General features: G+C 67.7%; 31 protein-coding genes and 3 pseudogenes (2 of these 34 running past the window's edge). 14 read left to right on the top strand and 20 right to left on the bottom strand.

Annotation, left to right across the window (positions count from 1 at the left end; translation table 11 throughout):
• Both FHX32_RS20085 and FHX32_RS20080 read right to left on the bottom strand, forming a co-directional pair.
• Nucleotides 1-2,705 carry the 5' portion of a class I SAM-dependent DNA methyltransferase gene (locus tag FHX32_RS20085; protein ID WP_167185187.1) on the bottom strand. The gene continues 2,032 nt to the left of window position 1, outside the view, so the window shows 2,705 of its 4,737 coding nt (coding positions 1-2,705); the start codon lies at nucleotides 2,703-2,705; its stop codon lies off the left edge, out of view.
• Nucleotides 2,702-5,599 (bottom strand): SNF2-related protein, encoded by a 2,898-nt coding sequence (locus tag FHX32_RS20080; RefSeq protein ID WP_486481201.1) that lies wholly within the window; start codon nucleotides 5,597-5,599, stop codon nucleotides 2,702-2,704. The genes FHX32_RS20085 and FHX32_RS20080 overlap by 4 nt, the downstream gene beginning before the upstream one ends.
• 103 nt (nucleotides 5,600-5,702) lie before the next feature.
• On the opposite strand from FHX32_RS20080, the gene FHX32_RS20075 reads away from it, so the two are divergent.
• Complete coding sequence (locus FHX32_RS20075; RefSeq protein ID WP_109900082.1) at nucleotides 5,703-6,134, top strand: very short patch repair endonuclease; 432 nt, start codon at nucleotides 5,703-5,705, stop codon at nucleotides 6,132-6,134.
• Here the strand turns inward: FHX32_RS20075 and FHX32_RS20070 are convergent.
• Genes FHX32_RS20070 through FHX32_RS20060 form a run of 3 tightly spaced genes read right to left on the bottom strand, consistent with a single transcriptional unit; the run spans nucleotide 6,127 to nucleotide 12,497 of the window.
• Entirely contained in the window at nucleotides 6,127-7,866 is a 1,740-nt protein-coding gene (locus FHX32_RS20070; RefSeq protein ID WP_167185183.1) for a hypothetical protein, read from the bottom strand. The two genes, FHX32_RS20075 and FHX32_RS20070, sit on opposite strands and share 8 nt — an antisense overlap.
• Nucleotides 7,867-7,878: 12 nt before the next feature.
• Nucleotides 7,879-10,941, bottom strand: a complete 3,063-nt coding sequence (locus FHX32_RS20065) for a helicase C-terminal domain-containing protein (RefSeq protein WP_167185180.1) — start codon at nucleotides 10,939-10,941, stop codon at nucleotides 7,879-7,881.
• On the bottom strand, nucleotides 10,938-12,497 hold the full coding sequence (locus FHX32_RS20060; RefSeq protein WP_167185177.1) for a sigma-70 family RNA polymerase sigma factor: 1,560 nt from the start codon (nucleotides 12,495-12,497) through the stop codon (nucleotides 10,938-10,940). Before FHX32_RS20060 ends, FHX32_RS20065 begins: the two co-directional genes overlap by 4 nt.
• A gap of 373 nt (nucleotides 12,498-12,870) precedes the next feature.
• Here FHX32_RS20060 and FHX32_RS20055 point away from each other — a divergent pair, with 373 nt between their 5' ends.
• Nucleotides 12,871-13,971: a DNA cytosine methyltransferase gene (locus FHX32_RS20055; protein WP_167185174.1), complete on the top strand. Its 1,101-nt coding sequence runs from the start codon at nucleotides 12,871-12,873 to the stop codon at nucleotides 13,969-13,971.
• A gap of 47 nt (nucleotides 13,972-14,018) precedes the next feature.
• Here the strand turns inward: FHX32_RS20055 and FHX32_RS20050 are convergent, their stop codons facing one another.
• Nucleotides 14,019-14,999 (bottom strand): HNH endonuclease, encoded by a 981-nt coding sequence (locus FHX32_RS20050; RefSeq protein ID WP_167185171.1) that lies wholly within the window; start codon nucleotides 14,997-14,999, stop codon nucleotides 14,019-14,021.
• 387 nt (nucleotides 15,000-15,386) lie between these two features.
• On the opposite strand from FHX32_RS20050, the gene FHX32_RS20045 reads away from it, so the two are divergent.
• A complete protein-coding gene (locus FHX32_RS20045; RefSeq protein WP_208418901.1) occupies nucleotides 15,387-16,100 on the top strand; it encodes a hypothetical protein in 714 nt (237 codons plus the stop codon).
• A 195-nt stretch (nucleotides 16,101-16,295) separates the two neighbouring features.
• Here FHX32_RS20045 and FHX32_RS20040 read toward each other — a convergent pair whose 3' ends face one another.
• Together FHX32_RS20040 and FHX32_RS20035 are read right to left on the bottom strand one after the other, a co-directional pair.
• Complete coding sequence (locus tag FHX32_RS20040) at nucleotides 16,296-17,081, bottom strand: CBS domain-containing protein (RefSeq protein ID WP_167185169.1); 786 nt, start codon at nucleotides 17,079-17,081, stop codon at nucleotides 16,296-16,298.
• 170 nt (nucleotides 17,082-17,251) lie between these two features.
• Nucleotides 17,252-18,256: a hypothetical protein gene (locus tag FHX32_RS20035; protein WP_167185166.1), complete on the bottom strand. Its 1,005-nt coding sequence runs from the start codon at nucleotides 18,254-18,256 to the stop codon at nucleotides 17,252-17,254.
• 562 nt (nucleotides 18,257-18,818) lie between these two features.
• Between FHX32_RS20035 and FHX32_RS20030 the strand changes: the two genes are divergently transcribed.
• The 3 genes from FHX32_RS20030 to FHX32_RS20020 all read left to right on the top strand — a co-directional run bounded on the left by FHX32_RS20030 (nucleotide 18,819) and on the right by FHX32_RS20020 (nucleotide 28,028).
• Entirely contained in the window at nucleotides 18,819-20,276 is a 1,458-nt protein-coding gene (locus FHX32_RS20030) for an ADP-ribosylglycohydrolase family protein (RefSeq protein ID WP_486481245.1), read from the top strand.
• Nucleotides 20,277-20,460: 184 nt separating this feature from the next.
• Nucleotides 20,461-23,493, top strand: a complete 3,033-nt coding sequence (locus tag FHX32_RS20025; RefSeq protein ID WP_167185160.1) for a DEAD/DEAH box helicase — start codon at nucleotides 20,461-20,463, stop codon at nucleotides 23,491-23,493.
• Nucleotides 23,490-28,028 carry a sacsin N-terminal ATP-binding-like domain-containing protein gene (locus FHX32_RS20020; protein ID WP_167185157.1) on the top strand — a complete coding sequence of 1,513 codons (4,539 nt, stop codon included), beginning with the start codon at nucleotides 23,490-23,492 and terminating at the stop codon, nucleotides 28,026-28,028. The genes FHX32_RS20025 and FHX32_RS20020 overlap by 4 nt, the downstream gene beginning before the upstream one ends.
• A 244-nt stretch (nucleotides 28,029-28,272) precedes the next feature.
• Here the strand turns inward: FHX32_RS20020 and FHX32_RS20015 are convergent, their stop codons facing one another.
• The 4 genes from FHX32_RS20015 to FHX32_RS20000 form a co-directional block, all read right to left on the bottom strand.
• A complete protein-coding gene (locus FHX32_RS20015; protein WP_109903628.1) occupies nucleotides 28,273-29,982 on the bottom strand; it encodes an IS1634 family transposase in 1,710 nt (569 codons plus the stop codon).
• A 181-nt stretch (nucleotides 29,983-30,163) separates the two neighbouring features.
• Nucleotides 30,164-30,472 carry a DF family (seleno)protein gene (locus tag FHX32_RS20010; RefSeq protein ID WP_167185153.1) on the bottom strand — a complete coding sequence of 103 codons (309 nt, stop codon included), beginning with the start codon at nucleotides 30,470-30,472 and terminating at the stop codon, nucleotides 30,164-30,166.
• Nucleotides 30,473-30,491: 19 nt separating this feature from the next.
• The gene (locus tag FHX32_RS20005) at nucleotides 30,492-30,782 is read right to left on the bottom strand and encodes a hypothetical protein (RefSeq protein ID WP_167185150.1); all 291 of its coding nucleotides are present in this window, start codon (nucleotides 30,780-30,782) and stop codon (nucleotides 30,492-30,494) included.
• 880 nt (nucleotides 30,783-31,662) lie between these two features.
• Complete coding sequence (locus FHX32_RS20000; RefSeq protein WP_167185147.1) at nucleotides 31,663-32,508, bottom strand: NYN domain-containing protein; 846 nt, start codon at nucleotides 32,506-32,508, stop codon at nucleotides 31,663-31,665.
• A 122-nt stretch (nucleotides 32,509-32,630) separates the two neighbouring features.
• On the opposite strand from FHX32_RS20000, the gene FHX32_RS19995 reads away from it, so the two are divergent.
• Both FHX32_RS19995 and FHX32_RS35255 read left to right on the top strand, forming a co-directional pair.
• Nucleotides 32,631-37,199, top strand: a complete 4,569-nt coding sequence (locus FHX32_RS19995) for an ATP-binding protein (protein ID WP_167185144.1) — start codon at nucleotides 32,631-32,633, stop codon at nucleotides 37,197-37,199.
• A 78-nt stretch (nucleotides 37,200-37,277) separates the two neighbouring features.
• A pseudogene (locus FHX32_RS35255) lies at nucleotides 37,278-37,772 on the top strand (hypothetical protein); the annotation flags it as partial.
• On the opposite strand, the gene FHX32_RS19990 reads toward FHX32_RS35255, so the two are convergent.
• The 6 genes from FHX32_RS19990 to FHX32_RS19965 all read right to left on the bottom strand — a co-directional run bounded on the left by FHX32_RS19990 (nucleotide 37,687) and on the right by FHX32_RS19965 (nucleotide 48,176).
• The gene (locus FHX32_RS19990) at nucleotides 37,687-40,362 is read right to left on the bottom strand and encodes a phospholipase D-like domain-containing protein (RefSeq protein WP_167185141.1); all 2,676 of its coding nucleotides are present in this window, start codon (nucleotides 40,360-40,362) and stop codon (nucleotides 37,687-37,689) included. The pseudogene FHX32_RS35255 and the gene FHX32_RS19990 overlap by 86 nt on opposite strands.
• A complete protein-coding gene (locus tag FHX32_RS19985) occupies nucleotides 40,355-41,965 on the bottom strand; it encodes a hypothetical protein (protein ID WP_208418899.1) in 1,611 nt (536 codons plus the stop codon). Before FHX32_RS19985 ends, FHX32_RS19990 begins: the two co-directional genes overlap by 8 nt.
• Nucleotides 41,966-44,119: 2,154 nt before the next feature.
• Complete coding sequence (locus tag FHX32_RS19980) at nucleotides 44,120-45,646, bottom strand: recombinase family protein (RefSeq protein WP_486481200.1); 1,527 nt, start codon at nucleotides 45,644-45,646, stop codon at nucleotides 44,120-44,122.
• 189 nt (nucleotides 45,647-45,835) lie between these two features.
• A complete protein-coding gene (locus tag FHX32_RS19975; protein WP_167185138.1) occupies nucleotides 45,836-47,086 on the bottom strand; it encodes a DUF6880 family protein in 1,251 nt (416 codons plus the stop codon).
• A gap of 119 nt (nucleotides 47,087-47,205) precedes the next feature.
• Nucleotides 47,206-47,859, bottom strand: a complete 654-nt coding sequence (locus FHX32_RS19970) for a nucleotidyl transferase AbiEii/AbiGii toxin family protein (RefSeq protein ID WP_167186275.1) — start codon at nucleotides 47,857-47,859, stop codon at nucleotides 47,206-47,208.
• A 2-nt stretch (nucleotides 47,860-47,861) separates the two neighbouring features.
• Complete coding sequence (locus FHX32_RS19965; RefSeq protein WP_486481199.1) at nucleotides 47,862-48,176, bottom strand: hypothetical protein; 315 nt, start codon at nucleotides 48,174-48,176, stop codon at nucleotides 47,862-47,864.
• Nucleotides 48,177-48,550: 374 nt separating this feature from the next.
• Between FHX32_RS19965 and FHX32_RS19960 the strand changes: the two genes are divergently transcribed.
• A complete protein-coding gene (locus FHX32_RS19960) occupies nucleotides 48,551-51,856 on the top strand; it encodes a DEAD/DEAH box helicase (protein WP_208418898.1) in 3,306 nt (1,101 codons plus the stop codon).
• Nucleotides 51,857-52,145: 289 nt separating this feature from the next.
• Nucleotides 52,146-53,846 (top strand): IS1634 family transposase, encoded by a 1,701-nt coding sequence (locus FHX32_RS19955; RefSeq protein ID WP_167185129.1) that lies wholly within the window; start codon nucleotides 52,146-52,148, stop codon nucleotides 53,844-53,846.
• Between the two features lie 148 nt (nucleotides 53,847-53,994).
• Here FHX32_RS19955 and FHX32_RS19950 read toward each other — a convergent pair whose 3' ends face one another.
• Nucleotides 53,995-54,924 carry an ISL3 family transposase gene (locus FHX32_RS19950; protein WP_208418896.1) on the bottom strand — a complete coding sequence of 310 codons (930 nt, stop codon included), beginning with the start codon at nucleotides 54,922-54,924 and terminating at the stop codon, nucleotides 53,995-53,997.
• 148 nt (nucleotides 54,925-55,072) lie between these two features.
• Nucleotides 55,073-55,687 (bottom strand): annotated as a pseudogene (locus tag FHX32_RS19945) (transposase); the annotation flags it as partial.
• 294 nt (nucleotides 55,688-55,981) lie between these two features.
• Between FHX32_RS19945 and FHX32_RS19940 the strand changes: the two are divergent.
• From FHX32_RS19940 to FHX32_RS35250, 4 genes and pseudogenes are all read left to right on the top strand, one after another.
• Complete coding sequence (locus FHX32_RS19940) at nucleotides 55,982-56,563, top strand: helix-turn-helix domain-containing protein (protein ID WP_167185126.1); 582 nt, start codon at nucleotides 55,982-55,984, stop codon at nucleotides 56,561-56,563.
• A gap of 358 nt (nucleotides 56,564-56,921) precedes the next feature.
• On the top strand, nucleotides 56,922-57,254 hold the full coding sequence (locus FHX32_RS19935; protein WP_167185123.1) for an ATP-binding cassette domain-containing protein: 333 nt from the start codon (nucleotides 56,922-56,924) through the stop codon (nucleotides 57,252-57,254).
• A gap of 75 nt (nucleotides 57,255-57,329) precedes the next feature.
• A complete protein-coding gene (locus tag FHX32_RS34585) occupies nucleotides 57,330-57,563 on the top strand; it encodes a hypothetical protein (RefSeq protein WP_208418895.1) in 234 nt (77 codons plus the stop codon).
• Nucleotides 57,564-57,671 (top strand): annotated as a pseudogene (locus FHX32_RS35250) (alpha/beta fold hydrolase) (its annotated part continues 279 nt past the right edge of the window); the annotation flags it as partial.

The raw sequence follows: 57,671 nt of genomic DNA, 5'->3' as shown, positions 1-57,671 counted from the left end.
AGCTCGTCCCAGCCTGCGCCGCCGGCCAGCGTCTCCCGGGGCAGGGACTTCTTGCGCACCTCCGGGCTGCGGCCCAGCAGCGCCTGCAACGCGGCGATCCATTGCGCCAGCGTGGGCGGTTCCGCCCGTACGCCATACACTGTCGTGGTCTCGGCGGTAAGCGGCCAGAACCACAGCGCGGTCCAGGCGTCCATCACCCGCCGCAACCGCTGGTAGGCGCCATTAGGATCGGCGAGCGCCTGCTCGATCTGCTCCCGCTGCACTGTCCCACCGGAGGGCAGGTCGTCGGCGCCCCACACCGGGATGGCGCGACGGATCTCCTGCTGGGCGATCTGGAGCCGACGATACGCGATCTGCCACAGCACCTCGACCCGGTGGGCCAGCTCGACCACGGCGTCGACCTGTTGCTTGGTCGGCTTGGCCTTCACCGCGCGTCGCCAGTCCTTGAGGCGCTTCGCTGCCTCACGCGCCAGCGCGGTGGCCTCTTTGGCATCGGCGGCCGCTCCCCAGCCCTCGGCTGGCAACAGGAAGTGATGGATGCCGTCCGAGGCGACGCGGCCGGCCTCGATGTCCTCGACCAGGGCCGTCAGGGGCACGTCCCTGGGTATCGTACCCAGCCAGGACTTGTCGCTGACCTGGCTGCGTCGGTAGACGGCCCGGCCGGCGCCGATCAGGGAGTTTCCGCGGCGCAGGTGCAGGCCGAACCACGGGGCGGCCAGACCCTCGACCATGGTGTCGAGCCAGAGAGAGATTTCGGCCAGCTCGACGGCGGTCGCGTTCAGGTCCACGCCATACACGTTGTGCAGCGCCAGGTAGGCCTTGACCTCCTGAAGGCGGCGCGGGTACTCGTCCGGGTCGATGCGCTCGCCCAGCTCGGCCTGGCGGCGCTTCAGGTACTGCTCGGCGAGCTGTCGCACTGCCTCGATGGCGAACGCGCCCGATCCGAGCGCCGGCTCGCAGACGGTCAGCTCCAGGATCTCGGCCGCCGTCGTGGTCCGCCCGTCCTGGTCTAGCAGCTCCTCCAGGGCTTGCCCGACGGTGAAGCGGGTGAGCACTTCGGGCGTGTAGTACGACGCTGACTGCTGCCGCTCTCGCCCTGCCAGACGGAACACGAAACTGCCCTTGTGGTGTACCACCGGCTGCGGCTCGCCGGTCACTGGATGCGGGGTCTTGACGAAGTCGGCTGCCGAAATCCCCTCCGCCCGCTCGACCGGCACCACCCACGAGCCCTTGGACGCGTCACCGTTCTTGGCGACCTCGTAGAGGTCGGTCTCTGCGAAGAAGCCGGTGTAGGACATCAGGCCCTCGTAGACCGCGCCGAGCTGGTTGATGCCCAGCTCTGCGTACGAGATGAAACCCCGGTCCTTGCCCCGTGCCTCCTTGCTGAGCAGCAGGTGGGTGAGGACCTTCTGCATCGCCTGGTTGCCGAGCCCCACCGCGTCGATGTGCGCGGTCGCTTCCGGCCGGAACAGGTCGGCGCGCAGCGCGTTGAACGTCAAGCCTTGCGCGGTCGTAGGTCCCTCGCTGTCTTCGTCCTCTACGACGGTCGTGGCCGGGGAGTGGCCGGAGTCGACCAGCCGGAACAGCACGCCGAGCGAGTCGTAGAGGTGGGTGCCGTTCTGGGCGCGCGGCGTAGCGAGCTCCACCTGCACCAGCTCCCGCAGCCGGTCCAGGCTGTAGCCCTGGTCGTACTCCGGCGCGCCCACCGGCAGCACCCCCAACTCGGGTGATGCCTCGGCGTACAGGAGGAACAGGATGCGGTAGAGGAACCGCAGTGACTGCTTCGCCAGCGGTTGGGCCTCACTCGCCGGCAGCGGATCGAGGCCTTGGTCGCGACGGCGGTTGACGACCTCGTTGGCGATGATCTCGATGGAGAGGCGAACCCCATCGCGCAGATCCTTGGAGACGCCGACGGTGTGCTTGACGGAGGCGTCGAGGATCCCGTGCCACCACAGCTTGCCGTCCGCGTCCGGAGCGATCGACTGGGCGCAGAGGCAGGTCAGCGCACGGTCGATCTCACCGCCTTTCTTCGCGTCGTTGCGCTCACACACGAGCTGAACGTCGACGGCGAGGTAGCGCCCCTCGGCCCAGCGCTCCCGCTCCGCGAGCAGCGCCCATCGACCGGCCAAAACGAGGACCAGGTCCGGGGCCTCGTCAGCGACGAAGAGCGCCGACACCAGCCGGGCGGCCGACTTCAGCTCGTCGCCGTCCTCGGTGAGCTGCACCGGTTCGCGCAGCGTCACCGCATCGCGGGCCATCAGCTCCTCGACGGTGGTGACCGGTCGTGCGGAGACGACGACCAGCGGCGCCCGATCCGTGATGCCAGGCGACGACACCCGCCACAGCGGTCCCTGCTGGTCGAGGACGAGACCATGCCCCCTCAGCTCGAGCACATCGAGAAGCTGGTCGTGCACCCCGGCGGCAAGGTCGTCGGGGTTGCGGCCGTCAATGCTGCGTTCCTCGCGGACCTCGGAGCGCTCGGCCGGGTCGAGCAGTTCGGCCAGCGTCGCCAGCTCGGCCTCGAGCTTCTGCCGGGCGTCGATGAACCGCGACCGCGGCGTCTCCCGGCCCGCCTTCGCCTCGGCGTCCCACTCGTCCCGGCGCTTCTTGACCTCCGCGCCGAACGACTCGCCCTTCGCCTCGGTGGTGAAGTAGTGCTCCGAGATCCAGCCCTCACCGACGGCGATCGCGTCAGACCCGCTCACCACTTGCCACCTTCCGTGTCCGGCACGACCATCAGCAGCGGCCGTACGAGCTGCCGGTCGGGTGCCATCGCCTGCACCAGCGCCCGCTCCTGCTCCACACTCGTCCTGCGCTGCTTGAGATCGCTGCGCTGGATGAGCACATCGGCGTCGGCGTCCCAGAGGTCCAGCCGCCGCGTCCAGTCCTCAACCCGCTGCGCCGCGTCCCGCTCCGCCGCCTTGAAGACATTGAGCAGGTGGCGCTCCGCCTCGTGCACGGCAGGAGCCACCAGCTGGCTCAGTGCCTCCACGTCGGCGACCGGCGTCGGGTTGTTTCGTGCGGTGTCCCAGCCGAGCGCGCGCAGGGCAGCCCGAGCCGACTCGTGTGGGGAGATCAGCGTGAAGGACGGATTCTCGGGTGTCGGAAACTCCGCGGTCAGCCAGGCGGTGGAGACGACCTGGCCGCGCCGGTTGGTCAGCGTGCCCAGCAGCAGCACTGTCGGAGCGTCGACGGTGCCGCGTACGGCGAAGACCTCGTTGCGGCCCAGCGCCGCCAGTGCCCGGTCTGCCGCCCAGTCCAGCACGGGGTGCAGCGGGCTCAGGTAGTGGGCGTCCGGCCAGGAGATCTTGTCTTCGCGCCGCGCGGCGGCCAGCCGGTCCTTCCCGCGTGCCTGGGTCGTGGCGAGCACCAGCCGTTCGGTGACCTTGCGCTCGGCGAGGTAGGTCTGCGGCAGCACCTCTAGCCGCTGCACCAGGTCCGGGGGCGGACTCAGCTCGACCGTGCCGAAGGCCTTGTCGCGCCGCCAGCCCACACCACCACGGCTCACCGGGGCAGTCGGGTCGATGAACGCCTCCTGCAACGCGTCTTCCAGGTACGAGACGTCGTCGTCGTAGAGGCCCGAGTCGAGGTCGAGGCCACCTTCCGGCCGATCCTTGGCCGGCTCGGCGGCGGGCTGCTCGCTCAGCGCGTCGAAGAGCTGGGCGAACATGGCCGCCACGTCGTTGCCGGCTGCGACCGCCGCGACTGGGCGTACCACGTCATCGAGTTGCTTCTTGCCGGCGAGGACGTCGCGGATCTCGTCCTCCTCGCCCTTGACGTCGTAGCGCCCCATCAGCGAGGCGACATCGCCGAGCGCGCTGTGCGCCTCGTCCTCCTTCTCCACCAGCTTCGCCAGGATCCGTACGTCCCCGGCGAAGCGCTGGCTCGTCGGGTCCAGCAGCAGTGCCGTCACCCGCGGCGGGTGCTTCTGCCCGTACCGGTCGATACGGCCGTTGCGCTGCTCGATGCGGATGAGGCTCCACGGAATGTCGTAGTGCACCAGCTCGTGGCACTGCGCGTGCAGGTTGACGCCCTCGGAGGCCACGTCACCGGTGACGAGCACGCGCACCGGGGCCTGCTCCTGCTTGAAGGCCTCCACGATGCGCTGCTGCTCGTCGTCGGCCAGCCCGCCGTGCATAATCTGCACCGCCTCGGCAGGCAGGCCGACGTCCTTCGGCAGGTTGCGGTGCAGCCAGCGCAGAGTCTCCAGGCGCTCGGCGAACACGACCACTCGGGCGGGAGAGCCGCGGCCGACGCCGCAGTCCTTCAGATGCGCCACGAGCCGGGTGTACTTGGCCGAGGGCTGCTGCAGCGTCTTCTCGTTGAGCGCGGCGAGTCGTTCCAGCGCATGGCGTTCGCGTGCCTGCCGCTCCGGATCGCCCTTTTCGTCCTTGCCGAGCCGGTTCAGTCGTGCGTCGATCGTCTCCCTCAGGGCGGCGGGGGAGGAGAGGAACGCCTTGGCGAGGGTCCAGGGGAAGAGTGAGGCGTTCTGCCCGGAGTAGGGGCTGCCGCCCCTGCCGGGCCAGAGCCACGTCTGCTCCAGTTCCTCGGCGACGGCGTTCTCGGCATGCGTCGCCGGCACGAGTACGTTGTTCGGTTCCTGCCGTTCCGCCCAGTCGGCACCGACGACCTGCGCGACCTCCGGACTGTGTCGATGCCGGCGCACCACCAGCCGCCGCACCTCGTCCGGCACGAGCGCGCCGTCCGGCTTGACGGCCGACGGGTCCAGCAACCGGATCAGCTCGGCGAACGACTCCGCCCGGCCGTTGTGCGGAGTCGCCGAGGCGAGGACCAGCGCCTCGGTGTTACGTGCCAGCAGCCGCGCCAACCGGTTGTTCATCGTCGTGGCGTTCGCCAGGTTGTGCGACTCGTCGATGACGACAGCGTCCCAGCGCTGCTTGCGAAGGCTCGCGACGTACCGGTCGGACTTGAGCGTGTCGATCGAGATGATCGCGCGCTTGTAGTAGGTGAACGGGTTGCGGGTGGCCGGCAGCTTCTGCCGCACCCGCTGGATGCCGGCCGAGTCGAGCCGGACGAACGGCAGCGCGAACCGCGTCCAGAGCTCGTGCTGCATCTGCTCCAGCACATGCCGCGGCGTCACGATCAGGATCCGGTCGCCGCGGCCACGGCGAACCAGCTCCGCGAGGATCATGCCGATCTCGAGCGTCTTGCCGAGACCGACCGCGTCGGCGAGCAGGATCCGGGGCCGCAAGTTCTCGGGGTCGAGCGCCTTGCGTACCGCCGACTGCTGGTAGCTCAGCGCGTCAGCCAGGCCCCGCGTCGCCACGGACAGCGAGCGTTCGCCAACGGGAACAGCGGTCTTGCGGATCGTCGATTCCAGCCATAGCCGTGCCGTGCGGTATCGCGGGCTGCTGTCGGCCACGACCTCGGCCTTCGCCGGGTCCAGCGGCTTCACCTGGTCGAGACGGGTGTAGAACGATGCGCTCGTGTCGCGGACCAGTTCGCCGAGGCCTTGGACGTGCACAACGGTGCCGTCCGCGGTTTCCTCGGTCGCGAGGACGAGCCACTCCTCGTCGCGGATCACGACCACCGACCCTGGCGCGAGCGCCTCACGGGCGTCGGGCTTGGTTGCCGTCACAGGCGCATTCTCCGTCTTCGAAACGTTACTGCAAGTTATGGTGCCGCCGGTCGTAGCCTAGCTTCGGATGATCTTTCGTGACTTCCCCGGATTGGTTGTAGCCATGGACCGAAAGTCCACCCTGCCAGCACCGCTGGACGCCGCAACGTCGGCCCGGTTCGGGCGGATGCCAAGGGCCTCCACCAAGCCGGAGCTGGCGCTGCGTCGTGAACTGCACCGCCGCGGGCTGCGGTTCCGGGTCAACCCCCCGGGGCTGCCTGGCCGCCCCGACGTGGCGTTCACCCGGGCGAGGGTCGCCGTCTTCGTCGACGGTTGCTTCTGGCACCGCTGCCCCGAGCACAGCACCCTGCCCCGCAACAACCGGGAGTGGTGGCTCGCGAAGCTCGAGCGCAACGTCGTCCGTGACCGCGCCAAGGACGCCGCCCTCGCCGAACTGGGCTGGACCGTGTTGCATGTCTGGGAGCACGAGGCCCCTGACGCCGCCGCCGATCGCGTCGAGGCCGAGTGGGCGCGGCGGGTCCGATCCATCACCTGACTTGCATGCGGAGGTAACCGCCAGCGCCGAACAGCACCTTGCGGTCCAGGAACCGGTTGAAGAACCGGCACGACGGCTCGCCCAGGTGCACGCACGCGCTGCACGCCCCACTGCCGCGGCTGCATCCCGGGTCCAACGGACAGCGGTGCTCCGCGTCCACGAACGCGTTCAGCAGGTCGTCGAGGTTCGACTCGAAGACCGCCTGCATGCCGCCGAGGACGAAGTCGCCGCGGGCGGCGGCGTAGACGAAGAATCCCAGATGCCCAGGCACGAGGTATTCGCTCAACGCGTCCCGTTCGATGCCCGAGAACACCGCCGCTTGCCGGATGAACCGGTGCGCGTAGGTATGCACCAGCTTGAGCACGTCGGTGCCTGCCGTGTCCGTCGATGGGCTGTCGCGTTTGGTAGGCACCAGCGCCGACTGTAGGACCGCGACCCGCGCCGCCACCGGGTCCTTGTCTCCGGCAGTCCAGCCCGGCAGTTGGTGACCCCGCCCCGCCAGCCAGGTCGCGACGCGCACCGGATCCAGGCGCACCAGGAACGCCTCGGTCTCGGCCAGGTTGCCGTACAGCCGGTAGCCGCCCTTTTTGCGTCGGAACGGCACCAGCCGGCACTTCGTCGGGTCGTCCTCACCGCGGGTGTAGCCGTACATCGCGTTGAGCACCGGGAACCGGTCGACGAGGTCCAGGCCGTCGATCCCCGCTCGGGCGAGCGCGGCCGGGTAGCTGTTCCGGTATCGCACGTCGAGCGCGTCGCCCGGCGTGGCGCTGCGGAGCGCTGTCGTCGGCGTCCGGCTTTCCGCGAGCGCCATCGCGATGTCGACAGCCTCTCGCTCCGCCTCCTCGCGCCGCTGTGCCGACAGGCGGTCGATGGGGTGGTCGCCGGGCTTGGCGAGTTGTCCGCCCTTTTCGGCCATGTCCGCCATCGTCTCGGCGAACGTCGGGTCGATGCCGCCGGCGATCAACTTCTTGAGGAACTCCTCCCTCGTCTGCTTCGCGGTCACGTCCCCGGGCCCCGTTGCGGTCAGGCCTTCGACAACCCAGATAAGCGCCTTGCGGGCGCCACCAGCGAGCTTGAGGGCCTCACGGTGCTCCGGCCGCGGCGGGTTGATCAGCACCATGCCCCGCGGCGTGTAGACCGCGCGGGCCTTGTGCACGTTCCAGCGGATGGAGCCGTTGCCGCAGGCACAGGGTCGGTTGAAGCCGAGACCCTGCATCGTGAGGGTGTTGCAGACAGGGCAGACGAAGGTGATGTCGGCGGCCTTGGCGCTTTTCGGGATGACGACCTTGACGTCGTCGTGCGTGGCGCACCGCCGGATCCACGGTGTGATGATCGCGCCGCAGTCGTGGATGCCGACGAAGTGCAGTTGGCCCCACTTGCGCTGCCCGCACGTGCACCGTCGCTCGATGGACTTTCCGATGCGCTTGCAGGCCCCGCACAGCCAGACCTGGGGGTACCGCTCGACTGTGACTCCGCGCCGCTCGTCAAGTTCGACGACCTCGACGGGTGCGTTGCGCAGCAGGTCGTCGCCCATGCCGCCGTCGGTGTCGTGCGCGATCCACGCTCCGACCTCCCGCAGCAGGTGCCTGCGCACGAGGTCGGTATCGACCTCGATGGGGCTCGGTGCCGACCATTCGGCGACCCGGTAGACGGCGCCCCGCAGGTCGACCGTCTGGTCGGGCAGGAACGTACGCAGGATCTGACTGCCGCTACGGGATCCCAGGATCGTCATGTCGTCCGCCTGTCAGTCGTGGATGGGAGCGCTGGCCTCGACGTCGCGCAGGCTCGTCATCGGGGAACGGGGGCCGAGTTCGCTGACGAACGTGGCCTTGATGGCGGGATCTTCGAGGTCGGCGAACCAGGCCTGCACCCACTCGGCGATCTGCTCGCGGTGTACCGAGTCCTCGGGTCCGTCGAGCCCCAGGACCGTCGCGACGGCCGCGGCCTCCTCAGCAGGAGTCATGCCGGCGCTGCGCGCATAGTCACGTAGCTTCGCCGGCGTGCTCAGCCGCTGCTTGCTCGCCGGTTCGCGGATCATCAACGTCCGCGCGCCGACGACCCCGGCGATCGTGAGATCCAGGACCCGCCGGCTGCGGCGTGTGATCGGGATCGGGTCGACGAATCGGTCGCCCTGGCGCACGTACTGCTCGAACTGTCGGAACGTCTGCGCGTCCCGCTCCCGGCCGATCTTGTGCAGGACGTACACCAGGCCGGGGTACTTGCGGCCCACCCGGGCGGTGGTCTGGATGAACTCCGCGGTCGTCAGCGGCAGGCCGAGCATCACCATGGTGTTGAGCCGGTTGACGTCGACGCCGTGCGAGAGCATCGAGCTGGCGGCGACGACGTGGATACGCTCGGCGAAGTCTTGCTCCGGCTTCTCCAGCCGATCGAGGATCTCCCGGACATCGTCGAACTCGGTCTGGCCCGTGAGCTGCTCGATGTTGATGCCCTCGACGGTGTTGTTGCTGCCAAGGCTACGTCCCGCGGCCTCCACGTCATACAGCGTCGTTCCGTAGACGACGTCCGTTCCGTAGAGGCTGATGAGCAGGGCCGCGTGCTTCGGGTCGACGCCGGCTTCTGCGCACACCGTCGCCGGGTCGTTCACGAGTTCCCGCACGCAGCGCTGCAAGGCGTCGAGGGTGCGGTCGCTGACGTGCTCCAACGTCACGCCCCGCGGCGCGACGGCCACGAACCGGCGCAGCGGTTCCGTGGTCGGCGACGTCCAGAACGACTCGCCCGCCCGGGGACCCGGCTGCGGGAACACTCGCCCCTCGCGCTGGTAGAGGACGTCGACCTGCCGGTCGTACCCGGTCAGCGTCGCGCTGCTCGCTACGATCTTCGCCCTCGTGCCGCACAGCTCGCGCTGCAGGTGGTCCAGGAGGCTCTCGTAATGCGAGTCCACCGCGCCGAGGCTGTCGCGCAACAGGTGCAGCTCGTCCTGCAGCCGCAGCGACGGCCCGAACCGCTTCGGATCCATCGGCAGCGGCTTGAGAGCCTTCCCACCCTGACAGTTCGGCACCAGGCAGCCGTTCGGCGTCGTCGACCGCTCGGCATAGGTGAAGCCGTGCCAGGGCACGGGGCACACCTTCTGCGGCGGGCCGACGAGACCGCGCATCGCCTGCTGCAGACCGATCGAGGCCGCCTTGTCCAGCGTGCCGACCACCACCGTCGGCAGGAACCGGAAGACTTCCTGGTCGACGACGTACATCGGCAGCGCCTGCCCCTTCCAGGGACAGGCCGCATTCGTGCAGCGGTGTTCGAGCTTCCACCGCTCGCGATCGAACCGCATCTGGAGTTTCTCGTCCCGGCAGAACGGGCAGTGAAGCAGCACCTGATACTTGTCCGGCATTCCCGGACTGTCCGGGGTGACGTCGTCGCCGTCCGTCTTGGGCACGATCTTGTTGGGCGTGCCGGCCCTGCCTACGAGAAAGCCCAGGCTGAACGGGCTGCCTTTGATGCCCTCCTCGTTGCGCACCAACTCGGCACCGGCGAGGGCGTCGGCGAAGCGCTGGGTCTGCTGCAGGCTCAGCAGCCGTAGCGGGAACCGGGACCACGCCGTGACGCCCATGGTCTTGCCCGTGAGTCGGTCGAAGAACGCCGCGGTCAGCAGCAGCCCGAGGTATGTCTCCGTCTTGCCGCCACCGGTGGCGAACCACACCGTGTCGACGTAGCGCGCCTCGTCGTCGGGCTCGGCGAGGAACCGGACGCTCGACAGCAGGAAGCCGACCTGGAACGGCCGCCACGCGGTGTATCCGCGTCCCTCGGCGCTGCGAGCGATCGCCTTGTTCATGAGCTGGAACGCCCGCAGAATCTCCGGGCGGGTCTGCAGCAGCTTCAGACCGTTCCGCAGGCGGTCCAGCTCGGCGAACACCTTCGTCGCTTCCCGGTCCGCCTCGGCGCGCATCATCGGCGTCCATCCCTCGGCCGCCTGCCTCGCGTCGAGGGCCGACGGCGACCAGTGCGTGCCGTCGTACGCGGCGAGCGCGTCAACCAGCTTGGCGAGCTCGGGCAGCGGGTCGTTCGCCAGGGTCCGGAACGACAGATCCGGCTCCTGGTACGCGCCGTTCCAGTACTGGGGCCGGTAGGTCTGAACCGACACCGTGTCCGACGTGCGGAACGCTCCAGATGGCAGCACCTCCACACCGACGTTCACCCCGTACGCCAGCACCTCACGGTCGTAGCGGAAGCTGTCCGGCAGGGCCTCCAACTGGAACGGCACGGTCGGAAGGCCCGAGACCTCGAGTTGGGTCTCGTACAGGTGCGGGTCGGTCAGCCCCGGCGCCTTCTCCGGACTGGTGTTGACCAACTGCACCACCAGCTCGGTCTCCCGGTGCCAGTCCTCGACGTCGACCCGGACCTCGGCCGACAGGCCCGGCGCACCCGCCGCCGCGAACGCCTCCTCGAGCTGCTTGGCGCCGAACGCTCCGCCCTTGGCGTCGATCAGCACCGACACGACCTCCTCGACAAGGCCGCTGCGCCACCAGCGCCGGTCCGGGTCCGGCCCGTCCTTCGAATCCTTCACCCATGCCCGGGACCGTACGGTCACCGTCATCGACCACGGCGGTGCCGACGCCGGCCGCAGCCGGATGCCGATCGCGCAGGGATCCAACCGCTCCGACCGCTCGTCGGCCGCACCCTTGAGAACCTCGTCCTCGCAGGCGAGCCGGCCCAGCCAGAACGTCCCCGACGGCGCCACCTCCAAGCGCTCCAGCCCGTCGCCGCGGCCCGCCGCCACCACCCGACGGTCGAGCCAGGCGACGAACGCCTCGCACGCCTGCTCCTGCGACTGGACCCCGTTACCGCTCATGACGCCGTCCTCCCCACGGAACCACCGGACCAGCCGGCCTTCCGATTGTCGCCCAGGTACGACCACAGCCCAGCTGCCTCTCCGCTCTCCCGGAGCTTCGCCAGTGACTTGCTCTGGATTTGCCGGATGCGCTCGCGGGTGACGCCGTAGTCGACAGCGATGTCCTCCAACGTCTCCTCCTCGCCCGTGCCGAGGCCGAACCTGCGTTCGACGATGCGGACCGCGCGCTCCGGCAGGAGGGTCCTGAGCGTCCGCGCCATGTCCGCGTGGAACCGCGCGTGAAGGACGATCTCCGCCGGGTCGGTACGCCCGTCGCGCTCCTCTTCGCGTGCCAGGACGTCCGACAGGCGAAGATCTCCGTCGTCTCCAAGAAGCGCGTCGAGGCTGCGAACCGGCTGCATGAGATCGAGCGCCCACTGCACCTTTCCCGGCTCCATTCCGGTCATATCGGAGATCTCGGCCAAGGAGGGCTCCCTGTCGAGCTGCGCGGTGAGCTTCGAGACCGCCCTTCTCACCTTCTGCAGCTGGTCGTGGACGTGAACGGGAACCCGGATCAGCCTGCCCCGGTCGCCGATGCCCCTCTCGATCGACTGCTTGATCCACCACGTCGCGTAGGTGGAAAACTTGAAGCCCTTCGACCCGTCGAACTTGTCCGCCGCGCGCATCAGGCCCAGGTTGCCGTCCTGGATCCGGTCAGCGAACTCGACACCGCTGAACTCGTAGTGCCGGGCCTTGGCAATCGAGACCACGAGCCGCAGGTTCGCGCAGACCAGCTCGGCGTGCGCGCGTCGCCCAGCAACGGCCCGGGTCTGCAGGCTCCGCCGGACGGTCCGTGCCAGCCGGCCGTCGCCGGCCGCGTCCAGTTCCTCCTGGGCGGCGACGCCATCCGAGATCAACGACCACAGCTCGACCTCCCGCGAGGCATCGATCAGCGGATACCGGCAGATCGCGCGCAGGTACTGACCGACCGAGTCTCCGTGGAACTCGTAGCCCTTGGGTGCGGCTCGCCTCGGTCGTACGTCAGCGGGGTCGGGCAGGTCGACCCCAGCCTGTTCCAAGAGGTCCAGGAGTTCGCCGTGCTGGGCGGGGGAGAGCCTGCGCTTCGTGGCCAACACTGCCACCTCGGCCCGGGTGAGCTGCCCTCCCGTACGGGCCCAGTCGCCAAGAAGGTCGTCGAGCGCGCGGCCCACGAGGTCGTCGGCGGCCCGCGGTGCCGGAATCTCCGGCTCCTCCTCCCCGAACATCCACGCGAGGTCGTCGTCCGGCGCGTTCGTCTCGGCCGACTCCGCCGTGCTGTACGACTCGCCAGTCCCCGGTGCCCCGATGGGGCCGAGCACGGCGGCGACGGGCTCGTCCGCGAAATCGTCGTCAGTCCCGTCGGCCTTTGCGGCCGCCACGAAAGTCTCAGGGGCGGCGGTGACATCGTGCTGCGTCAGGGCGACCAGCAGCGCGTTGACGTCGCGGTGGGACAGGCGGTGGCGGGCGACGAAGTCGGCGACGAGGGACTGGGTCTGACGGTCGCCGCGACGGTCGAGGATCGTACGCAGCTCATTCACCAGGGCGCCGGTGACGCGCGTCGAACCTGCCGAACGCGGCGCCAACGATCGTGCCGACGACGCCATGACCGCCTCCTCGTTGCTGGGAGGCCCCATCCTAGGGACCAAGTCCGACAGAACTCGCCATTGGAACAAATGTTCGACCATGCCGTCTGCGTATCACCGGCCACGTCCCCGGCCCGTTTCCACCCTGGCAACGGCAATCTGCAGGTGGGGACACCCGCGAAGTTCTCCTCGTCACTACAGGCGCGTCCGCGCCATCGAGGGCGCCATGATCCGGGAAAGGGCAGCTGGCCGATCGTTGATGCGACGCGGCCCACGCAGGCCGAGCCTCGGGCAGCGTCGACGACCGTTGATTCACTACAGTCCCAGCATGGCCGCCCGACCCGTCACGATCTCCGCCGTCGACCTCTTCTGCGGCGTCGGCGGGCTCTCCCACGGGTTGCAGGACGCCGGCATCCACGTCGCCGCGGGCGTCGATCTCGACCGCACTTGCGACTACCCGTACCGCACCAACATCCGGGCACCGTTCCATCGGCGCGACGTCCGCGACATCACCGTTGACGAGCTGGCCGCCATGTGGCCCACCAAAGCCGTCCGCGTCCTCGCCGGATGCGCACCATGCCAGCCGTTCTCGTCGTACCGCCGCGGTGTCGACACTTCGCAGGAGGCCCAGTGGCCCCTCGTCGACGAGGTCCGCCGGCTGGTCGAAGGCACGCTGCCCGAGATCGTCACGATGGAGAACGTTCCTCGCATCGGCAGCACATCGATCTTTGCAGACTTCGTCGCGCGCCTGCGGAAACTCGGGTACTGGGTCGACTTCGACTCGTGCTACTGCCCGGCCTACGGAGTGCCACAACACCGCCGACGAATGGTCCTCGTCGCCTCCCTGCTCGGCGACATCGCTGTGCCCAAAGGTGCGATCGCGCCCGCCGACTACGCCACCGTCCGCCAAGCCATCGGCACCCTTCCCCCCGTGGGCAATGGAGAGACCAACCCCGACGATCGTCTCCACAAGAGCCGGACACTGAACGAGCTCAACCTCGAACGCATCAAGCGGTCCAAACCGGGCGGCACCTGGGAGGAGTGGCCCGAGGAACTGCGGGCCCCCTGCCACCGCAAGGCGTCGGGGGCCACCTTCCGCAACGTCTACGCCCGCATGGTCTGGGACGAGCCGTCCCCGACGATCACCACCTTGGCGTACAACTTCGGGGCGGGACGGTTCGGGCACCCCGAGCAGGACCGGGCCATCACCCTCCGCGAAGCCGCGAATCTGCAGAGCTTCCCGCCGGACTACGAGTTCGTCGCGCCGGGGGAGCCAGTACAGTTCGCGCCACTCGGCCGGCTCATCGGCAACGCAGTACCACCCCGACTCGCCTCGGCAGTGGGAGATGCCATTGTCGAGCACGTGAGAGCGGTCAAGGGCGCTGTACGGAAGGCTCCGCCGAGTACGACCGTGCCTGCGTCGCTCTGAGACCGATTGCGCCGATGCTCGCGCGGTGGTTTACACAACAACGGCGCTCAAGTCGCCCGCGTCTCGCGGTACACGTGGGTTCGGTGCCAGTCGAGGTAGGCGCGCTGGGGTGGCAGAGCGTCGGCGGGCAGGAGGAGCCGTTCGGCCAGGGGTGGCCGGCCGAACGCGGCGTGTAGGGCTGGGTCGGCGTGGACCCTGCGATGCAGGTCGGTGTGGATGTGGATGCGCAGCCCGCCGTTGACGGTGAGCAGACCGGTGTCGAAGGCGACGTCGTGAGTTGGGCAGGCAGTGAGGCCGTTGGCGACGTCGAGGCGTTCATGGGGGTTGCTCTCGCGCCAGGGCTTGATATGAGAAGCGACGAGCATCCGCGGGGCCCGTCGGTCATCGACGGTCACGGCAAGGCCGCAGAACACGCAGCGGTGGCCGTGATTGCGCAGTACGTCGCGGGCGAAGCGGTGCTGACCGACACGCGCTGCGGCGATCAGGAGCAGCTCGGTCAACTGGTCGGTGACGTCAGGGTGCTCCGTCTGGACGGCGTCGACAATGTCGTTGGTACTCAGCTCGTCCTGGCCCAGCAGGATCAGCGGCGCGTCGTCGTGTTCCAGGTACAGGAAGTCGGGCAGGTCGTCCGCCGTGACGCCGGCGTCGCGGGCCGCCCGCACGATGATCCGATACACGGTCGCCAGCTCGTCCTGACCGCCCAGCAGACGGGCGGCGACCTCCACCTCGTGTCGGGCGCCGTTGCGGCGGCTACCGTCGAGATTGGCCATCTTCGCCAGGATGCTGCTGTTTGGGCGTCTGAACAGCCGGGCCAAGCTGGGGACCGGCTCCTCGGCACGGTGCGCCGTTGACCCGCCGTAGCGGCGATGGTTGACCAGTAGGCTCGCGGCCAAGCACAGCAGCGTCTCCACCGGGGTGAAGGCGACCTGCCGGCCTCCTTCGACCGCCCACGGACGCACGAGGATCGAGCGCCATTGCGCACGGGCCGCCGACGGGCTGATCGCGAGATAGTCCGCCGCCGTAGGCATCCACCCTCCCACGCGAGCGAGTCAACAGCCCTCAGCGTAGATCATCAGCGCACGAATCGGATCTGCGTCCGTTTTGGCCGCGTGCCTCCTTGGCGCGACCGCTTGCGGTGCTCTGATGCCGCGAGCTGGCCGGCACCAGTGGTGTCGGATCAGCACGCCGCCCCAAGCGCTCGCACCCGTCGGGCCCGCGAGCGGCAAGTTCTGCAGGGCCTACGCCGATCATCGATGCCGCGGGTGCATTCACATCGTCTAGATGCCTACGATGCCACCCTCCACACCGTGCCCGTAGGGTGGCCTGACACCTCAATCACGCTGTCCGTCAAGACGGGTCACCCCCATTTCGGTCGGGCCGAACCCATGTTCCAGAGTCGAGACCTCGGAGACGCCGTGCTACCTGCGACGCTACAAACCTCGGTCGATCGGTTCGCCCGGTCGCTCGAAGTGCCTTTTCGATTGATCAAGCTGCATCCCCGGACGAAAGGCAACCCAGGGAACGCGGCAGCCCTCGCTCCAGCCATCACGCTCGGCGTTACGTCCGCCTTCGAGGGGTTTGCCGAGGACTTCCTCGCCGTGGTCCTCGCTCTACGAGGTCAGAGCTTTGGTCAGATCGCCAAGCGCATCGGAAACATGAACAACCCCACGGTTAAGGATCTCTCCAATGCACTCGCGAAGGAGCTGCCGGCGCTAAAGGCAAACCTCGGGAACGGTTTTAGCTTGTCCATCTGGGATCCGCCGGTGGGCACTAGCTGGTGGCACGAGGCAGAACTGACCTGGGAACAGGCAGTCGTTCAGTCGGAAGGCTGGATGCAGGTGCGGCACTGCCTCTCCCACGGCCTCGCCAGCGGCTGGCGGACAGAGTTCTGGCCAGGACCCCTCAAGGACACACCTGCGGCAAGTACCGTGCTGCGCCCTGCGGCGGGCGGCAAGCACTCCCTCACGCTGCACGGAGCTATCACCTGCGCAAGGGTTTATACCGAGTGTGGGAAGCACCTGGCGCTGTTGAGCGCTGCTGAGCTCGGCGAGGCCGTGACCTGGACCAATGTTCCAGAATTCGACCTCTATGCGGCTAAGGCTGAAGAAAAGCCGGGAAAGCAGGGCTGAGGACCACGGCGGCAGTGCGGACTGGCGGCCCGACTAGCTCCACCGCTGCGACGTAGGCGTCGGTGCGGCAGGCGAGCACGAACGGGAACCGGAACTCGCCGAGCGCAATGAGTGTTGCGCGCGGCAGTTCGGTTGTCTGCCGACATGCGGTCCAGCCCGTCGAACAAGGGAAACACCAACTCGGCGTCGACTAGGCTAGGCCGAGAGCAGGAGGCGCAGCCGCTCGTCGAGGTCGATGAGCCGGTGCAGCGAGGACGGCGCATCGGTCGCAAGCGTGCGCACGGTGTGCATCACGTCGTGCCGTAAGTCGATAATCGGGGCAGACACCTCGCTCTCCCATCGGCTGGTGCTGTAATCGCCGAACTCGCCGCGAAGAGCATCGGTCCTCTTCACGATCTTGATGAGGTCGGTCAGGTCCATTGCGGCGACGATGTCGGCCGCCACGTCGTCCCGCACTTCGTCGGCAAGGCGATCTCGTATCCGCGCCTGTCTTGACGAGGGCAACATGGCGAGCGCCTTCTCCTGATCGAGGAAGAACTCGCGCGTCCGCTCCGCAAGGCTCAACTCGAGTGCTGTGACCAGCAGGTAGAAGTACGTTCGTCCCGGCTGCTTGTTGAGGTCGGCCGGACTGACGATGCCGACGATGTCGTGGCCGTCGACGACGAACAGGAATCGCGCCTTACGCAGAGCGGGCAGCAGGATCGCCAATGGCGTGTCACCGGCAATGACACTGGACGCGGTGACCGGCCGGAGGTACGGCTCGAGGGTACCTGGTTGGCCGGCGAGGTCGATGCGTCGGACGTAGCCGCACACTTCGCCGTCCCGGGTGATGGGCGCATAGTCGAACCGCGCGTCTTCCAGAGCAGCGGTGACGTCGCGTGCCGGAGTGTCAGCGGCGTAGGTGAGGACGCGACTGATCGGCGTCTGAAGGTGACGTGTTCGGATCGCTGCAGCGATTTCGTCGGACTGTGCCAGGTTCATGCTGGCAGTGTCGCCGCTACGGAAAAAGGCCCGACCACGGGGTGGCCCCGGAAGATCACGGCCGCCTGGCCGCCTCGCCGGGAATGCGTGGAAAGCTCTCGAATCCTCGGCTGCCTTCCCTGGCCGAGGGCGCAGCACCCCACGTGACTCGTCAGGGTCCCGGCGCTTTGCTATGCCGCTTCGCGATCTTGCTCCCACTGCTCCAGCCAGACTTTCCTGGCAAGGCCGGCAGGTGATTCGGGATTGCGGGCAGCCTCCACGATCTCCGCGAGCCGGGGGCTACGGTGGGCAAGCAGGTCGAGGATGGCATCCACCATCGGCGGTTCCAGCTCCAGTAGTAGCGTCCACTCGCTGCTGTCGTAGCAGCCGAAGATCGGATTCTCCTGGTCAACATCGACGAGCCGGCTCCCTGGAACGGCCTCGCCGTTGTGGCCGCCTGTACTCGCCTCGACGAACAGTTGCGCCAGCAGTTCCTGCCCAACCGAGCTGTCAAAGAATTCTGTTGATAGTGAGCCGTCCAGAAGCCAGTCGACGAACGCCGCAGCGTCGTCGCCGCGTCGCGCGAGAATGACGTCCTCGCGTGGCGATTCGTCAAACGAGGTGGTACAGGCCACGACACCGGAAGTAACAAGCCCGATCGCCGTCTGATCGGTGCCGGACGTCATACTGCCTGTTTCGGTGAACCTCAACTCGCCCCACTTGGGGGACAGAAGCGGCTCGGTACCCCACGAGCCGGAGTCCTCGGGCAGGAACCGCTCACCTTCAGACGTGGAGAACACCGGCCAGCGAGCGCCGTTGACGTACAGCACGCGGTGCACTCCTCTCTCCTGTGCGCTTTCGGCTTCTTCGATGTGTTTCTCCCACATGCCGTCACACCACAGGCTTCGATCAACGGCTTCGCCGCCACCAGGGGCAGAGAGCGCCAGCGGCAAGTTCCGCAGCGCCTCCTGGTTTGCCTGGACCCGGGTGACCTCATTCGGGTGGACCTCACCGAGTGTTGGGTCAGCGCTGATGAGTGCGGCTACCTCACCGCCAGGACAAGGGACCTCCAGCCCGTCGGCGTTGCGCCGCCACAGCATCTCCCCTCTCCGGAGCACCTGCGCTCGCTCGAGCAAGCGCTCTTCCTCGCCTCGGGGGCTGTAGCGCGCAATCTCATACACAAGCTCGCCGTCCATACCGTTCTCCCTGCTGAGGGCCGCTCCCAGCTCTCGGCCGGTTCGCAGCTGTTCTGAACCTGGTCCACCGCTACTTGTGCCAGTGCCGTACCCGACAACAGGTTCTACCGCATCCGACGGACGATGGATCATGAGCGGCGGCAGTCTAAGGTCGGCCTTTCGGACGGCCCGGCGGACCTGGAGGTGAGTCTGTGGTTCATCGCAGCTTGTAACCTCGTCGCCGGCTGGCGCAAGTCGGGTCCGGGCTGGTGCCAGGACGCCCGGTAGCCGGCTGGCGGCATGGTCTGGAAGGAGTCTGCCCGATTGGCCAGTAGCGGGGCCTGCGCGCCGCCGGCACCTCACAGGTGCAGCCCGCCACGCCCGGCCTACGCGGGGCGCGCGGACTGGCGCAGCAACGACATCGTGACGGCTGCGGCAGTGCCGATTCGGCGGGCGGCAACCCAGCCGGGATGAGGATGCTTCAGCAGCGCTGTCACAGTATGGTCGCCGGGCTGGCCCGGGGCGATGCGGGCGTTCGGAGTTGGCGGTGGGGGAGTTAGTGGCAGCGACTGTGCCGTTGAATGTGATCCAAGGCGACCGGGCTGCCGGTGTTCTCCTCGCCGCGGCGTGCGGTGACGCGCTGGGCGTGCCGTACGAGTTCCAGCCGCCTCTCGCGGTGGGCGAGCAGCCTGAGATGCGCGGCGGTGGGCTCGGCCCGTACGCGCCCGGTGAGTACAGCGACGACACCCAGATGGCGATGTGCATCGCGGAGGTGTCCGCCACCGGGGCGGACCTGCGCAGCAGCGACTCCCTCGACCGCATCGCCGACAACTTCCTCCGGTGGAGACGGGAGGGCGCCAGCGACATCGGGGCGCAGACCCGCCAGGTCCTCGACGCGGTCTCGCACACGAGCGGATCGGGCATAGCCGCGGTGATGCGGGACGCGGCCGCGGAGTTGCACCGGCGGACTGGCCGCAGCGCGGGTAACGGGTCCCTGATGCGCACCGCGCCGGTGGCGCTGGCCAATCTCGGTCAGCCGGAGGAGCTCGCCGAGGCCGCCCGGGCAGTGAGTGAGTTGACCCATCACGATCCGCTGGCCGGGGACGCGTGTGTGCTGTGGTGCGCAGGGATCCGCCGGGCGGTTCTCGACGGGACCTTCGACGGCGTGCGCGAGGGTCTCGACCTGCTGCCCGCGCAACGCCGGGACCAATGGTCGGGCTGGTTGGCCGAGGCGGAGTCCAAGCCGGCGGAGCAGTTCCGTCCCAACGGGTTCGTGGTCCCCGCGTTGCAGGCCGCCTGGTCGGCGATCACCCACACCGACGTGCCGGACCACGACCCGGGCCAGGGGAGTTTCCCCTGCCAGCATCTCGAACGCGCCCTGGCCGCGGCGGTACGTGTCGGTGACGACACCGACACCATCGCGGCGATCGCCGGGGCCCTGCTCGGCGCCCGGTGGGGCTCCTCCGCGGTGCCCCTGCCCTGGCAGCGCCTCGTTCACGGCTGGCCGAACCGGCGCGCGGCGGACCTGATCAGCCTGGCCCTGCTGACGGCCCAAGGCGGCAGGACCGACCACGCCGGCTGGCCGGGCTGCGCCCTCGCGCCAAGGCCTTCGATTGCGCCGTTGATGCTGGCGCATCCGCGCGACCCCGGGGTGATCCTCGGCAACCTCCACACCGACGCCGCCCCGGCGCGCGCCAGCGCGGTGGTCTCCCTGTGCCGGGTTGGCTGCGACGACTTCGACGACGTGCCCGTCGCCAACCGGATATCGGTATGGCTGGTCGACCAGCCCGGCGCCAACGCACAGCCGCACTTCGTGGTCGATCGGGCCGCCCGGTTGGTCCTCGAGTTGCGCAAGGACGGCCATGTGGTGCTGCTGCACTGCGCCGCCGGTCAGAGCCGCACACCGGCGGTCGCCGCCCGCTACACGACCCTGACCACCGGCATCCCGGCGCGCTCCGCGCTAGCCGAACTGCGCGAGATGCTCGACACGCACGGCTGGACACTCAACCCGGAACTACGGCAGGTCGTCGAAGAGCTGTGACCGGTCACGCCACGGCTCCCACTCGCCGATACTCGCCGAATCCGCTGCCGGTCGCACACGGTAGCTGCACGAGCCTGATTGATAGAGGGCTTGTTTCTCGTTCGCTCGCCGGAGCTGTGGAGTGCGCGGGCTTCGTGACCATCCCGGTCTTGAAGAGGCGCCACCCAGCGGAGGGATCAGCTGCATGACAACCGAGTTCGCCCCAGGAGTCACGGTGCGACTCGTTGCGCGGCCGGATGTGATCGGCGTGATCACCGGTTCCCGGGAGGTCGGCGGCGTGCTTCGGTACGACGTGTTTCACGACAACCGGATGCACGGCTATTTCGGCTCCCAGATCGAGATGGTGATGCCGGACTCGAAGGAACAGATGATCTCCGCGGCAGCTCTGCGGGCGGGTCTGACGTCTGAGCTGATCCGGGACAAGAACACCGGCTACTTGCACGCCCGCAACGTCGGACGCATCGACTACGAGCCCTACCAGTTCCGACCGGTTCTGAAGATCGTGCAGGCGGACCGCCCACGCATCCTCATCGCCGACGACGTCGGCGTGGGCAAGACGATCGAAGCCTGCCTTATTCTCAAGGAGCTCCAAGCACGCCACCGCGTCCGTTCGGTTCTGGTCATCTGTCCGAAGCCGCTGGTGGTCGATGAGAAGTGGCGCAACGAGCTCAAGCGGTTCGACGAGGACTTCGTGCACCTTGACGGCTCGGACCTACGCTTCTGTATCGAGGAGGCCCTGCGCGAAGGGGAGTGGCCGGCTCGGTTCGCGAAGGCGATCGTTCCCTACTCACTGCTCGACGAGCGCCTGCTCGTGGGCAATGACGCCAACGGCCGACTGCGGCAGGCCGGGCTTGTTGATCTTGCCCCCGGTCCGCGATTCGACCTGGTGATCGTCGATGAGGCGCACCATGTCCGCAACCGCGCCACCTTCGCCTACCAGAACGTGAAGCGCCTAACCGGGTCGGCCGAGGCGGTCGTGCTTCTCTCTGCTACACCGCTGCAGACGCAGAGCCGGGACCTGTTCACGCTGGTAAACCTGCTGCGCGACGACCTTGTCCCGACCGAGCGTGACTTCGCCCAGATGCTTGAGCCGAACCACTACCTCTACGAAGCCATCGAGGCCGCCCGTGGCGGGCAGGACGGATGGCAGGACGAGGTCCGGCAGGCCCTCGACGGTGCGCTCTTCACAACCTGGGGACGCGCCGTGATGGCGGTGGACCCGGGAGTGGAACTGGTCCGCGAACTACTGACCGAAGACCCCGTGGACGCGCGGGCACGCGTCCGCGTCGTGCGCACGCTTGAGGAGCTCAACACCTTCTCCTCCGTTGTCAGCCGAACCCGTAGACGCGACATCGGAACGTTCACCACGCGCAAGCCCAGCGCCCCAGTTGTCTCCTTCACCCCCGAGCAGGAGGTCGTCTACAACGCGGTCATCGATCTGGGACGGCGCATCGTCGAGCTCCAGACGCCGGGCATGCCGGTGGCCTTCCTGTTGTCCATGCTTCGGCGCCAGGCGGCCAGCTCGATCAGCGGCCTGGCGCCGCTGGTAGAGCAAGTGTTGGAGAACCGGCTCGACAAGGTCGAGTTCTCCGAAATCGGTGACGACGCGCCGGACGACGTCCCCGCGTCGCTGGACGAGCTGCGGGCGGAGATCCGCGCCATCGGGCAGCTGGCCGAGGGCCTCAACGGTCTTTCCGACCCCAAGGTCGACGTCCTCCGGCAGCTCGTCACCGACAAGCAGGCGGAGGAGAACAACAAGGTTCTGCTGTTCAGCACCTTCCGTCACACGCTGCGCTACCTCCAAGAAGAGGCAAGCGCGTGGGGTGTGCGAGTAGGTGTGGTCCACGGGGCCGTCCCGGACGAGGACCGGCATTCACTGCGCCGGCGCTTCAAGCTGCCGAAGAGCAATCCTGACGCGATCGACTTGATGCTCTGCTCGGAGGTCGGCACCGAGGGCCTGGACTACCAGTTCTGCAACACCCTGGTGAACTACGACATCCCGTGGAATCCGATGCGCATCGAGCAGCGCATCGGCCGCATCGACCGACGTGGGCAGCAGAGCGAGTCCGTCGCGATCATCAACATCCTCACCGAGGGGACCGTCGAGGCGGAGATCTACGACCGCTGCCTACTGCGTATCGGCGTCTTCCACCGCGCATTGGGTGGCAGCGAGAGGATCCTCGGTGACCTGACAACCGAGCTGCGCAGGATCGCGGACGATCTGTCTCTTTCCGCCGCAGACCGGGAGGAACGGCTACGCCAGATCGCCGACAACGAGGTGGCGCGCATCCAGGAGCTGGAGCGGCTCGAGGACCAACAGGGAGTGCTGCTCGGGCTGACCACCGAGTCGTTCGCATCGCGGGTCGCGGAGGCGAGCAGCGAGTGGTTCTCCGACGAGAAGATCGGCGACCTCGTCCGGGCCTACCTTGAGGCCGTCCTACCGGGCCGCCGGCTGGCACTGAGGCCCGGCAAGGTCGCCGTGGTGCGCATGGACGAGGACGCCGCTGCCCGCGTGAGCGGCGACCTTCATGCCGCAGTCGGCGGCGACGCCCGACTGGAGCGGCAGTTGCGCCGCAAACCGGCGGTCCTACGGGTCACCACAGATCCCGAGCTGGCCGCCGACGAGACTGACGTGGAGCTGCTCAGCGCGACTCACCCACTGGTGCTACTCGCCGCCCAGCACGCGGCGCTGCCGGGCGCACCGATGGCGTCGTTGCGGGTTCGTTCCGACGTCGTGCCACCCGGCAGGTACCCGATCGCGGTCCACGCCTGGACGCGCCTCGACGCTCGTGACAGCCTCACGCTCCGCTACATCAGCACGGATCCGGCTGTGGAGGCCGCCGCGGACAGCCTCCTGGCGCTTGCCGTCGACGGCGACGGGAGCCTGGCCCCCCACGAGTCCGATATGGATGCGCTTGAGAAGCGGCACCAGCGGGAGTGGGAGGTGGCCCGCGAGCAGCATGTTGTTCGGGCGAAAACCGCCGGCGCCCAGCGGGTGGCATCACTACGGGCGCAGCGAGACCGGCAGCTTCGCGCCATCCAGGAAAACGCCGACAAGGTGAGCGAACCCAAAATCGTGAAGATGCGCCAGAGCGAGCTGATCTCAGCCAGGGACAGGTTCGACCGGCTCATCGCAAAGCACGAACGTGCGGTCAGCGGCGCCGACCTCATCACCCGTCATCTGGTAACCGTGTCCCTGGAGGTCGAAGCAGCGTGACCACGTTCGACGCACTGTCCGCGCGGCGCAGCGCCTATGTGGTGGCGGCGCGTGAGAACGGCTTCGAGGAAGGGCTGCGGCGCCTTCTCGCCGACCTCTACCCGGACAACGCCCACTTCATTTACGAGCTGCTGCAGAACGCGGAGGACGCCGGCGCCCGCCAGGTGGTTTTCGAACTACGGGGTGACGGCCTGCTTGTCGAGCACGACGGTGCCCGCCTGTTCGACCTTCGTGACATCGAGTCGATCACGAGCATCGGGCAGTCGACGAAGGCGGACGACGCGACGAGCATCGGCAAGTTCGGCGTCGGATTCAAGGCTGTCTTCGCCTACACGCAGACACCCGTCATCCACTCGGGCACGCACTCGTTCGCCATTCGCGATCTGTTCGTCCCCGTCGTCGTACCCGGTGGCGGGCGGCCGGGGTGGACCACGTTCTGGTTCCCGTTCGACCGTCCCGACAAGCCGGCAGACCGTGCGGCGGCCGAAGTCGCGCACGCGCTGCGCGAGCTGTCGGGGACGACGCTGCTGTTCCTGAACAACATCACGTCGATCGCCAGCTCCGTGTTCGGCGAGGAACCGCTGCGCCTCGATCGACGTTCCATCGACGGCAACGTGATCGAGATCGCCAGCTCCCCCGACATGGCTGGGCCGGCACGATGGTACCGAATCGCCGGCGACGTCGAGATCGACGGACGCCCCTTCCCGGTGGCGGCGGCGTTCGCTCTCGAGGTGCCGGCCGCGGAGAAGCCAAAGAAGCGGTCCAAGGGCTATGTGGTGGCGCCGGTCGACGGCCAGGTATCGATCTACTTTCCCGCAGTCAAGGAGACGTCGGGGCTGAGGTTCCACATCCACGCACCGTTCGCCTCGACCGTCGCCCGCGACAGTGTCCGCGACGATCCAGGAAACGACGCCCTCATCGACGGGATCGGCAGCCTCATCGCACAAGCACTGCCGGTCATGCGCAAAGCCGGCCTGCTCACCGACGGCCTGCTCGGTGCGCTCCCAAACGCTGACGATGATTTGCCGGCACGGTACGAGGTCCTGCGCGAGCGAATCATCGAGGCGTTCGACAACGGACCGCTCACTCCGGTCGCCGGCGGCGGACATGCGCCGGGAAAGCAGCTACTCAGGTCGGACCGCAGCCTTCGCGAAGCGCTCACGGTCAAGGACGTGCGTTTCCTTCTCGGTCTCGCCGACCTTGATGACCGCGAGGCCATCAAGGGCTGGATGCCGGCCCGGGAGGGCAGGGCACGGGCGTTCCTTGACTCACTCGATGCGATCGACTTCGGCCCCTACGAACTTTCACACGCGCTGGGTCGAGCAGCCCGCGCATACGAGAACGTCGCTCGATACGAATTCGATCTTGGCAAGGTGCCCTGGTACGTCGAGAAGCAGTACGAGACGTGGCAGGGCTGGACGAAGTGGATCGAACCCAAGCCCGATGAGCGGCTCCGGGCGTTCTACACCGCGTTGGGCACCCTCGCCGCCAGGCTCAAGGCGAGCCATCCCTACAACCTCACGCTGGCCAAGGCACCCCTACTGCGCATTCGGGACGGCGCCACGACCCGTCACGTGCCAGGCAAAGAGGCCTACCTACCGACGGCTCCGGGCCTGCACGTTGACGGCCTCATGCCGGACTCGCTGCTGGTTTCAGACGATGGCGGCGACGAGGCGACGAAGGACGTGACCAAGGGCGCGCGTCGAGCCCTGCGCGACTTCTATGAACATGCCGAGGTCCAGCCATGGGATGCCGGAGCCCAATTGCGGGCCCGGTTCGAGACCTACGACCTCCATCCCGCATCCGTGACCGCACGACACGTCGACGACCTGCGTCAGCTGAAACGGCTGCTCGACGACGACGTCGTCGAGGCAATGGCCTTCGAAGGCACTGCCATCCTCGTCGCCGTACGGCGCGACGGCGAACGCTACTGGGCACCACCCCGCGACGTCTACCTCGACCAACCGTTCATCGCGACCGGCCTCGCCGCCCTCTATCAATCGCATCAGTACCGGGGCACCCCACCCGGCCGGCTCGACCCCGCGTACGCGTCTGAAGACTTCGATGTCACAGGCCTCGCCGATACGCTCGATGTCACGCGCGGGCTCTCGGTCAGGCCCGCAGACATCTCAGACAACCCGAAGTTTCAGAAGTCGTGGTCGCGAGGCAAGCAGCGCGCGTACACCCGGGTCGCGCAGGACTGGCAGATTCCCAACTTCGACCTGATCGTCGCGACCGAGGACGAGGACCTGCTGCGCTCCCTTTGGCGGACAGTCGTCTACGCCAAGGCATCCTTCGCAGAGGCCGAGTTCCAGGCGAACATGACCAGCCCCCGCTACGCCCTCGAGTCGCAACTGCTGCAAAGCCTGCGCCACACACCGTGGGTCCTCGACAGCGACGGCAACCTTCGGCTCCCCACCGACATCACCGTCGACGAGCTGGCGGAAGGCCTTATCGTTCCCGACGCCTCACCGATGCTGCAGCACGTCGGCTTCGGCAGGAACGCGGCCATCGCCGTTGAGGAACGCCGAGAACGCGAACTCCAAGCCAAGGCGCTCGGCTTCGAATCCGTCGACGTTCTGCTCGAGATCGCCGAGGCGTACCAGGCGGACCCGGAAAGCATGCGGGCCTGGCTACGTGAGCGGAAGAATCTGGCACTGCCGGAAGGTGCCTCGGCCGACCCGGAACAGCGGGCCCGACGCGCGGGCGAGAACGCGGCGGATGCACCTGAGCGCCGGTCCGAGAAGCGCATGCGCACCGTCCAGATCCAGGTGCCGGGCCTCCAAAGTGCCGCGAGGGCCTACCTGACCCAGATGTACACCAATGACGAAGGCGTCATGGTCTGCCAGGTGTGCACCTCGGCCATGCCCTTCAAGGTCGGCCGCGACTACTACTTCGAGGCAGTCCAGTTCGTCAAGGACAGCACCCGCGACCTGCACGAGAACCGTCTCGCACTATGCCCAACGTGCGCGGCCATGTACCGCCACGCCCGGGACACGCCGCTCGAAGACCTGCGGGCAGCACTGCTCGCCCACCACGTCGGCGGACACAGCAGCATCACCATCGGTTTGATGCTCGCCGGCGAGGCCGCGATGATCCGTTTCGTCGGCAAGCACGCCATCGACCTCCAAGCTGCGCTACAGGCAACGAAAGGCGTCCAGAGCAAGGACGACGAGCCGGAGGGTCCGCTCCCACCCGACGTGTCACGAGGCGTGGCAACCACATCGGCTCAAACCACCGCTGCCCCGCATCCCGCCGCCGCCTCGCCGCCTTCATCGGCGCGTGCGCATCGCCGGGCGGCACCCAGGCAGAGCGCGGCCGAACGCCGGGCGACGCCGGAACACCTCGTTCCCCGAGCGCGAGCGGGGGTTTCGGGTCCAGCCCGCGGCAAGCATGCCACCGAGATGGTGATCGCCACAGCCGCGGGCGGCGATCTTCACCTGGTCCGGTGCTCGTGCGGAATGCAGAGCCAGCCGCTGGACGATGCCGACCAAGCTTTCGCGTACGCCGACGCTCATGTGCGGCGAGAACCACGGCCGCCATCCCTCATGTGGAAGGGCAATCCGGACGGGCCGCATGTCGCCGAGGTCGTCACCGCAAGTGTGGACGGGTGCGAGCTTTACTTCGTAAAGTGCTCGTGCGGTTACAGAGGTTGGGCGGACGCGGACGCAAGACAAGCGGCGACCGTCGCCGATCTACATCCGTATTCCGCGAAACGTGAAGCAGAGTGGGAGAAAAATGCGGCAGCGAACCGGGATCGCACGGCGAGGCGGAACGCAGCAGCACGGGAGGCACTGAAACGGGATCCGCGGGTCTACGGTCCGATTGCCTACGACCCAGCGCACGAGATGGTGCTGATCCCACCGGTCCAATCGCCGCATCCGGCGAACTTCGGCGTGTGGGACGATTCGCTGCCTGCCATGAGGCGCTTCGTACTGGACACTCTGGCACGCGTCGAGCAGTTCACCGATGTCGTCGAGGCTGACAATCGGGCCGAGGCGAGGGTGCCGGTGATCGTGAACCTCGCGCCGCGCCCTGACAACACTCACACCCGCGAGGCGATCTCTGTAGCCCGTCCGCCAACCGACGGCGGTTCCGTGGTCGAGCGGCACATGGGCTACCTCTACAACCATACGCTCAAATTGTGGGGCGAGAGCCTGCACAGGCTGGCCGCGGCCGCCTCTCCGGCCCCGATCGGCTGTCACGGCTGGATCTCACTCAGAAAGATCAAGAACGATGCTGTCGAGCAGGGAGAACGGCTCGTCGACCTAGCAGAGCTTGAACCCGGAGACGACCTGTGGGCGTCCAAGTATTGGGACGCCGACTGGAAGGTGCACCGGCACTCACCCTTCTCACGCATCGAAATGCTCAAGATCGGCTACCGAATCGACCACATCTACCTGGACATCCCGCTTCCGCCACACTTCAAGAAGATGGTGGACATCTATGTGGCGAGGGCGGCAAGCGCGGGCGCCACTCACGACGTAGACCATGACGGGACGGACGACCCCGCGCAGCCCCGTGCCTACCACTAGCGGCGGCCCACGGGCCCGCACCTTCGTTGGGCTATCGGGGGCCGGCCCCAGTAGCCGCGGACGGCGGTGACGGTAGGGCGATCGGGCGCCCTCCAGGGACATCGGGGCCCGTCACCGGGCCGTCACCCGGGTTCCGCAGTTTGTGGTCAAACGATCATCGGAATCTGGGCGTTGAGCAGCGAAGATTGATGCATGTCTAGAGAGAGTCGTGTGTCCACGCCCTTGGCATGTTCTTTGATCTTGGTTATGTGGGGTCGAATGTGGTGACGCGGGGCGGTGGCTGGATGGAAAGTGCCTGGTAGATGGCCTTCTGTTCGGGCTTGAGTGGGGTGGTCTGCACGACGGTGCCGGCGGGACCGGCGAGGGTTACCTGCGCGATTCGCCCGAGTTGCCGGTTGATGTTTCGCCAGGGAAGGCCGGTGGCGCGTTCCGCGACGCGGGTCAGGAGCAGGGCGAGCCAGCAGATGAGCACGTGGGCGCGGATGCGGTGTTCGAGGCGGTGGAAGACCGGGCGGAGCAGCAGGTCGGACTTCAGGTCGCGGAAGCCGCGTTCGGCTTCCAGGAGGTTCTTGTAGCCCAGGGCGACGTCCTCGGTGCTGATGTGCGGGTCCGAGGTGGCGATGAGGTACTTGCCGTCCAGGCGGGACTCGGTCTTGACCTTGGCGTTGTTGACCTTCAGGCGTCCGTTCGGCTGCTGGATCAGCCAGCGGCCCAGGCTCGGGTGGTCACGTAGGGCGCACTCGGCGCGTAGGTGCGCGGCCTCGTTGCGCTTGCGGGTCTTGTCACCGGGTGGGCGCGTGGCGTCCCGCCGGCGTTGCTCGGCTATCCGGGCGAGCTCGGCGTTGATGCGGGCGATGGCGTCGTCGCGCAGCTGCTTGTCACGTTCGGCCTGCTCGGGGTTGTGGCAGATGACGAACCGGGCGTCCTGCCCCTGCACGGTGACTTCCTTGACGCGCAGGTTGTCGCGGACCTGCTGGTAGCGGCCTTGGCGGGACAGGACCTGGTCGACGAGGGGGTTGCCGTCGCGCATGCGCATCCCGGCGATGTAGTGCCCGCCGGCTCGGCGCAGGTAGGCCAGGTTGTCCGCGGAGGAGAAGCCACGGTCGACCACGGTGATGACGCGGCCGAGCCGCCAGTCGCGCATGTCATCTTTGACCTCGGCGAGGACCTGCTGGTCGTTGGTGTTGCCGGGCCAGCACCAGACCCGCACCGGGATGCCTTCCTTCGTCACCGCCAGGCCGATGACGATCTGCGGCAGGTCACCGCGGTGGTCCTTGGAGTGCCCGAACCGGCGGAACGCGTCGTCGCCGTCGTCTTCGCCATCGCGTTCGAAGTAGGTGCTGGTGGTGTCGAAGAACAGCAGGTCCACCTCAAGGTTGAGCAGGTTGGCCACGGCGAAGAACACCGCTTCCTGCACCCGGCCGGCGGTGTCGGCATCGATGAGCAGGTCCATCGCCCGGTACGCGTGGTCCTCATCCATCGCCGGCAGGCCACTGATCAGGGCGTCCTCGCGGACCCACTCGGCGGCCGACAGCTTGCTCATCGGCGCGACCGCCCGGTTGGCGACCAGCGCGAACAGCACCCGTTCCATGTTCGTGGTGAACCGGCGCCCGTCCGTTGCGGCGCGCACCGCCGCGGCGACGTCCAGCCGCCGCCACAGCCCGTCCAGCAGCCACGTCGCCCCGATCGGTCGGGCGTCGATGACTTCGAGGGGGGCCGTGCCCGCGGCAAGCCCCGCCTCGGCGGCATCGCCGAGCACGTCGACGTCGCCGAAGTGCTTGTTGATCGACGCGGCCAGCCGGCGCAGCCCCTCGACGTCGAGGCGGTCCACGCGGCCGAGGTTCATCAACACGTCGGGCTTGGTCCGCCCGTCCACCCGCCGGTTGTGGGCCAGGGCCACGTAACGCACCACCCTGCCGTCGGCGTTGGTCCGCGACGTGAACCGCAGATACATGACCACGAGCAAACCACGACATGCCTAACCAGACAAGGGAAAGCCTTCCAGTCGTGTTACCACACTTTCGACCCCGTACACCGGATCCCGGCCAACCGCAGGCCCGTAACCAGCACAAACCCGAGACGGACCGAGCTCATGTGTCTACGAACTGCGGAACCCGGGCGTCAGAAGCCGACGGTCACGTGCTGGCTTGCACCGCGTCGGTGATCCACTGGTCTGGGGGTGTGCCGCGTAGTCCGTCGTCGGCGCCGTACACGCGGCATGTCAGTCCGTAGGCGTCGCGGCGGTTCGCGTCTGGCTCCACGTCGATGCCGTTTACGCGGATGCTGGGTGAGCCGAGGAAATGCTCTGCTCGCGCCTGGTCCTCGGAGTCGATACGACGGTGGGTGATCGTTGCATCGATGCCGGCTGCATCCAGCAGCGACCGGATCCACGCCTCCAGTCCCTCGTGGTTGGGGCAGCCCTCGAAGTACAGTATCTCGATCATGTCTCGCCCACAGTCTCGCTCACCTGGCCATCATGACCGGCTGATGCACCGCGTGTTGGACCACTAGCGGCGACATGGCGTGATGCATGGCGGCAGCGTGGCGCATCGTGACCAGGCTGCGGGCGATGCGAGTGAGGCTGGCGGCGATGGCGATGAGGGCGAGCACCTGCGCCGGAGCGTTCGACCCGAGATAGATCGTGATCACCGTGATGTCTCCGGCAAGTGCGAGGGCGGCGATGGCGACGGCGGCGACGAGTGCGTGTTGGGGGCTGGCTTCGGGCAGCCAGCGGATGAGACTGGTCGAACTCATCGGCGCACTCGGGCGAGAGGCCGGAACCTGCGGGCCCATGGCCGTCTTCGCTTCTGTCTGTCGGCGATAGTCGTCGCTGCGGAGGTCCCAGCCCTGACCACTTCCCGTTTATGTCGAGATGCAGACTGGTGCCGCCACTCCCCATGCTCATGCAGAAACATGAATTTCGAGTTCGCCGGCAACGCCTCGCCGCAGAACCGAATCACCGGCTCCAGCAGGTCCAGCCGCTGTGGAGCCACACCCAACGCCATACCAGTAGAACTACCCGAAATAGATAGAAAGCGATGGCTGCCATGCTCGCGGCAGCCATCGTTTAACACCAATCATCTGGCGGATCTGTTCAGTCAGCTGAGGAGGATAGGGGCGCAGTACCGCCGTGCCGACGCGAGGAAGCGGCCGTTTCGCTACCGGCCCGCGCGACCGAGTTGACGGCCCTCGCGGCCGTGTTCACGGCCGTCGCGATCGAGCTGATGGCCTCTGAGCAGTCGCTGGCCGCTTCGCGCCAGGCTTTATGTACCGCAGGGTCCTGCAGAACGCGGATTGCCAGGTTCCCGAGGGTGACGAGCGTGGCTGCGTCGAGCACTCGCCGAGCATTGTTGATGTGAGTCATGGTGGACCTTTCTTCAGGACGAGTAGCTGAGCGCGGTTAGTTGGCTTGAGCGAACGAGAGTCGACGTTTGCTGTATCCGCCGAACTCGTTGCTGGAGTCGGCCTTTTGATGGAGTCGAGCAGAGCTCACGCCGCCAGAGTCCGATCCGGACTTGCCGGAGTTTTCGCAGCAGTTGCTCTTGGCCATGTCCTCACCTCGTTCTGTTCGCGGGATGAGAGCCAGGGCGAAGTCGCCCGGCGGTTCCAGGGGACGCGGCTCCGCCTTTGGCGATCAGGCCGCGGCGGGCAGATCGTGGACCTGCTGGCTGCTCAGTCGCGCGGTGCTCCTGATCGGCGTGACATTGGCCGGCTTGGGCGTGCCGGGCTGGAGCCGGACGAGGGTGTGGGTGTCTGCGGCGGCAGCCAGTTTGCGCGAGAGCACTGAGCGCTGGTCTGGGTGCTCGGCCGTCACGACCTGGACGCTGAGGCCGGCGCGCTTCGCCCGGCGGGCGAGATCGGCGAACGCGTGGTCGCCAGAAATGATGACCAGTTCGCCATACTCGGTTGCCACGCGACGGAGGTCGATCGCGGCCAGGAGTGCACGATCTGCCCCGTCAGGGGCGTCGGCCCCAACGACCCACTTCACGTTCGCGCCATGGATCGCAGCGCGGTACTTGCGGACGACGAGGCGGCTGGCGCCGACCACGACGTGGTCGTGTGGAGCGATGCCCGGGGCTTGCAGCTTCAGGACGTTCCAGAGAGCGGCGGCCTCTTCGCAGGTGGCCTTCGCGCCGCGGGTCGGGTTCTCGATGTCGAGCAACACATAGCGACGCTTGCGTGAGGTCAGCGACGCGGTGAAGGCCTCAGTCGGTTCGATTGCGCCACCAGCATTGACCGGCTGCCGCGCGTAGGTCTTCTCCAGGTGGTACCCGCGGCAGTCGGGGCACGCGAACGTGCTGCCCTCGAACTGGTGGGAGCCGGCGAGCATCGCCTTGGCGCCCTGCCGGGCCTGGTGGCGATCGCGGTAGCGCGCGAGCCCGGTGGCCTGGCAGAGCGCCAGCTTGTGCCGGCGAGATTCTCCGTGGCGGCGGTGCGAGCGGGTGGTGAGTTCGGAGTTGATCCGGGTGTTGATGTTCACTGTTACATCCTTCGAGGTGATGCCGGTGTGGCGATGCCTCAAGCAAACCGCTAGGCACGCGAGGCATCACGCGACCCCGTGCCTCGCTCTGCCTGATCGAACCCGCTGGCATGATGAATGCCATGGCGCACGAACCCGGACTTCAGCTCACGAAGGACCTCTCCGATGCGCTCAGCTGGGTCCTGGGCGAGGCGCCCACAACACCCGTGCCGGTCGTTGTCCTGGCGGCGTACCTGGACTCGCTGGCGAAGGGCTACGGGCTGTCGGAGAGCCTGGAAGTTGATGATGTGGGTCCACTTGAGCGGGCTGATCTTCCAGCATCGGCTGTGGCGCTGATCAACCACTACTTGGCAGACGGCGATGCTTCGGTCGACGCGGACTCCCTGCGAGACCGGCTCTACTCCGTCTTCGCGGACCTCTCCCAGAGCCGGCGCGCCCGCAGCATTGTCGACAAGAAGCAGACTTTGACCGATATCGGGCTGCTCTATGTGGGCCAGATCTACTGGAATCTCGAAGGCACGCCGGCACGGCCCAAGCTGCCGATCCGGGCGGAGCAGGTCGTCACTGTCGCGGGAAAGCAGGTTCCTGCTGACATCAAGGCTCCGAACGCGAACAAGGACTTCGCCACAATGAAGTGGGCGGCCCGCGTCAACGAGCACGGGCCGTACAAGTCGTCAGGACAAGGGTTCCGAAAGCAGGGAGCCCGCCTGGCCGTACTGGCTGCAGAACACATCATCAAGTGCAACCCGCAGCACCCGCCCACCCTGGGAAACGCAGCCCTGCAGCTCACCCCATCCGACCGCGGCAAACATCGGATTTCGTCGATCATTTGGCGTGAAGACCAACCAGGCTTGGCGACACCCGCCACGGTTGGTGCCGACCGTCGCCCACGTGGGCTCGACGCCGGGAAGCAGGGTGCGCCGCATCATCGATCGGTCATCGAGCACAGCTTCGCTCGAATGAAGCTGGCTAGCGCGTTCGAGGGCCGCGAACCCGAGTTGGACGAGCTGGTGAAGTTCTGCACTACCGATGACGAGCAACGCTTGCTTGTCGTCGGTGAGCGCTACTCCGGCAAGTCAGCGCTGATGGCGGAGTTCTTCGTGAACGCCGAAGCCCCCGACACCGTTCGGTTGGGCTACTTCGTGCCGCCAAATCAGCGGCAGGATGCACGATCCGAAGCGATGGTGCGCCACCTGGTCCGCCAGGCCTACCTGCTGACGACAGGCGAGGAGTTGCACATCGACTCCAGCAACCCGGGCAGGCTGAGGGAACTGCTTGCCACGTGCGTCGGCCAAGCGAGACAGGATGGACGCAACGTCGTCCTGATCGTCGACGGCATCGACGAGGACGTATCAAATCGCCTGCAGGAGCAGACGATGATGAGCATCCTGGGCGAGCTCTCGGTTCCCAGGCTCAAGGTGATCGTCTCGGCCTGGTCAGACCGGATTCCTCCCGAGGCCGCCGCCGGCTGGCGGCAGCTGCCTGTTCGGCGTACCGAGTACGTCGCCGAATGCCTCAAACAGATGGAGGCCGAACTCGAGAGCCTGTTCGACCACGCTTCCACCCGGGGGATCCTGCAGTACCTGACGTTCGGAGTCGGCGCCTTCCAGGCCGACGAGCTGGCGCAGCTCACCGGCGGCAGTGTCCGAGCCATCCGCAAGACGCTGACCGGTTCCGAAGAGCGAGTGTTCAGCGCGGTACGCGAACCCGGCGAAGAAGACCGCTGGGCCTTCGCGCATCCCAAATACGCTGAAGTGGCCCGAGCCTTGTTCGACGAGTCCGCGGGTGCCTGGCCGGCTGGAGAACTGACATCGGCCGCTGCCGTGTCGGCGGAGGCTGAGACCGAGATTCGCCTTGAGGCCTGGGCAGGGTCGTTCCGAAACGCCGGGTGGCCAACCGAAACCCCCCGCTACCTGCTCACCCACTACCCGGAATCCTTGGCTGAGCGGGGCGACCTGGCCAGACTTTGCCGACTCTTGTTCGACCCTGGCTACCTCCGGGCCGTCGCTGGCAGGTTCGGCCCCGCCAACCCCATCTCCTTCCTCGTTGATCAGGCAATGCCGCTGGCGCTTCGCGCTGCGCAGGCCGGCGCGTCTACGGCCAGCCTGGAGACCATTGCGAAACTGGGAACGGTCCGCATCAACTACGAGGTGACCGCCGACACCGTCCCGCTGGTCCTTCTGGAAGCTGTCGGACGCGTGGCAGGGCCGGTCGCCGCGAAACGGCTCGCCACCCACATCATCGGACGCGACACCGACTCCGACCCCGGCGCGACGAGCGGCCGATCTGGCCTGTTCGAACCATTGAGCAGCTCCGCCGCCCAGACCGTCAGCGCCCTCGTTCGTGCCGGGCTGACGGACACGGCCAAGGAGTACACCCTCACACGAGATGACCCGGACGTCCGCCAGGCGTACGCCCGAGCGCTCCTCCACCAAGGCGACCAAGCTGGTGCGATCGAGGCGGCCCGCGCCTGGCAAAGCTCGATGGAGGATGCGGCCAAAGACCACCAACCCATGCTAGCTGACTTCTCCACATTCGTGGAAAGCGTGCTAGGACGCTTGGTGGAAGGCGAGATGGGGGATGCCGCCAAAGACGACCCGCCGACGCTAGGCGCACTCTTGGAAAGCGGGCTAGCCCTCCTGGCGGAAGGCGGGAGCGAGACCTTCGGGCTCTCCCTAGTGGGTGTGCGCGATGACTTCCGGAACCGATCCAGATGCGTGAGGCTATTCCAAGAGGCGGGCGATCATGCCGCCGCGTCCGGACTGGCGATGCGACTTCTCGGGGAGTACCGCACGGTCGAGTACGCCGCCGGCGCTGTGGCGCTGGACGTCGCTGCAGCACTTGTGTGGGGCGGTCATGTCCAGGAGGCTTCGGAACTGATCCGTACCATCCCGGAGGTTGTCGTCGAGGTGGTCGCCACCCTTCGAGGCCGACCGGGCATCGCCGACCACCCTCTCCTATTTCCGGGACCGAGAGTCCTTGACTTGCTCACAACCGTCCCAGTGCTGCCCCTCATCGAGGCCTTCCTCGCGACCGGAAACCACGCCGGCGCGCGCCAGTTCCTGGCAGAGCACGTCCAGGGGAAGGAGTACGAGCAGATTCATGCCGCGCTCATGGTGAAAGCCGGAATGCCAGACGAAGCGTTCACTGCCATCGACACCCTCGACGCCCTTCCAGACAACACCCCCGGACTTGAAGCGTCGCGGCCGTTCATGGTCACGCAGCACAAAATCGTGCTGTTCGCCCTCCTCGCCTGCGAGCATCCCGAATCGGGAGCGGCTGCTCGAGCAGTGGACCAAATCAAGAGACTGATTGCCGGCTCCCACCCGGAGGCCCAGCCTGTGCTGCGGAGCCAGCTTGCACTGGCCCTGATTGCAGTACGCCGCGACGACGAGTTCGATTCCGTCGTGGAGCAGCTGGATGACCCTGCCGATGCGCTTCTTCACGGAGTGGAAGCCGCGGCCCGACGCGACGACCTTCAGGTCGTGCTGCGTTACGTCCACCACCCGCAATGGATGAACCCACGCACCTCCACCAAGGACCGGATACAGGCGCTTGCCCTCTTAGCGATCTGCTACCTGGAGGGCAACAACGCGCAACAGGCCCGAGAGGTACTCGACCAAGCCCTCACCTTCGCTGCAAGCCCGGCGGTGGCGAGGAGCGTACGCCGTCAGGGAATCGTGGATGCAGCGGTGGGTCGTGAGTTCGACTGGGAGCACATGCTCCGCCAGGACCTCAAGACCGGACTGGAAGCCGTGTGGGCCGCCGCGTACTGGCTAGAGAACCCGGAGAAACACCTCGACGCGCTAGAGGGTGCAACCCTTGCCGCGATAGAGCTTTGGCATAGCTCCCGGGGGATTGGTGACCGCGATGAGGGCGGCGAGAAGGGCCCAACCGCGGAACTGCCGGAATCCGGTCTTGATCCGCTAGAGGCGGCCACAGGCAGCCGCACGCCAGGCAGTTGGCGGGGCTGGCAGGAGGCCTTCGCGGCGCTGGCCGACGCCCTATACAGAGCCGGCGATGAGGGGGCCGCGGCAAGAATTGCCACCCTTGCTCTTCGCGTGGCGCTCGTGCAAAGACAGCTCGACGACCCGGGAACGCCAAGTCCCCCGATTTTGCTTGGCCGCCGGCTCATCGACCTCGTGCGTTTGGTGGGGGAACTAGAACCGGACGTGAAGCGCCAGATTCAGGAAGCCCTTGAGGACTCCTCCGAATGCCTGCGTCGGTTCTTCTTTCCTGGCGGGCCACCTCGTGAGTTATCCGCCCTTGGGGCTGCCGCGGAGTCAATGTCTCGGGCGGCGATCGGCCAGCGAGACGACGCCCGCGCGCTCGTCACCGAGGCCAGCAGCGCAGTCGCGACAGCCGCGCCGACAGATGCTGCGTCCAGGGCTCACGATGCCGTTCTTTCGCACTGTGTGGAGACCCTGGCGTTCTTGGGCGAGCCAGAACTGGCCGCCCCACTACTGGGCTACATCTCGCACGCCTCGGTCGCGGCCCAGGCAAATCTCTGCCTCGCCGATAGCTATCTCGATAAGGGCGACATCCCGGCGGCTTTCCGGTATGCCTCCCATGGGCTTAGCGACTGCCTCGATCCGAGGATTCTGCGCCGTCTCGACCCAGATCTTGTCCCCAAGATCGCCGGATTCGAGGACCAACTCTGGAAAGTCAACTCCGGCCGTTCCCTCGAATGACCTCAATCTTTCATGGGGCTGGTGAGCGCGATGAGAGACTCGGCTCCCGGATCGCCGCAAGCCCTGCGCGGGACTGTTCCCCGCTACTACGCCTGGGCCTGGCTCGACGACGTGTGCACCGACGCCGATCCCGACGACGGCGGCCACCCACCCCCCACAGCCTGCTGATCCGCCGCAACACCACCAACGGCAAGTTGGGCTTTTACCGCTGCTGGACCCCGAAACCGGCCAGCCTCGCGCAGCTCGTGCGGGTCGCCGGGATCCGCTGGACCGTAGAGGAAGCCCTTCCAGGCCGCCAAAGGCCAGGTCGGCTTGGACCAACACCAGGTCCGCCGCTGGGACTCCTGGCACCGGTTCACCACCCTGGCCCTGGCCGCCCTCGCCGTCCTGGCGATTCTGCGCAGCCGACGCGGCCCCCACGACCCGGCCGACACCGGACTGATCAAACCAGCACCCCTTGGTGCTGGTTTGAGCGCGCCAGCGGGCATCAGGCAGTCGCAGAGATCGCGGCCCGGCCGTCGAGTTCGTCCAGGTGCTGCCACCATTCGGGGAACTCGGGTCGCAGTTCGGTGAGATCCTTCTCGTCACCCGTGATGAAACAGATGCCCTCGCCCGCTGCGGCGTCCCAGTAAGCGACATCGCCTCCTTCGGCGAACCGGATGCGCACGTAGTCGAGATCCACCCCGGCCACGATCAGGTGGGCGGCGAGGCGGGCCAGATCAGCGCCCGCACGATCGACGGTGAGGCCCGCGATTGGTTCCTGCACCCGGAGGACATTGACCTCGGCCGAGCGTGCTGGACGTCCCTGGCTGGGACGCCGCCGCACGATCGTTTTCTCCCATGCCGCAGAGGTTGTTCCGATGCCCCAATTGGCGGTCATCAGCTCCATGATCTCGCGATCCGTGTAGTCGCCAGCGAGGTAGCGCAGATTGGCGACGAGAGCCGCGGCCTGCCGCGCGTCCGGTGCGGTCAGCGTCAGCAAATGCTGGTCTAGGCCGAGCGCGGGTGTGAGTAGCAGTGCCTGCGCTTGGTCGCGCACGGCCCGGCGTAGCTCGTCGTCGAAGTCGTATTCGGTGAGTTCGGAGAGGGCGCGAAGCGTGGTTTGCCGAGCTTGCACCTCAGTGAGGACCTGCTCGGCCGCTTCGCGCTCGTCGCCGGTGAGCGAGGCGACTAGCTTTTCCGGGCCCCAGAGGAACGACCACGATGCGAGCTGCGCCGTTATCGCCCGTCCCGGGTCGATCGCGTCACTGCGCAGCAGTTCCCGCAGGACGTGGCCCAGGATTACCGCGTTGCGCACCGTCAGGGTGGGACCGAGTTTCTCCTGGAAGGCCGTGTCCTGCAGCGCAGCAGTGAACCGGACGGCGAGCCGGTTGCAGGCCATGCGGGTCCGGGTGGAGACGCTGAGGTGCCGGGTGAACTGCTCCTCGTTGTCGGCGTCGTCCGGTTCGCTCTCGGCGCCGAGGTCGTCGTCCCGCTCCTCCACGGTGGGTGACCCGGCGACCCCGTTCAGGCGAGCGGCGATCGCGCTGAGGATGACCTCGATGTCCGATGCTGGTTCTCCACTGGGCCGACGGTTCCGCTGGTAGCCCCGATAGCGGGGATGCCGGTAGTGCCGCTCCCAGTCGATCTCCTCCCACTGCACCCACTCCCCGTCACCCTCCTCGCCGGCTGGTGCGGCCGTCCTGGCCCCGGCCACCTTCCAGGCGGTCTCCGGGTCGAAGATGAGCGTCTGTTCCAGCTGTCTGAGGAGCTGGAACAGGTCATCGTCCGTGCGGGGCAAAGTCCCCGTCGAGATCAGCAGACGATTGTCCCCGACCCGATCCATCCGGCCACGCAACGCGTCCACGTGGTAGGGCCACGTCGGCTCAGGGTCCGCGCCGTCGGTGCTGCCAGGCAGGCGGACGTCGATGCGCCCACCGCGGGTGAGCCGCTCGACGTCCGTATCAGCGAGCCGGAACCGGAAAACAGTTCCGTCACCCTCCGCCGCCAGCGCGAGCAGCGCGGTCCCATCCGGAAAAGCCAGGTCTGGTACGTCCGAACCGGCCGCCGTGCTGAACACCAGCGTCAGGAGGTTGCCTCGTAGTTCGCTGTAGAGCAGTGCCACGGTGTCCGCCGGTGGTGATTCACCGCCGCCACGGAAGGTCAACGTGATCGATTCCGCGGCGGGCAGCGGCTGCATCGTCAGCGGCGTGTAGAGGCCGGTGAACCCTCCGGGCGGTCGCGTCTCAATCACAGCCAGCTCGATGTTGCCGGTGGCGGCCGGCAGCAGCAGTGCCCGTCGGGAGAGGTTCGCCGAGCCGGTGACCAGCACCTCCTGCTTGTTACCCACCACATGAATGATCTTGGCGTGTAGGAAGGCCGCCGGGGCGTCGCTGACCTGGACACTGTCAAGCGACACCGCTGTCCCGGGGCGGTTCACCAAGGCGGCGAGGCGTTCGCCATCGACCGATGTGTTCGGTGTGAGCAGAACCCGCAAACGCCGAGGTCGTAGCCGGTCCAGCAACTGGCCCAGCGACGCCGCGTCCTCGTCGTAGAACGGCGCGTGCACCGTTAGCAGATCGACTGGGCCGTCCACGGCCGCGGTGATCGCCTCGATCAGCGGGGTATCGAGATTGTGGTGCAGCGGCTGCGGCGCGACTGGCCGTGGCGCCAGCCACGGGGTGGAAGACCAGGCCAGGTCCAGCCCGGAGACTGCGGCCGGATCGAGCCACCCACGCGCCACGATCCCGTCGATCAAGGACCGGACTGCGGCGAACACTTCGACATGCTCGCCGGTGCTGTCGTCGTAGGTGTATCTGTGCCACAGCTCGCCGGGTTCGGCGTAACCGTCTGGGCCCAGATTGCCCGAGCCGACCAGCAGGCGGCCCGCCGTGGGCGTCGTGAGCAGCACCGCCTTCGCATGCGCTGCCCATGGGTTACGGATCGGTGCGGCCAGATAGGTTCGGTTCGCCTGACCGAGCCGCTGCCCGGATCGCGCCGCGGTGGCGAACTGGTCGGCCAGCCGCCGATCATCGGCCAGGACGATCCGGTTCGGCACCCGGCTCAACTGCCGAAGCAGATGGGTCTCGAAGAAGTCCAGGTGCGCCGAGTAGGTCAGCACGATCAGGTTCGTCCAGGCACCCTGGATCTGCTCCGGGACGACGAACGCGGGCACGTCACTCACCCGCGTTCTCCCGGTGGAACCCCGCGGCCGCCTTCTGTACCGCGCCCGCCGGAAGATCGCCGTCGGCCAGCAGGGCCAGGCCGGCCGCGGTCAGCTCCCGCCGCTCCAAGGCCAGGCTGGAGACGAGGCCGAGTTCATGAGCGATCGTGCTGAGGGCCCCGAACCGGCTGTCGTTGAAGGCGACCGGCGCGTCCGCGGGAAAGAACCGCAGCGCGTCACCGACACGCCGGAAACGGAATGTGTCCCCGCTGTTGGGAAGCTTCGCCGTGGCCACCCGCTCATGCTGGACGATCACGAAGTCGACGATGATCCATTGAAGGAGCTCAGCGATCGTTTGGTTCGCCATGAGCCGTCTGCGCAGCAGCTCGTAGAAGCGGGTCATTCCGATGCGCTGGCCGCCACCCTCGGCCAGCAACTCGGCGTCGTCGCCCAGGTTGGCCTGCCGGCTGGGAATGGTGAGCCGGCGGTGGACCAGCAGCAGGATCGCCAGCATCGCGATCAGCGTCTCGGCGTCGTCCTCGGCGTTGGCGCACCAGGCGTAGAGGGTGTGCTCGTCGAGTTCATCGTGGCGGGGCCAGAGATCGTCGACTCCTGGCGTTACGTCGACGTGCCCAGTGAGCCAGTCCGCGAAGGCCTGGCCGGGCATGTCGGCCCCGATCCCGGGATCGGGCAGGTCGCCGCAGAAGCTGTTGTCGTCGAGTTCCTCGGTGATGACCGCCCAGAGTTTGCTCGAAGCAACCAGGCTTAGGCCGTCGCCGGACAGCTCCAGCCCGCGGCGTGTCACCCAGGCCCACAGCCGGTTGAAGGCGAACGCGAAGTACTCACGCGCCTGGTAGATTCGCCACCGGCGGGCGGTGCCGAGCACTCCCGGCAGCGGTGTGTACCGCTCACCGTCCAGCTCGCGGAAGTAGACGAGCTGGCGGAACCGGTCCTGACTCATCGCCTCCGCCTGCGTCGTCCGGCAGAAGTCGAGGAAGAAGCGGAAGGTCGCCCGCCGCCGCTCGGCTTCCTCGGGCTCGCCGTGGTGCAGGAACACGTCTTGAAGCAGTGGCAGGTCGGCGGTTGCGGCGGTGCGCAGCCGGCACAGGCAGCCGGCGGCCGCGAACTCCGCGAGTACGTCCCGCGGGACGGCGGTGTCGCACGCCGCGAAGTAGTCCCGGTAAAACCGGGTTCCGTCGACGGCCGTGCGAAACCCGGCCGCCACCGCCCGGCCCTCCGGCGTCGGGGCGTCGAATACAACACCAGTGGCCGGATCGGTGAGCACGACCAGGCCCATGGTCTCCATCACGGTGCGGTAGTAGAGGCCGTAGCCGCCGAGCGGCTCCTTGATGTAGTCGAACGCTGGATCAAACTCCTCTTGGCCGATCACGCCGTAGGTGCGCCGGGACCCGACGATGCCGCTGGTCAGCGTCTCGTGCTCGGGCTGCTCGCAGAATTGGCAGGCGAAGGAGTACAGGGCCTCCCGAGGCCGATAGAAATCCCGGAAGGCGGTCTGGTTCCGCGGCAGATCCCGCGCCCAGAACTCGTCGAGCAGGAACGCGTAGAACGACCAGTACCGTGGGTGGACGGTCAGCACGTTGACGCCCGGCGACAGCCGCGCCAACAGCCGATCCGAACTGACCGAACCAAGCCCAAGATGGTCCTGCCCCGAGCCACGCGAATAGGCCCGCGCCGCCCAGAACGGCCCCGTCACCTCACGCGCGGACGTCATGAACGCCGATAGGTGCCGAGGACCGAAATGGAGCTACCGCGGGCCTGGCAACTAATGGCATGCCGCCTCGCCGACGCGTGCAGACTACGGATCGGCACTTGGGCGCGATCCGGCTCGGGTCCAGGGCGTGCCGGTACCGATCTCCACGACGGACGCCGGATTGCCGCCGTGATGGCCCACGATCGCCTCCGGGATCTACGGCGGATAGTCCGGCCTGAGCGTCTCGTACGCGTCCAACCATCGTCCCGAAGACGTCCACGCTGCCCTCCTGTCGGGTGAGCCGGATCGCGCGTTCGTGCTGAGGGCGGCTGCGGCCTCTCGTCGCAGGAGGTTACTGCGTTACCGGCGGCGGCGCAGACCCGCCTTACGACCGCGAATTAGACCCTCGACGTTCGGTCGGGGCTCGTCGCCATCCGTGCCGAAGATCGGGTCCAGAATGGCCTGGTAAGCGGCCGACGCCCAGCCCAGAACGTGTAGATGCCGGACGTGCGGCTGTCGGCTTCGAGCATGCCTTGAGTACCAGCTGATCGTGGTGGGGGCGTCCGATCAGAGCGGGCGGCGCTGTGTCGCTTCCGTCAGACAGGACAGAGCTGCCGGTAGCACCCAGTCGACCAAGAACGACCGTGCGGGGCACCGTGGATTAGCGGCGGAGCGCGACGTTTCGCCACCGATCCTCGTCCAGCTCCCGCTGGCTATGGATGGCGGACTCCGGCCCTGCGTTCCATAGCCCTCCGCCGTGCCGTCCTGGCCGGAGCCTGCTGCACGACAGATGCCCACACTTGTGGAACCGCACGGCCGTCGCGTGGGGCGACTGCCCCTTGGACGCCATCGCGGCGAGCGACGCCGAGGCCCTGCAACGGCAGATCGCCGCGATCGCCCAGTCGCGGCGCAACAGCCGCAGCGGACGCCACGCCGGCGAACATGTCATCATCGCCGTCCGCGCAGGCGACGCCGGGGAGCCGACCTGCGATCCTTGGATCATGACGGTGTTCACCTGTGGGAACCGTGGGGCGGCGGTGACCTCCGACGTAACCGAAGTCTTCCCCGGAGCGGGCACCGGAGCACGACGACGAGGGCGAGGCTCCGCCGCGCATCGCGCCGGGTACCTTCGCGCGAGACCCCGACCCCTTCGGGCCCCCGTTCGGGCCGACTGCCGAGAACCCTCGGGTCCTGGTGTCGGCCGGACCGGCCAGGACGATCCTCGTCCATCCTGGCGATGTCCGCGAGCTTCGTCTTCAACCGGACCTGCGGCGGCTGAACGGCTGCTGCCGGCTCGACGGCTGCGACGGCCCGAACCTGGTCTGCGCGGGTTGCGGGGCCGAGGTCGCCACCGAGTAGTCCGACTGCTGGGTTAGCTGGCACGACATCCGCCTCGAACCCGCCGCCGTCGCCGGGTCCGGCCCGATGATAGGCGTGTCGTGACCGCGGGGCTGCACGTCATCGCGTTCGCCGTCCGCTGGCTTGCCGATCGGCGGATCCACGCCGTCGTGCCGGCCATCGGCGCCAGTCGCTGCTCGAGGTGATCGACCGGTTCGAGCTCGCCGCCGGCATGCGACCGGCTGGCGGTCCTACGGTGGGCTGATTCCCGCGTACTACCGGTACGGGCCGCCTGATGAGCACTTCCTGGGCAAGGAGAACCCGGGCCTGGGCCCGAAGACGGCGGTGCTGGGCTGCGAGTGTGGCGAGGTGGGCTGCTGGCGGCTAATGGCCCGGATCACGCCGACCGGGAACCTGGGTGGTATGGGCCGCTTCCGAACAACCACACCGCCGGTTCCGGGACTATTCCGAGCTCGGGCCGTTCCTGTTCGACCGCGATCAGTACGACGTGGCACTGGAGGCCCGATGCACCGAGATCACCGCAACCGAGCAGTAGCCGCAGCGCTGGCCGCGCGCCCGTACTGCATGCCGTAGGCCTGGGCGCCGACAGGCCGGCCTGCAACCGCCACGCTGTCCGTTTCTCCAGCCAAGGCATGTAGTATCAGCGCATGCGCACTCAGAGTGCGCATAGGAGCGGACCGTGGGGGTTCAAGTCCCCCCTCGGACACGTTATTTCCACACGAAGCGTGATTGTTCTTCGTGTTTTGCGTGATCCCCGTCCCGTTGGGCGGGGATTTTTGCTGTGGTGGCCAGGATGCTCGCGGCGGGGGTGAGCGTGTAGATCGCGGTCTCCGCTTCGAGGGTCCATGCGCGGTGGTCACACACGATGACCATGTTGGTGGTGCGCAGGTAGGCGGTGACCTTTTCCGGGTCGGGGCTGCGCAGTGCGGGGTGGTGACGGTGTAGTCCGCGGTCGTGTCGGATGCGGTCCAGTAGGTGGTCTTCCCGTATGTAGAGGATCTTCGGCTGCGGTGAGGTCTTGGTGCGGCTGCTCGTGTGGCCGTGCCGGCAGCGGTAGCCGGAACGGCCGTGGACCCAGTGCGAGTCCATGATGCGGCCGCAGACGCCGCAGTAGACCATGCCGGCCAGGAGGTAGTGGCGAGGAGCACCATCAGCGGGGGTAGGCGCGGTGTGGATCGCCTGGGCCGCGACGAACTGCTCCTCGGTGACCAGCGGCGGGTGGGCGATCTGGCGGGAGATGACCCAGTGCGGGGCGGCGTTCCAGCGCTGGACCTCGCGGTGCCGTGCGAGGGTCCCGTCGGGCGTGAGGTCGTCGTGGTCGGTGCGTTGCCGGTTCCACACTTGGCGGCCGGTGTAGCGGGGGTTGGCCAGGATCGCCGTGACGGTGGTCAGCATCCAGCTTTGGCCGCTGCGGTGCCGGTTACGTGCCGGGTCGGCGCCGGATGGACACGGCACACCGTTGTCGTTGAGTTCGCGGGCGATGCTGGCCACGCTGCGACAGGCAAGCCGCTGTTCGAAGATCCACCTCACCCAGGGCGCGGTGGCCGGGTCTGGTTCCAGGCGGTGCAGGCGCCGTCCCCAGGCGGCGTGGGCCCGGTTGGGGTGAGGGCCGGCGTCGACGAGCTGGTAGCCGTAGGGTGGCCGGCCTCCGAGGTGTCGACCCTGCAGTTCGGCTTGGGCGCGCATCGCCGCAGTGGTGCGGTGCCGGGCCCGGGACACCTCCCGCTGCGAATGCACGCCCAGCAGGTCCAGCAGAGCCAGCTGTCGGGGGTTGTCGAAGTCCACCGGCCCGTAGGCCTCCGGCAACCACAGCTGCACGCCGTGCCTGACAAGGGTGGGGGTGAGCTGTTCGAGCTGTTGACCGTGGAAGGCACGTTCGTACTCGCCCACGACGATCGCGTCGAAGCCGCGTGCCGGGTCCGCTACGGCGGCGAGTAGTAGGTCCGCCTGCGGCCGGTCCGGCCAGGCGATCCTGCGGGAGACGCCCTCGTCGAAGAACTCGGTCACGATCCGGCCATGGCCGGCGATCAGGTCTTCGGCGTAGTTGCGCTGCCACCGGCACGACGACGTCCGGTCCTGGAAGTCGACGGTGGACATGCGCCCGTAGAAGGCGAAGCGGATGCCGGGTGGAGGTGATGTTGTGGGGCGCTGCGCCCGTTGGCGGCCTCGCTGGTTCGGCTGCCGTATCCACCAGCCGAGCAGGTCGGGGCCGTCGAGTTCCGGCGCGTATTGCATCAGTACCCTTCCCACACCCAGGGGCGCTGCAGCCATCCATCTCGATATGGATGGCTAACGATGCGGTGGTACGTGGGACTCGGCTAGTCGCACCATCTGTTGACTCAACCGTGCAGCGGGCCCTTCAAGTGGAGGCCGGCTAACGGTCGAACGCGTCGATGTCGATGCGGACTGCCATGGGCGGGCACTTTACCGGCCGGGGTGGAGGCGGGCGGTGTCGAGCTTGGCCAGGAACGCCGGCCGACGCCGGTGTTGTCCACGCAACTCGTCCAGGTACTTGGCGAACTGGTCGGTTTCGCCGGTGGCCGCGTACGCGTCACGCAGATGACGGAGCAGCGTGATGGCGGTGTCGTAGCGGCGCTTGTCATGCGAGTCCAGCAGGTGGGCGTTGACGAGTGCCCGGTAGGGTTCGCGCACGTCGGCCGGATGGCCTTGTTGCCGGCGGTGCAGGAGTTCGACGCGTTGCCGTGCGGGCAACTCGTCCAGGCGTGCGAGTCCGGTGTGCCAGGCCTCATCATCACGGCCGGTGTGGTGCAGCGCGTCGATCAGGTGAGGCAGGTAGCCGGACTGCTGGGCGACGCGGTCGCGTACCACCGTCAGCGCCCATTCGGTGGTTTCGTCGCGGTCGGTCTCGGCCACCGTCGCCAGCAGTGACTGGAGGTTGTCAATGATCGGCTGCTTGTCGAACGCAGCCCGGCGCTCGGCCACCGCGGCCCGCGGATCGCCAGTCTCGATCAGCAGCCCCACCAGCAGGTCACGCAGCCGTGCGGGTTGGTGACCGGTGGGATGTTCGGCGAGTCCGCGTCGAGCCCAGTCGATCGCGTCGGCGGGCCGTCCCGCCTCGGTCAGCACCCGTACGACGCGCTCGTACTGGTCGGCGCTGACCAGGTGCTCCGCCAGCACGGCCACGTACCGGTCCACGTCGCCGGAGACCTCGGCGAGCTGCTCGCGTAGGTGCCGTACCGTCCACTGCTGGTGCCAGTTGTCCGGATCCGCCACCGCGGCACGCTGCTCGACCAAGCGCGTCACCTCGGCCAGGCCTTTCGCCCCGAGAGCCGGCACCCACTCGCGCAGGATCACATCCGGCCAGCCAGGGCCGTCGCAGACGAGCCGGACCAGCCACCCGGCCAGGCCAGCGGGTCGTGGCGGTGCCGCCCGGCACGCCCGGGCGTAGAGCTCCATCAGATAGGCGAGGTCGTTTCCGAGGACTCCTGAGGAGCTGTCCATGTACATCAAAGCGGTCGTCATCCGATCGACTGCCTTGCGCAGCACCGGCACCGCGACCGCCGCGTCACCCGCGTCGATCAGCCGGGCGCAGCGGTCCGCGACCTCACGCGCCGCCTGCGAGTAGGCCTGCCGGCCCACGTACGGGTCACGACGGCGATCCCGCCGCAACCGGTCCACCAGCACAGTCAGCTCATTCTCGTTCCCTGCGCTCACCGGTACATCACAGCAGAACGCCCGCGACGACCCAGGCGGGCTGCGTGGTGTTCCGCGAACCTGATGCCGCTTACCACCTGGTGGGGGCGGGTGGCCATCATGCCCCCTTGCTTCCGGCGCTAGGGCAGGTTGGCGGTGAGTTCATCGCGCCACTGTGCGAAGCGTTTGCGCATCTCACCGATGTGAGCGGGGTCGGCGCCGTAGGCGGCGAAGCGCCGGTCCGGGTAGCGCTCCAGCATGCCGAACAGGTCCGCAAGGACGCGCCGGTCGAACCCCGCGTCGGATTGTTCGGCCAGCTCGCACAGCCGCGTCCGGGTGTAGCGACCGGTCGCGAGCGCCGCGTCGATGTCCAAGAAATCTCGGGGCTCGGCGCGCGTGTACAGGGCGGACATCTTGCCCGCGACGACGTCGTCGGCGTGCAACACCGGCCCGACGTCCATCATCACCGGCGGCAACGCACGCCAGTTGGCCGCCAGTTCGACCTTGTACGGGTGCTCAGGTTGAGCGGGATCGGTGACCGCGAGCCGGGCGAAGGTGTCGAACTGCTGCGTCACCTCGACGGAATACCCACCGGCGCGGTAGCCGTCGACCACCGCGTCCACTGCTGCGGCGAACTCCCCACGCCGCTCCCACGCCGTGAACAGGTCGACGTCCTCGCTCGGCCGGTCCAGGATGCCGTGGGCCTGTACGGCGTAGCCACCGGCCAACGCGAACCCGTAGCGGGCAGCGACCCGCAATCCGATCTCGGCCAAGCGGAGGTGAACTTGATCCACTTCTACCCGGCCAGCGTCTGCGGCGGCGTGCTCAGCTCGGGAAAGCGCGCCTGCCACAACGCCCGCAGCCGGGCCGGGAGCCACAAGCTGGGCCACAAACGGCGCAGCGTGGGACCGTGCAGCCACCGGCGCAAGTCGTTGACCGAATTGGCCTGGTTCAGTACCGTCTGGTACATCAGCTGCAGATCACCGGCGTCGTCCAAGTCGTAGGTGCTGTCGCCGGACCAGTCCAACCATCGATCGAGCGTCACCACACCGCGAACCGGACCGCGCAGGTCGGACAGGGATGCGGCGACCACGAAGTGCCGCTGGTCCACATACCGCGACCCAGGCGGTGCACCACTGCCGCTGGCCATGTCTCTACCTCCTGCCCCGATCGTACGTGTGGGCGGTGTCGCCGGCTGGTACGACATCGACCTGCCGGCCATCTGATCTCTCGGGATCGGCCTGCGGCCTGATGATCATCGCTGGAAGGGCGAACACCGCGTGCCGATGCGCACCAAAGGCGGGTCAGGTCAGGGTGCCGCCGCCCGCGGGGTTCGAAGGTCTTGCGCCGGACGTCGGCAGCCTCCGGTCGACCACTGCCGGGCCGCAGTCCGCTTGTGCCTGAGCCGATGTGGTGGACGGATCGGGTGCCCGGACAGATTCACCTTGCGGATGGATACGCTCACGGCTGCCCGGGCCAGATTTCGTGGAGGTGACCTTGGCGCGGCTGGTGCTGACCGAGGATGAGGAGTCCGTGCGCGTCGCGGTGGGCACACGGTTGTTCGTCCATGCGCGGGCCCACCTCGACCGGGGCGAGCTGGTCGACGTGCAGTGGGATTCGCGGGCCGGGCGGGGTCATGCCCGGCTCCGCGGCGAGCTGTCCGGCACGGTGATCGCTACCGCGCGCATCGATCCGAGTGGCGACATCACTGCAGTGGAAGGATCGTGTAGCTGCGGTGACGATCCGGGCTGCGCCCATCCGGTCGCGTTGATCATCGCTGTCGTGTCGGCCCGGGGTGTGCCCCGCCCGCGGGCCGTGGCGCCACCGCCGGCATGGGAGACCGCGCTGTCCCCGCTGGTCGGTGCGGTGCCCGAGGCTTCCGCCGATGCGGTGTCGGACCGGGCCGGCGTCGGGCTGCAGTTCGAGCTCGTCGCGGCTGGGGGACAGGCCGGCGCGGAGTCGTCATGGCGGATCGCCTTGCGCCCTGTGGTGCCAGGTCGCAGCGGGTGGGTGCGGTCGGGGATCTCCTGGTCGAATCTCAGTTACGCCTGGTACGGGCAGCCGAGGCGGGTGGAGCGGCACTGGCAGCTCCTCAAGGAGATTCTGGCGTTGTCCACGGCCGCCGAGGACCGGCACTACTACAGCGGCTACCAGCAGATGGTCTACCTGGACGCGTTCGCGAGCCGGCGGATCTGGGACCTGCTGAGCGAGGCTCAGGAGACCGGGTTGCCGATGATGCAGGCCGGAAAGGCGGCCGGTCGGGTTGTCGTGTGTCGGGAACCGGCGCGGGTGTCGGTACGGGTCGACCGGACCGATGACGACCTGCTGCTCGTACCAACTTTGCTGGCCGACGGCATGCTGGTCGCCCCGGATGCGTCCCTGTTGGTGGGCCAGCCGGTCCACGGCATCGCCTGGTGGGGCGTGCGGGGACAGGCTGCCCCGCGGTCACGGGACAGGGTGCTGCGGCTCGCGCCGCTGGCGCGGCCGCTGGAGCCGGGCATCGCCGGCATGCTGGCAAAGCCGGCGATCCAGGTTCCTGCCGACGACGAGGCACGGTTCTTTGAGCAGTACTATCCGAGCCTGTTACGGCAGACGGAAGTGGTAGCGGTGGATCCGTCGGTGCGGTTGCCCGATCTCGGGGCGGTGGCGTTGACGTTGACGGTGAACCGCATGGCCGGGCATCGGCTTTCGCTGAGATGGGAGTGGGTGCTGCCGGTCGGTGACCGTCATCATCGGGAGCCGCTGTGGGCGCCCGCACCCGTCGCGCACGCCGCCGATCGGGAGAAGGTGGTGCGGCGGGTGACCGAAATGGTCGCCGACCCGGCGCTGGGCCTGCTGGAGTCAACGCCTGCGGGGCCTCAGCTGGCGGCCACCGCCGAGGTGGCCGGCGACATGATGATCCGGTTCCTGAACGACATCCTGCCCCGGCTGACCGACATCGACGGCGTCGATATCGTCACGCAGCTCGACGACGCGTGCCCCGCCTACCAGGAGACGCTGCAGGCCCCGGTCATCACGTTCGCCGGCGCAGACACCAGCGGGCAGCCGGACTGGTACGACCTGTCGGTACAGGTGACGGTCGGCGGTGAGCAGGTGCCGTTCGACGAGCTCTTCGTCGCGCTCGCCGCGGATCAGCAGTACCTCATCCTGCCCAGTGGCACGTACTTCAGCCTCGACCGTGCCGAGTTCCGCCAGCTGCGCGACCTGATCGTCGAGTCCCGCGCGCTGGACGACCCGCCGCCCGGGGTGCTGCGGGTCGGGCGCTTTCAGGCCGGGCTGTGGCAGGAGTTGGCCGAGCTCGGCGAGGTCACCGGCCAGGCCGCCGCCTGGCAGGAAACGGTGCGCTCTTTGTCCGGCGTGGGCAACCGCGTCGAGCATCCGATCCCATCGCGGCTGAAGGCCACGCTGCGGCCGTACCAGCAGGACGGGTTCCGGTGGCTGGCCGCCCTGCACGAGCACCGACTCGGCGGGATCCTCGCCGACGACATGGGCCTGGGCAAGACACTGCAGGCACTGGCCCTGATCTGCCACGTCCGCGAGCTCGACGGTCCGCGGGCGCCGTTCCTGGTCGTCGCCCCCGCCAGCGTTGTGCACAACTGGGCGAGCGAAGCAGACCGGTTCGCACCAGACCTCGTGGTCACCACCATCACACAGACCCGCGTGCGACGCGGCGCGACCCTCGCCGACGCGGTCCGCGGCGCGGATCTGGTGGTCACCTCCTACACCCTGTTCCGACTTGAGTTCGACGAGTACGAGGCGGCCGACTGGGCCGGGCTGATCCTCGACGAGGCGCAGTTCGTCAAGAACCCCCACGCCCAGGGGTACCGCTGCGTGAAGCAACTCCCGGCATCGTTCAAGCTCGCCATCACCGGTACGCCGATGGAGAACAACCTCCTCGAACTGTGGTCGCTGCTGTCCATCACCGCGCCTGGCCTGTTCTCCCGCGCGGACCGGTTCACCGAGCACTACCGCAATCCGATCGAGAAGGCCCACGACGCGGAACGGCTCGCCCAGCTACGGCGGCGGATCCGGCCACTGATGCTGCGCCGCCGCAAAGCCGACGTGGCCGCCGACCTGCCGGACAAACAGGAACAGGTCATCGAGCTGGACCTCAACCCGAAACACCGCAAGGTGTACCAGACCTACCTGCAGCGGGAGCGGCAGAAGGTGCTCGGCCTGCTCGGCGACCTACAGCAGCACCGGTTCGAGATCTTCCGGTCACTGACCCTGCTGCGGCAGGCCAGCCTCGACGTCACCCTAGTCGACCCGAAACACCGCGCCGTGCCATCAACCAAACTGGACGTGCTGGCCGAGCAGGTCAGCGATCTCGTCGCCGAAGGCCACCGGACTCTGGTGTTCAGCCAGTTCACCCGGTTCCTGGACGCCGCCCGGCAGCGGCTGGAGGCAGCGGGCATCCGCTGCTGCTACCTCGACGGCGCCACCCGAGACCGGGCGACGGTGCTCGCCGAGTTCAAGAACGGTCAGGCCCCGGTGTTCCTGATCAGCCTCAAGGCCGGCGGTTTCGGGCTGAACCTGACCGAGGCCGACTACTGCATCCTGCTCGACCCCTGGTGGAACCCCGCCACAGAGGCGCAGGCCGTGGACCGCGTGCACCGCATCGGGCAGACCCGCAACGTGATGGTGTACCGGCTGGTCGCCAAGGACACGATCGAGGAGAAAGTGATGGCGCTCAAGGCCCGCAAGGCCGAATTGTTCGGAAGCGTCCTCGACGGCGGTGACTTCGCGTCCGCACAACTGACCGCCGCCGACATCCGAGACCTGCTCGAGTAGTGCAATTCGCGGCAGTCCTCATGCCGCTCGCGGCGGGCCGACCGGCGCGAGGGCCGCAGCGAGCAGCGATGATTACCACCCGGCCAGCGGCTGCTTCTCCACAGTGCCCGCTGACCTGCGTTCCGCAGCTCAGCGTCGATATAGTCGGCGTTGCGGCGTGAAGGCGCAGGTCAAGGCGTTGCGGCCTGGTGGAAACCGCGAAATCGCCTAGTGACACGCCTGCCTGTGTATAACTGTTATGAGCTGCTGATCTATGCCGGGTCTCATAGTCGGTGTACGGTCGTTCCTCGTGTACGTGAAGGCGTCGACCCGCAAGACCCGCGACGGGCAGACGATCCGCTACCTGCAGTTGGCCCACAATGAGTGGGACCCGGCCGCGAAGGCGTCCAAGACCCGGGTGTTGTACTCGTTCGGCCGTGAGGACCAGCTCGACGTGGCCGGTATCCGCCGCCTGGTGGACGCGTTGTCGCGGCTGCTGGCCCCGGCCGACGCCCTGGCCGCGGCCGCGCCGGCCGGGTTGTCGTTCGAACAGTCGAGGCCGCTGGGCGGGGCGTGGCTGCTCGACGGGTTGTGGCGCCGTCTGCGTATCGACACCGTCCTGCGGCCGCTGGTCGGCTCGGCGCGGCGGGAGGTCGACGTGGAGCGGGTGCTGTTCGCGCTGGTCGCGAACCGGGCCCTGGCGCCGTCGAGCAAGCTGGCCGCCGCCGAGTGGATCTGCCAGGACGTGCACCTGCCCGGCCTGCCACATGTCACCGACGACGCCTGCTACCGGGCGATGGACCAGCTGATCGAGGTCGAACCTGCGTTGACCCGCGGTGTCTACGACCAGATCGCCGACCTGCTCAACCTCGAGGTCGACCTGCTGTTCTTCGACACCACCAGCACCTACTTCGAACTCGACGAGGCCGACGAACCGCTGTGGCGCGACGCCTTGGGCAAGGTCGTGGCCGAAGGCGACCCGGCGGCGGTCAAGCAGGCCGGGTTCCGCACGCATGGTAAGAGCAAGGACTCCCGCGACGACCTGCCCCAGGTCGTGGTCGGGATGGCCGTCACCCGCACCGGTATCCCGGTGCGGGTGTGGTGCTGGCCCGGCAACACCGGCGACTCCGCCCTGATCCGGCAGGTCAAGACCGACATGCGGGAGTGGAGCCTGGCCCGCATCGTCTGGGTCGCCGACCGTGGCTTCGCCTCCGCTGAGAACCGCCGCTTCCTGCAACAGGGCGGCGGGCACTACATCCTCGGCGAGAAGCTGCGCGCCGGCACCAGCGAAGCCGACGCCGCCCTCGCACGGCAGGGCCGCTACGCCACCGTCGCGGACAACCTGCAGGTCAAGGAAGTCAACATCGACACCGACGACCGGTTCGTCATCTGCTACAACCCCGAGGCCGCCGACCGCGACGCCGCCGTCCGGACCCGGCTGATCGCCCAGCTCACCGACCTGATCGACGACACCGACCGGCTGTCGGCCACCAAACGCGCCGAGCTCCGCGGCGTGATCTCGACCAAGCCCGGCCTGAACCGGTTCCTGCGCGTCACGCCCAAGGGCCTGCTGCGCATCGACCAGGCCAAGGTCAAGGCGGAGCAGCGGCTGGACGGCAAGTACCTGCTGCGCTGCTCCGACCCAACACTGTCCGCCGAGGACATCGCCCTGGGCTACAAGCAACTGCTCGAAGTCGAACGCGGCTGGCGCGACATGAAGACCACCCTCGACCTGCGCCCGGTGTTCCACCACCGCGAGGACCGCATCCGCGCCCACATCCTGCTCTGCTGGCTGGCCCTGCTGCTGATCCGGGTCGCCGAGACCGAAACCGGCCGCACCTGGACCGCGATCCGCACCGAGATCGACCGGCTGCACCTGGGCGTGTTCACCGGCCCCGCCGGCACGTTCGCCCAGCGCACCGAGCTGTCCCAACCCCAGAAGGCCCTGCTCACCAAGCTGAAGATCACCGAACCGCCTCGGATCTTCGACGCCACACCCGCAACCGCCTGACCTGCAACAACACAGCCGCCTAGTGACACGCCCAGTCACCGGGCCTACCGGCGTTTGCCCAGCTCAAACCCCAAATTCGCGGACTATATCGACGCCGAGCTGCGGAACGCAGGCGTTCCAGCGCTGGTGCAGGTAGGCGACGTAGTCGTCAACCAGGTGCGCGCGTTGCTCGGTGGCGGCGGTCAGCTCTGCGAGGCTGGCGGCGTTCAGGTATTTGCGGACCGTGGCTTGGTGCAGGCCGAGCTTGCGGCCGATCGCCGCCTTGTTGAGTCCCTGAGCAGCCAATTGGTGAACCGGCGGTGTGGTGTTCACGAAGGCGGGTCACGATCTTCTTCTCAGGTAGCGGCTGCACCTCGGCGGGCATAGTGTCGTCAGCTGGTGGCGGTGCCGGGGCGACGAGTCGGGACCGATACGCGTTGACGGTCTTCTCGACCGCCTGGCCCAGGTTCTGCCAGAGGTGGAACCGGTCCGCGACCTGCACCGCGTCCGGGGCGCCGGTGCGGGCGCCTTCGCCGTAGCCGCCGGCGCGGTCGCGGCAGATCACCTCGACTTCGGGGTGCTGCCGCAGCCACGCGGCGAGGCTGTCGCCGTCACGGCCGTCGAACATGTCGATCGGACGCCGGCTGGTCATGTCGATCAGCACAGTGCCGTAGTGACGCCCTCTGCGGAACGCGAAGTCATCGACGCCGAGTACGGTGACCGGTGGCATCAGCGGATCGGGTAACGCTCCGACCAGCCGCAACAACGTATCGCGGCTCACGGCCGCGCCGATCGCCGACGTCAGCCGGGAACCGGCCCGGCCAGCCAACGCCAAACCGATCTGCGTCAGCATTCCTCGCAGCCCCGGCGTCAACCGCGCATGCGGCGCGGTTAGCCCCTCGATCTGCTCGGCGAAAGTCTTCGCCGGGCAGCCGGTGTTGTCGCAGCGAAACCGCCGGACCTGCACCTGAAGCAGCAGCGCCATCCCCGCTATCGCGACATCCCGCAGCCGCCGCTGATAACGCCCATGAACCCTGCCCGACCACTGCTGGCAACGGCCGCACCGCGCAGTCGCGGCCCGAGCCCGGCCCGACAGCACACTACGCCCTCACGCTGCTCAACAGCTTCGATCGACAGACCCGACAGATGCGGCAGTAGCTGCTCCACAAGCGAACACGCCGGAAATGATCAACGAAACCGCCCCGCCCCGGATGGAACCGTCCACATCACAAGATCGGCGCCAGAGCCCGGATCTTGACGTTGATGGCGTCGAGGAACAACACCGGGTAGACCGGATCGAGGGGCCGGTTCTGCCACTCGGTCATACCGTCCATCACTTTGTCGGTGATGGTGGAGATCGTCTGACGAGAAACCTCGGCGCCATAGACCTCGGCCAAATGAGCGCTGATCTCACCCGTGGTCAGGCCCTTCGCCGACAGCGACAGCACCAGGTCCTCCACCCCGGACAACCTACGCTGACGCTTCTTCACGATGGCCGGTTCGAACGAGCCCGCCCGATCCCGCGGCACGTCGATCTGCACCGGCCCCACATCGGTGAGCACGGTCTTGGACCGGCTGCCGTTACGGGAGTTACCGGAGTTCGCGCCAGCCGTGTCGTGCTTGTCGTAGCCGAGGTGGTCGGTGATCTCCCCATCCAACGCCGACTCCAACACGATCTTCGTCAACTGCTGCAGCAGCCCACCCTCACCGGACAGCTGCAGCCCCTGCTCGCGGGCCTGGGTCACCAGCTGCGACACCAACGCCGGATCGACACCCGCCGGCGTCGTCTTCGTACGCGGCCGCTTGGCCTTCTCATCACCGGGCACAGCGGCAGTGTCCACCGCATCGGTCGTGACCGTCATCAGGTGCTACTCCCTTGATCGGAGTTACACCGTTGTTTTTACAGTCCCACGGCAATCTCTGCATCGGCGCGGGCAACGATCCCCGTACGACGAACGCCGCCTGGTCGGCCTCCTAATCGCCGGGCTTCGCGTCCGTTAGATCCACGAAATGTGGTGACCAACATGATTCGTGACGTGATGGTCGGATTCATGCACTGACCCGGAGGGGTCCACCAGCCACCAGGCGGCGGTACGCTTGTACGGTACTGTGGACCAGTTGGTCAGTATTGGTGCTATTCATGGTGGGTGGTCCCGGTGGCTGAGGAGCGACGGACGCGGAACACTGAGCGCACGCGTCGGGCCGTGCTCGATGCGGCGACCCAGGTGATTCTGGCTAGAGGTGCCGCGGTCACCCTGGATCAGGTCGCCTCGGCCGCCGGTGTGTCGAAGAGCGGCTTGATTCACCACTTCGGCAGTCGGGACCAGTTGGTGATCGCCGTCGTGCAAGACGTTCAGGAACGTTTCCGGGAGACGGTCCTCAGCTACCTCGACCTGTCGGAGAATTACCCCGGCAAGATGCTCCGTGCCTACGTTCGCGCGCTGTGCGCGGGACGTTCGGACGCCGGAGCCGCGCACGACGTCACGTCAGCGTCGATCTGGATTGGTCTGCACGCGATCCCCGCGGTTGCCGTGGTAGCGAAAGAGCACAGTGCGTGGTGGAGCGAGCAGTTCGCCGTCGATGGGTTGAGCAACGAGCGCATCCAGATCGTGCGCCGAGCCGCCGAGGGCGTCGTCGTCGCCACCATGCACGGGGAAGAGGACGAAGCGAGCATCGCGACCGCGCGTCGCCTGCTGCTTCAGCTCGCCACTGACGGGACCTTTCCCGCGCCCATCTGACCCGCTGCCCTCACCCCGGCCCGTCGCCTCTTTGACTACGGCCCCGTACAGCTGCGAGGTTCCGGGTTGCCGGCCGCGCCAGGCAGCCAGGATGAGTATGGCGTCGGGCAGCGGCGGGCCGTCGTCGCCTGCGTGATCGCCTGCTCCTCCGCAGCCAACTCGGTGGCGCAGGCCGTTTCGACGAGCCCTGCGCGCCGGCCCAGGAGGTCGGTCAGTTTCGCGCCCACCCGATGCTGGGCTGAGGTTCGACAGGGGCTCGCGTGCGACGCGACGCGCAGGGGTGAGAGCTAAGGGACTTGTACCGACGCGAAGGTGCCGCCAATGACGGGAGTCTTGTGCCGAGACGAAAGGATCCGCGATGCCCGTCAGCCCAGCCAGCGAAGTCGCCCAACTGAGCGCTGCCTACGGTGAGTTCCACCTCGTCGAGGAACTCTCGTTCCAGGTCGCGCGCCGGGAGCCCTACGCACTCCGCGGCACCCACGGAGCGGGCATGACCTCGACTCTCGATGTCATCGAGGGTCGGCGGACGGCGTCGGCGGGCACGGTGCGCGTTCTCGGCAAGATCTCCGCGGACCGGCGCGTGGTGCGTTTCAGGACGGGAATCAGGCTGCAGGAGAGCGGATTCGCAGCCGACCTCACCGTCGCGGGAGCGTCAGGGAACGACCGTCAGCAGTCGAGGGCGAGGGTATGAAATTGCGTCGAAGCGTGGCGGTCACCGTCGTCACCGGGATCGCCACGTCCCTGGCGGCGACACCGGTGCAGGCCCATGGTCGACCTTGCGGTGTCGCTGATCGCAAGTGCGAAGCCGGCCGAGCGCCGCGGCATCCTCCTGCTCAATCCGGGAGGCCCGGGCGCCTCGGGACTGACGATGCCGGCTGACCTGGTCGGGTTGGGTCTGCCGAGCAGCGTGTGGGAGCGCTACGACCTGATCGGCATGGATCCTCGCGGGGTTGGGCTTTCGGCCCCGGTGAGCTGCGGCTTCACCGGCGAGCTGGACTAGTTGAGCAACGTCCCGCCGTACGCGGTCGACGACGCGGCGGTCATCGAGCGGGCGAGGACCGCGAAGGCGGCCGCCGAATGGTGTGCGGCCAACGACGCCGAGGGGCGG

The sequence above is a fragment of the Micromonospora sp. CNZ280 genome, assembly GCF_011759515.1.
This window is presented reverse-complemented; position numbering and strand designations above follow the sequence as displayed.

What these genes read in the sequence shown, in the direction of transcription:
- FHX32_RS20075 (WP_109900082.1), top strand. Translation starts at nt 5,703, where the DNA reads ATGGACCGAAAGTCCACCCTGCCAGCACCGCTGGACGCCGCAACGTCG.
- FHX32_RS20070 (WP_167185183.1), bottom strand. Translation starts at nt 7,866, where the DNA reads ATGACGATCCTGGGATCCCGTAGCGGCAGTCAGATCCTGCGTACGTTC.
- FHX32_RS20065 (WP_167185180.1), bottom strand. Translation starts at nt 10,941, where the DNA reads ATGAGCGGTAACGGGGTCCAGTCGCAGGAGCAGGCGTGCGAGGCGTTC.
- FHX32_RS20055 (WP_167185174.1), top strand. Translation starts at nt 12,871, where the DNA reads ATGGCCGCCCGACCCGTCACGATCTCCGCCGTCGACCTCTTCTGCGGC.
- FHX32_RS20050 (WP_167185171.1), bottom strand. Translation starts at nt 14,999, where the DNA reads ATGCCTACGGCGGCGGACTATCTCGCGATCAGCCCGTCGGCGGCCCGT.
- FHX32_RS20040 (WP_167185169.1), bottom strand. Translation starts at nt 17,081, where the DNA reads ATGAACCTGGCACAGTCCGACGAAATCGCTGCAGCGATCCGAACACGT.
- FHX32_RS20035 (WP_167185166.1), bottom strand. Translation starts at nt 18,256, where the DNA reads ATGGACGGCGAGCTTGTGTATGAGATTGCGCGCTACAGCCCCCGAGGC.
- FHX32_RS20025 (WP_167185160.1), top strand. Translation starts at nt 20,461, where the DNA reads ATGACAACCGAGTTCGCCCCAGGAGTCACGGTGCGACTCGTTGCGCGG.
- FHX32_RS20015 (WP_109903628.1), bottom strand. Translation starts at nt 29,982, where the DNA reads ATGTATCTGCGGTTCACGTCGCGGACCAACGCCGACGGCAGGGTGGTG.
- FHX32_RS20010 (WP_167185153.1), bottom strand. Translation starts at nt 30,472, where the DNA reads ATGATCGAGATACTGTACTTCGAGGGCTGCCCCAACCACGAGGGACTG.
- FHX32_RS20005 (WP_167185150.1), bottom strand. Translation starts at nt 30,782, where the DNA reads ATGAGTTCGACCAGTCTCATCCGCTGGCTGCCCGAAGCCAGCCCCCAA.
- FHX32_RS19995 (WP_167185144.1), top strand. Translation starts at nt 32,631, where the DNA reads ATGGCGCACGAACCCGGACTTCAGCTCACGAAGGACCTCTCCGATGCG.
- FHX32_RS19980 (WP_486481200.1), bottom strand. Translation starts at nt 45,646, where the DNA reads ATGCAATACGCGCCGGAACTCGACGGCCCCGACCTGCTCGGCTGGTGG.
- FHX32_RS19935 (WP_167185123.1), top strand. Translation starts at nt 56,922, where the DNA reads ATGCCCGTCAGCCCAGCCAGCGAAGTCGCCCAACTGAGCGCTGCCTAC.
- FHX32_RS34585 (WP_208418895.1), top strand. Translation starts at nt 57,330, where the DNA reads ATGGTCGACCTTGCGGTGTCGCTGATCGCAAGTGCGAAGCCGGCCGAG.